Origin of the sequence: Flammeovirga sp. EKP202 (assembly GCF_014534745.1) — a bacterium.
Classification (GTDB): domain Bacteria; phylum Bacteroidota; class Bacteroidia; order Cytophagales; family Flammeovirgaceae; genus Flammeovirga.
Map to the genome: position 1 here is coordinate 1 of NZ_JACVVP010000038.1, position 57,671 is coordinate 57,671.

The window sequence follows — 57,671 nt, forward strand, 5'->3', positions numbered from 1 at the left end:
GATTTAAAGTTTTTCTTATTCAGAATTTCAAAGGTATTCGGGTAACCTATGCCCACTTTTTGTTAGTGACCCCTTATATCATTGATCTATTTGTTTTTTTGAGCTCAAAAGTCTTCTAATACTAATAGCTTTTGTTTGAAGTGACTTTAATTGATGTCTTTTTTTAATGTCAAAGACACAAAGTTGTATCGCTTTTTGATATTGCTCAAAAGCACTATTCAGGTCGCCCATTTTAGTGTAGTAATCTCCTTTTATTTCTAGGTTGATTGGATTGATTTGTAAATCCAAACTTTGATCAATCAGCTCAAGAGCATCTTGTAGGTTTTCATTTTTTAAAATTCTTTGTTTTGCAGACTCAGCATAAAAGAGCCACTCTGATTCATCGGAGAGTTTATCTTTTCTGCGTTCCTTGTCTTGCTTTGTTGTATCGTTTTTTGATGATAATGGAAAATCGGATTTAACGGGAGAGAATGAAAATAAAGAAACGATAAGAGGTAACAGTAACAGAAGTGAGACTCGGTGTTTCATGATGTTTTAAAGATGAGTGTTTAATTACAACACTATCTTTTATACCAAAAATCACTTAATATTATATAAGTTGCTCATAATTAGAGTTTTATATAGTATTGAGTGATTTAGTGAATGTACGTTAATGAACGTAATATTAAAATATGGACATCTATGAAGTAAATGTTCTAGTAATCAAGGACTTATTTTGATGTAAATGCATCCAATTGAGGTGTGTTTCTAATATCAACAGGTACTACAGTTGTTACACCTTGTTCGATCATGGTCACACCGTAGATGACATCAGTACTCGACATTGTTCTCTTGTTGTGAGTGACAATAATAAATTGAGAATTAGAAGAGAATTTGTTGATGATTCTATTGAATTTATCAACGTTGGCATCGTCCAATGGGGCATCGACCTCATCAAAAATACAGAATGGAGCTGGTTTGATAAGATAAATCGCAAATAATAATGCTGTTGCGGTTAGCGTCTTTTCTCCTCCTGATAATTGGTTGATTGTTAAAGGCCTCTTTCCTTTAGGTTGTGCCAAAATCTCAATTTTAGCATTAAGTGGATCACTATCATCCGCCAAGCGTAGATCGCAGTTATCTTCATCGGTAAACAATGATCTGAAGACTTCCATGAAGTTTTCACGGATCTGTACAAAGGCCTTCATGAACTTCTCTTGAGCTACAGCATCAATATCTTCAATAGTCTGTAATAATTGTTCTTTGGCTTTGTTGAGGTCTTCTCTTTGCCCTAAAATAAATGAGTTTCTTTCTTTGATTTCATTAAAAGCATCAATAGCTGTATGGTTAATAGCCCCTAGAGAACCTAACTTTCTTTTAGAGTCTTCACTGATTTGCTCCAATTCAGCAATGCCCATTTCTTTGTATGGATTTTCTTCTTCCTCCGCTTTTTCTTCATTTTCGGAAGGAACAGCATTAGGCTTGAAAAGTAGCATTTGTTCAATATCTACTTCAAACTCAACGGCAATTTTTTCTTTTACTGACGTTAAAGAAAGTCGTAATGCATTGATTCTCTCATTGGCTTTTAAAAGCTCTTGATCGATTTCCTCTTTGTGAACTTGTTTTAGTTTAATATCAACTTCTGTGTCAGAAATCAAATCTTTGGCGTCCTGATAAGCTTTTTCTGCTTCTTGAACACCACGTTCTATATTTTGTTTTTCTTCTTCAAGCTTTATAAGCTCTTGATCTCCCTCCTCATCCATAGAATCAGCACGCATTAGATCCTGCTCTACCTTTTCTATTTCTTCAATATTTTGATCTATTCTATTTTGAGCCTTTACCAACTCTTCATCTTTGAAATCAATCTCTTTTTTCAAACCATTATATTGGTTTTCCTGCTGCAGGAAATTGATATGAAGTTGATTGTATTTACTCGAAAATTCCGTTTTTTTATCTTTTTCAATCGTAAGATTTTCTTGCATTTCCTCTAACTGTTCTACCATATATTCCATGGCATAAGTTTCATCTTCCAGTTGGGGTTTTCCTTCGCTAATCGCGATTTCAGCGTCACCAATTCGTTCAAGAATTTCTTCTTTTTTATTGGCACTAGCCTCTAAGAATTTTGCAAACTCTTCCTTCTGCGTTTTAATCTTAATCAACTCTTGAGAAACGACTTGCAGATTATGTTGGGCACTTTCCAGTTCATGGGAGAAGTTAATTTGAAGTAAATCTTTGTGTAGAGCTTGTTTCTCTACTTTTTTAATGTGTATTTCTTCCGCTTCTTTTTCTAAAGCAGTGATTTCTTCGGTCAAGTTTTCAAGGTGTCTGATTCTACCTAAAGATTTACCTTCAAAAGAACCAATCGACCCACCAGTAATCGCTGACTTTCTACGAATGGCTTTACCATTTTTCGTAACCAAAATAACACTGTCATTTTTAGGAAGGTTATTTTGATTTCTATGAACGATGTATACCCCGTCTAATAGATAAGTAATTAATGAAGCATATTTATCATCAAAATCCACCACATCAATGGCACAAATAGCGTCTTCAATGGCTTTACGAGGAGAAGCTGAATACCCTTCAAACTTATCTAACAATAGGAAGTTGGCTTTCCCTTTTTTCATTTCCTCCAGAAGGTTTACCGCTCTCCAAGCCTCCTCTTCATTTTCAAGAACGAAGTAATTAAGATAAGGAGCAAGGTAGCCTTCAATTGCTACTCTGTAGTCATCTTCACAATGTAGCGTATCCGAAAGCATAGGTGCTTCCTTGGCCCAGTCTGTTTCCTGTTTGAGGTATTTGATCGCTTCTGGATATCCTTCCAAATTATCCACCAATGATTTTGTCAGAGCATGCTCATTGCGTTTAGCATCCAATGAACGAAGAATTTCAGAAGACCTATCTTTGATGGTTTCTAATTCCTCTCTACAGTCATGAATTTTCTGTTGGTGGAGGTCATGTTTTTCTTTTACTTCTTCAAATTGCATACTAGCACTGAGTCGTTCACCTTCTAAAGAAGCAAATTGCGTATCAAACTCCGCTAAACTTGAAGATTTCTCTGAAGATTCTACATGTGCTCTTTCTAACTCTTGTTTGAGTGCAGAAAGCTGTACTTCATTAATTTCAACCTTTTGTTTGAGTTGAAAAATGATAGATTGTTTATTTTTTACCTGTTGCTCAAACTCTTTCGTTCTGATTTCGAGTTCATCCGATTTCATTGTTTGAGCATCACGTTCTTGTTGTGTTTTTGATAATTCAGCTTCAGTCTCATTGACCATTCTTTCAATAGAACTCAACTGAATTTGCAAACTCTCAATGCCTTGTTGTGCTAAAGCTACCGCTTCACGATCAAGACTAGATTGTGTTGCTAGCGTTTGCTTTTTCTCTTCCAGAAAACGTTTTCTCTCCCCTTTGATTCTTTTTTCACTTTCTATCTGACGCATCTTTAAGATGTGCTCATTGAGTGTTTTTTGTCTAGAACCGAAAAGTGTTTCTTTATCAATGGATTCTTTTTTCTCTTTAGCAATTGAAGCTTCCAGTTCCTCAATGGTTTTAATAGTGAGGTTTCTTTCTTCATTTTTGGCAGTCATATTATCTGCCAGTTCGTTTAATTCTTTTGCTTGAGAATCTACTTTTTTGAGGGCTAATTGAATGCTAGACTCTTTGTAAGTCTTCTTAAGTTTGATGTAACGTTGCGCCTGCTTGGCTTGACGCTCCAACGAACGCATATTTTTTTCTACTTCAAATAGCAAATCGTCCACACGCTCTAAATCAGCATCGGTATCTTTAAGCTTTTTGAGGGTTTCTTTTTTACTTTTTTTGAATTTTGAAATTCCGGCAGCTTCTTCAAAGAGGGTTCTTCTGGCATTTTGGGTATCATTCAAGATTTCGTCAATCATCTTTAGCTCGATGATGGCATAACTATCGGAACCAATACCTGTGTCGAGAAAGAGACCGTGAATATCTTTTAAACGGCAGGGGACACCATTCAGTGAATATTCACCTTCACCTGATCGGTAAAAACGACGACCAATAGTCACCTCAGTATATTCTGTTGGGAGTAAGTTTTTATTATTGATAAAGGTAAGGTATACCTCTGCCATTTGTAATGGCCTCCTACTTTTGGTGCCATTAAAAATGATATTATCCATTTTTTCAGAGCGCAACGCTTTAGTACTTTGTTCACCAAGTACCCATCGAATCGCATCCACTACGTTGGATTTACCACTACCATTCGGCCCCACTACGGCCGTAATACCTTTGTCAAAGTTTAGTGTTACTTTTTCACCAAAACTTTTAAAACCTTTTATCTCTAATTTACTTAATAACATTATTTAGACCCCCGATCAAAAAATGAAGCAGAATGAGTATTTGACCACTCATAAAAAGTTTGCTAGATAGCAATTCTAGAATTTTGCCTAAGATAAATAAAATTTTAAAACTTCTAAGGGTAATACAGGGATCAATTGGGTAGAAAAAGTGATTTATTATCTTAAAATAATTCAATAAAAAAAGAGATACAGTTTGAAAAACCGTACCTCTATCTTTTGACTATTTGTAGTGGAATTCAGATTATTTTGAAAGGTCGAATTTCAATCCTAATTGAACTCTCGCATTATAGTATTCTGATTGCATAGTATATTGCTCTGATCCTTGGTAATATCTTAGTGGAGTGTTAAGCAAGTTATTTGCTTCAAGATAGAATCTCAATTGATCAGTGAATGCATAAGAAGCATTTGCATCTAAGAATAATTGTTGGTCATAGTATCTGTCTTTGAATGCCTCGTCACCCAATTCGTCGATGTAAGCAGCAGTATAGTTTAATGAAATTCTGAAGCTTACTTTTTTCGAATCAAATGAAAGCGATCCGTTTACTGTATGAGGGGCTGTACCTGGCAATGATAACTTTTCGTCTTCTCTTTCTTCAATTCCAAGGTCTTGGATTTCAGAAGCAGTGTAAGTATAGTTTGTGTAGATCCCTAAACCTTTTAATACACCTGGCAAGAAGTCTAATTGACGTTGGAAAGCTAATTCAAAACCTGTTAAAGTAGCTTTTGCACCATTACGAGGTTGAGAATAACGATCGTAAACGTTACCGCTTACAGGGTCAGTGTAGTTACGTGCTTGGTAGTTGTAGATGAAGTCATTTAATGTTTTGTGGAAAAGACCACCTGAAATGATACCTACAGATTTGAAGTAGTGCTCACCCATTAAATCAAGGTTCATTGAAGTTGTTGGTTTTAAACCAGGATTTCCTTCTGATAACTCATTATCTTCTCTGCTGATTTCACGGTAAGGTACTAAGTCAAAGTAACGAGGTCTTGCCAAAGTGTTAGTCCAAGCTGCTCTGATAATTGTATTTTCATTGATATTGTAACGAGCTTGAATTGATGGAAGAACGTTTGTATAGCTGTTTGTTCCTTCAATTGTTTTAGAAGCATCAGGATCAAAATCACCGTCTTCATTAAACTCAACTTGGTAGCCTGTGTAATCTACTTGTGTATTTTCAATTCTAGCACCTGCAATAAAGAACCATTTTGTTCCAAGACTTTGCTTCAACATAGCATAACCAGCAGTGATTTGCTCTTTTGCGTTGTAGTTACCTCCTAAGTACTCTTCAGGTAAGTCTGTTTTATCGAATAAAGCAGTATTGCTTAAGTCGTATTTTCCAAGAGCAGATGGATCTGTAAATTGACCACCTTTATATTGATCACCTGCTAAGAATGGATCTCTTGATTGATCTTTTGTAGGTTGAAGCGTCATGTTGTCAAATGGAGACTCATCAATTGGTTCAAACTCATTGTATCTGTTGTCTCTCATTTTTTCTTTTCCTCTGTAACGACCACCAATTTTGATGATACTTTTGTTACGAGTGTTATTCAATGGAATTTCTAAGTTGATTTTCGCATTTCTATCGATTTCCTCAGTGTATTGATATTCTTCAGTGATTTCTTTCAACCCAAAAGAAGCATAATCAGCACCAGCACCATTGTCAAGTACGTTTGGCTTTTCAGGATTCGAAAGATCTTGAGTTAATACTACGTCCTTTTGTCTCCAGCTGATATAACGTTCGTGAGGTCTTTCTTCAGAAGCTTTCGCAAGAGTACCTGACCAGTCTAACTTAAAGCGATTAGCGATCAAGTGCTCACCACCTAAAGTAACATTGTAAGTTCTTTGGTCTTCTAAACGAGTGTTTTTATTGTTTTTGTCATCTAAACCACCTTTAGTTTGTCTTCTGATTTCGGCTGTATAAGTTCCGTCATCGTTTGTTTCGATATCCTTGTATCTTAGGCGGTATCTATTTTCTCTGTCATCTCTGTGGTTGTAAATACCACTTACATAAATTTTAGAGTTAGTACCTAAAGCATAATCTAAAGTAGTCGAGAATGATCTTCTGATTCTGTGTACATCATAAGTTCTTACTTGGAAGTCAGTCATTTCAGGGTTAGACTCATTGTCCCATTCTGCTTCGATATTGTGAGAACCTAAGTTGTGATCAAAGTATGATCCACTTACAATTACACCTAATTTATCATTAAAGAAACGGTTACCAATAACAACTGCACCGTTGAACATTGCTTTTTCAGAAAGGAAGTTATAACCAGTACCTAAAGTACCTGATACACGTAAGTCGTTTGGAGCCGATCTTAATACTAAGTTAGCAGAACCACCAATTGCATCAGCATCCATATCTGGAGTTAATGTTTTAGAAACCTCTATAGATTGAACCATATCAGCAGGGATAAGGTCTAATTGTACCGCTCTAGTTTCTCCTTCAGCAGATGGAACTCTTTCTCCGTTGATGGTGATTGAACTTAAATCTGGAGATGTACCTCTAATCAAGCCAAATCGAGCTTCACCTTGGTCATATTGCATTGTGATACCAGGAACTCTTTTAAGAGCGTCACCCACATTTGAATCGGGGAACTTACCCACTTGATCAGCACTAATAACGTTCATAATATTATTAGCATTTTTTTGTTGACCTAGTGCTTTAGCCTGACCTTGAAGGTTAGTACCTAAGATGACCACTTCATCACCAAGAAGGATACTGCCTTTCATTTTTAATACTTTCAAGTCAGCTTCTTGACCTGATTTTAATTCTACACTTTGTTTTAAGGTTTCGAAACCTAAGTAAGAAATTTCTAATTCTTGTGTTCCTTCAGGTACATTTACTAAGATAAATTTACCAGATGCATCAGTCAATGAGCCAAGGTATTCATGGTTTATTACACGGACAGTAGCACCAATCAAAGGAAGGTCATTGTCATCCACAATAACTCCTGTAATAGATGAATTTTGAGCGTTAACATAAGTTGATAATAAGACTAAAGTAGTCATTACCAATAGCTTGAAAAAATGTTTCATGTTGTACTAGATTGAAAATTCGTTGATGGTGCAAAACAACAATCCAAATATTATTTAGGTATTGTTCATATATGAAGAATAGATGATTAAAGGAGGAGGAAGGAATGATGATTATGAAGAAATTATGACGTTTTTGAATTTCAATTCAACTCAATATGAAGTAAATAAAAAGCCACATTCATAGGAATATGGCTTTTATGCGGATAAAACATTCTAATTCAAAGAACTAGAATTCTTCAAAACTATTTCTGTAGTACGTATTGTAGGTACGTTCTCTTTATTTTTCTTTTGAAAAATGAGAAATTATCTCTAGTTTGCAGTTACACAGTTATTTAAGGTTACTCAAATATTTAAATTATCAGAATGAAGAAATTTGATGCATTTGACAAAAATGACAATTCTTCAATGAAGCCAACCAAAAATTCAAGCTACTTAGACAAACTAATGCTTGCCCAATTAGAAGTAGCAAAACAAAAGTTGTATCCTCAGTCTAGTAAGACAAAATGATTAACTCTCTTCATTGAAAAAAAATGCTTTATATCTAGGAAGGATATAAAGCATTTTTCATTTGTGTTAATGTATTGATTTACATTGGAGTAAGAATAAATTATAAAAGAGATTACGATGAAGTAGGTCTCCTAGTTCACTGTTGCTTTTATTCTTGTTTCAAAAACGATAGGATCAATGTATTCATTTACCCACGGAATACCTGAGTGCTTCTCTTTTGTGAAGTCAATCATTTCAGTGGTTTTATTATTCATCACTCCCTTGCGAAGGTTTTTGTAAGATTTTCCCTCTCTGATATAATTTAAAAATCCTGTTTCAAGAATAGTATTTGTAAAGCGATCTTCTTGGTTTATATATTGTCCATTGTCAACTACGATTTCGTAATTCATTGGAATATTGTCTTCAAATTTCATTTCATATTTTTCAACCTTGAAAGTATTATCTGGATAGAAAATATAATTCTGAACAAATAGACTCTCCTTAGTTTCATGAAACAATCCTTTATACAAAATAGCTTCTGTACTTTTTGATTTACCATTTACACTACCATCATTTTTTCTTAAAACATTGGAAAGTCTATGGAGTGTATTGAGGAGTAGTCTGGAATATAAACTGTTATTCATGAGTTTCTTTATTTAAACAATAATACAATGTGTTTCCCTGCTTTTGATATTTAAGTTCTACAAACAGGAGCTTTACATTTTTAGTAGTGGATTTAAGTATCAAAACACCTACTTGATTTAAAATTATTTAAATAAAAAAAGCTCATGAAGTGTATTCATGAGCCTTTTGAGATCTAATGTTTCGATTATAAATCAATCATTAGTTGAAGTAAATCTTATCACCAACTTTAGCGTCTGATTCTTTAGACATCTCATTTAATTTTTTCAATGCTTTTAGATCTATACCATATTTAATGGCGATAAAGTTGAGTGATTCTCCTTCGGCAAAGATGTGGTAAGAGACAGGGATAGAAGCTGGTAAAGGCTCAATATAATAGTGTCTGTCCTTCATCAACATATCTTTACCCTTGATATAATTGTATTTCTTTAATTTTCCTTTTGAAATAGTTCCTAAAGATTTTACGAGCTCTTTTTGTGTCATTTCTTCTTTAAGAATTACAGCTTTTACACCATTAACAATCGCAAAATCATATTTACTATCCTCACTTTCCATTTGAGTTGGTAACACAAATGGATAATCGTCTTTAATACTATCTGCATAGAATTGGAAAATAGAACGTGCAGCTCTTGTTTTCTTTGGCTTAGCATAAGGAGAAAGCTTTGCAACCATTTGATTGATTTCTGTAGGATTAGCTTCAATCATTACAGAGTAGACTTTATCCTCAGGGATATAGCTTCCTGACAGCCAAATGTTATTGGATGAAATAATGCTTAATGGTTGCCCCGTGAACTTAGAAACTTGTGATAGTGAATAACCATTGGTAGGCAACTCAATCAAAACAGTGTGCTCTTTGTCTTGTCCAACATTATCTTTGAATGCAAAATAGTGTGCTAAATAATGAAGAACATACGGGTGTGTGTTTTCATTAATCGTCACTTGAGAATAATAATTCAGTTTATTCTTTTTGATATAATTTTTAGCACCAGTCAATCCATCATGGTATGAGATCATGGCATAGAACCAGTTTCCAAGATAGTAATGACTTTTCGAAAGATAGTCAGCAGCACCAATACTCGCCGCTACCACATTTTTTCTTTCATCTATATTTCTATCGATCTTCATACCTCTTTCTTCAGCAGTGAAGTCTTTGAATTGCCAAAAACCTACAGCAGGGGGAGTAGCATTAGAAATGGCATTACCATCTAAAAGAGACTCTTGTAAGGCAAGGTACTTGAATTCTTCTGGTACACCTCTTGTTTTCAGCTCACGAGCAATAAAAGCAAAGTAGGTATTACATCTGTCTAAAAGAATATCATAGTGCTTTTGTGAACGAGTAAGACTATTGTACTTAACCATAATCTTGTCCATACCACCTTTAGTGACAACAACCTTTGAGCCCATTAATTTAAATGAACTTGGAATGTTTGCCTCCGGCTTGGCAAGTAGCGGTTGAGTAAAGAAAATACCCAAAAGGATAATACAAAATAGTTTTTTGCTTGTTTTCATAAACGAGTTAAGTCATTAATTTCGAAATAAAGATATTGCGAATTCTATTTAATTTCAAACAAAGTTTAAAGGAATGCTTTTTTGGTAATAAACAAGATAATAGTTAAAGCTTAAAAAATCACCTCTTTCGGCATAAAAAAAGGCCATTCTAATAAAAGAATGGCCTTAATTATTGGAATAAATCTATTGTTTCTTTTTCACTCTCGGTTTATTTTCATATCCAAAGAGATCATTTAATGACAATTCTTGAACTTCACCGTATTGTGCTAAAGTTTCCATGTTCAGTTTCTCACGATCACCCACCACACAAACATTGTAGTTATTACCTTTGATAAAGTCACTATGGAATTTCATCACATCATCAATGGTCATTGTTTTCATGGCTTCATAAACATCTTTACGAACATCATGATCGTTCCCTTTTTTCAATGCCGTCTCATAATTAAATAACACGCCGCTTTTTGTGATACGCTCACTTTCTAGCTTACTTAAGATTGCCTTTTTAGCGGCATCAAAAGATTGATCATTTTTAGGAGGATTTTCTAATAAATTTTTCATCCCTGCCATAGCTTCAGTCAATTTATCAGACTGAGTACCGATATAAGCTAAAGTATAATCGCTCTTATCTTTTTCTGATGCTACGCCATATTTACTAAATACTGAGTAGGCTAAACCTTGTGCTTCACGCATTTCTTGGAATACAATAGCGTTCATACTACCACCAAAATATTCGTTGAATAATGTAGCTGCCGCGATTCTTTTTGGATCATATTTCTCACCTTTTGCCAAGAAGATTACCTCAGCTTGAACCATGTCATAATGAGACCAATATACTTTTGGTTTGTCAACATCTTTAACATAGAATTTTTTAGCAGTAGGTACAGGTTGTAATGTTGAAGGAACTTTGTGTTCAGCATTCAATGTTTTTACTACTTGATCTAATGTCTCAGGTCCATAGTAAAGCACTCTGTGTTCCATTTTTGTTAATTGATGGATTCTAGAGATAAGCTCTTGTGGTTGGATGAGATCAAGTTCTTCATTGGATAACCCGTTAGTGACAGGGTTGTTATTGCCATAAAGACCATAATTCATTAAACCTGTAAACAAAATTGCACCTTTGTTTTTCTTTGTATCTTCTCTGTTTTTCTTTTCAATGGCAATCATGTTTTGAAGTACAGCTTCGTCTGCTTTTGCATTATTCAGAAGGTCTTCGAATAGTTTCATTGCAGGTACCATATTTTCAGTTAAACCATTCAATGAAACATAAACTTGATCAGAAGAGGTATTGACACTAAAGCTAGCTCCAAGTTTGTAGAACTCCTGCTTGATTTGAGCTGAAGTCAATTTATCAGTGCCTAAATATTCAAGATACTGAATAGCTGTACTTAAAGTAGGGTCAGTATCTTTTCCAATATCAATAATGTAATATAGGTTGAAAAGATCATTTTCAACATTTTTCTTGTAACGAACAGTAATATCACTGTTCATTTCCGCTTCTTGGATATCTTTTGAGTAATCCAAGAATAAAGGTTTCAATGCTTCAACTTTTTGTCCTTCAATTTTCTTAAAGAACTCAGACTTTTCACCTCTATTTAATTCTACTTTAGTAATCGAAGGCTTTTCAACTTTTTGTTTATTAGGATCTTCTCCAGAACGCTTGTATACGACTACATAATTGTCTTTGTAGTTTTCATTGGCAAATGCAACAATCTCTTCTTTTGTAATCGTCTGCATTTCCTCAATATCATCAATGTAGTTTTCCCAAGGAATATTTCTTGTAAATGCTTGTACAAATGCATCCGCACGAGCATTATTACTTTCGAGTTTCTTGATTTCAGATTTCTTGAAGTCATTTACAATAGCGTCAATCAACCAATCTTCAAAGTCACCTGCTTTCAACTTTTCAATTTCTTCTAAAAGTAAAGCTTGTGCTTCTTCTAATGTTTGGCCGTTTCTTGGAATAGCATATAAAGTGTGGATTGTGTAATCATTGAACGGGTATACAAAGCTACTTGCGTTCAATACCTTTTGTTGTTGATTTAAATCCAAATCAATTAATCCAGCACTACTGTTGGCCAAGATCATATCACAAAGTTGCTCTTTTAAAAGATCTCTTGAGTTGGTTTTTAAACCTGGCATTCTGTAGCCCATAAATACCATGGCAGTTTGTGGACCGAACACTTCTTTTTTAATAGGAGCCGTGATAGGTTTTTCTTCTTTATAATTAAATTCAGGAATATCGCTTGCTTCCCAAGAACCGAAGTATTTATCTATTAGTTTAATGGTTTTATCAGGATCTAAATCTCCACTTAAACAGATGGCAACATTATTAGGTCTATAATAATTATTGAAATACTTTTTAATTTCTGTGATTGAAGGGTTCTTTAAGTGATCAATCGTACCGATTACAGTTTGTGTACCATAAGGGTGGTTAGGGAACATAGATGAGAACATCGCCTCAAATACTTTGCGTTGATCATTATCTAAAGCTCGGTTTTTTTCTTCGTATACAGCTTCTAATTCTGTATGGAATAAACGAGGAACAATTTCTCTAAAACGATCAGATTCGATCTCTAACCAACGATTAAGCTCATTGGCAGGAATATCATTTACATATACTGTACGGTCTTCTGTAGTATAAGCATTTGTTCCTTTGGCCCCAATCATTCCGATCATACGATCATATTCGTTGGCAATAGAGAATTTAGAGGCATCATTAGACACTTGGTCAATTTGGGCATAGTATGCTGTTCTCTCTTCAGGATCTGACAATGTTCTATAGTGTTCGAACATATTCTCAATACTATCAAGATAAACGGATTCTTGTGCCCAATCCTTTGTACCAAAGTGAGACGTCCCTTTGAACATGATATGCTCTAAATAGTGAGCAAGACCTGTAGAGGTCGCTGGATCATTTTTACCACCAGCTTTAACAGCGATGTAAGTTTGAATTCTTGGAGCATCTTTGTATTCTGATAAATACACTTTTAATCCATTATCAAGTGTATAAATCCTAGTTTTAAGTGGGTCATTCTTTACCGTTTTATAGGGGAAAGATTTGTCTTTAATACCCGTAGATGATGCATTAAAGCTACCAAATAAAAGTGCACCTCCTAAAAGTGCTGTCTTAATGACATTCGTATAAGTCATGCTTAGTTAATTTATGAATATAATTGACTTGAGAAGTTATATTTTACAACCTGTGTTATTTGACACTACTTGATAATTGGTTAGGCGTAAAATTATCTTTACGTTAAATTACTGAAAATTATTTAATACTTTAAAATTGGCTTGAAAAAACCTTGGTGCTGATTATTATTTATTATTTGATAAGTATCAAAAGATCATTTGAGAAGGATTCATAATGTTTGATACGTTCGTTGTTATATAGTTTTTAATCGGTAAATTATCGAATGTTTTAAGTAAACTACAAGTACTAACATATGGAATCAACTTCTCATTCAGTAATGATGTATCCGCCAGGAAATCAGTCATTACACTATCTATCCAAACTAAAAAATATCATTGCCGCTACAAACTACATGGGCTTATATGGTATTACTTTAAAAACTGCAACTGGAAACACCATCATTGATGTTGACGGTAATCACTATTTAGACTGTTTAACAGGAGCATCAGTAAACATTATCGGGTATGATTATAAACAGCCTGCTTATGAATATTTAGAGCAAAGTTTAAAAATTCAACATACCTGTTTTACTTATTCACCTCATCCCAAAGTAATTGAATTTTCGGAGTTATTACTCTCAATCACACCTGGAGGAGAGGATAGAAGGGTAATTCTTGGCCTGTCCGGTTCTGATGCCAATGATGCGGCAATCAAAGTAATTCGTTCTAAAAGGCCTCAAAAAAAGATCCTTCATTTTGTCAATAGCTATCATGGAACTACAGGTTTTTCTCAACAGGTTTCTCATTTTAAAGATTTCAATGATAACCTGTATTCAGAAAGTAATGAATATATAGGTTTACGTTATCCAAAAAATCAAAATCAAGAGAAAGACACTTTAGCAACTATTGAGAAATTGTTTATTAGTCATGAAATAGGAGCCGTCATTTTAGAACCAATCCAAGGAGATGCAGGAATATTTGTGTTATCCGATTTTTTCATAAAATCACTTTATGATTTGACAAGACAATACAATGTTATTTTTTCAGTAGATGAAGTGCAGTCAGGTATGGGCCGCACCGGAAAATGGTGGGCTATTGACCATTTCAATATCGTCCCTGATATAATGGTGGTTGGTAAGAGCTTAGGAGGAGGTTATGCTCCACTTTCAGCGGCTATTATCAAACATGATCTTCTTGATGAAATGGTACCCGGTCAACATGTACTTACTTTGGCAGGGCATCCTCCGACTTGTGCTGCATCGATGGCGGTGATTCATCATATCTTGAAGCAAAACTTAATCGAAAGTGCCATCATGAAAGGAGAAGCCATCTTGGAGCACCTGACGTGGCAACTTCAAAAGTATCCTTTTATCAAAGAAATAAGGGGAAAAGGGTTGATGATCGGCATTGAGCTTGATGTTTCAAAAGATGAACTTATCACAAAGAAGATGGCTTTCAGATGTGTTGAACTAGGGTTGTATGTAGGCTATTATGGAGAAGCAAACAATGTTATAAGAATTCAACCACCTTTGACGATTTCAAATCATGAAGTAAGCTTTTTACTCTCCACCATTGAACAGGTGTGCTTGGAGTATAATGAGGGTAAATTTCCTGACAGAATCAACCAAAAAGTTAAATCATTTTCAATTGGACTATAACAAATACTATGGACTTTCTAAACAAAATTAATTACTTCTACGTGCCCAAAAGAAAAACCACTTATGAAGAATTTACCGAAAACGCATTTACAGGCGATCTATTTTTTATGCATGGCACTTATAAGGTAAGCCGTATTTCTGAGATAGTACAACGTTCATTATGGTCGCACTCCTCTATTATTATAAGACGGGAAGATGTAGAGGGATTATTGCCATTAGTAGATCATGATGACCCGTTGCTTTTGTGGGAATCAAACCTTAGAACTCCTGTTATTGACCTTTTAACGGGGGTGACTAAAAGTGGACCTACTTTGGTGAGTTTGAAAGATAGATTGGTGTACAATTACAAAATGAAATACGATACTAAATTTGCTTACAGGCCTTTGTATACTGAACGTGACTTCCAATTTTACCAAGACCTATCTACTTCTGTATTGAGTATGCATGGCGGTGATTTTTGTAAACCTGTCAGCCGGTATATCACTAATTTTAAAAAGGGAAGGTTGGAGAATATCGAAATAAAAGATAACACCTACTTCTGTAGTCAAATTGTTGCCCAATCTTATATAGATACTGGCCTATTGACTGATTATTATCCAGCCAACAGTTATGCTCCGATTGATTTTACACCTCGGAGAAGCACCCTTTTAAAGAAGAGGTCCTTTTTAGGTGATGAATATCGTTTGGATATCAATAAAAAGAATATCAAGATAATTGAAGCCGCTCCCTATCAGTTGAGACATTGTAATAGTTAAGAATAGGTCTTTTTAAAATAAAAACAGCTATGTAATTGGATCAATTACATAGCTGTTCTTTGATGATGAAGTGACTAGAATGTGGCATCATCATAATACTCGTATTGAATGTTTTTAGTGTAGACAGTTTCTTCTATCGCTCCAGTGTGATGATTCTTATTATAATAGGTAACCGTGTTTTCTGCTGAAATAGGATAACCATTTTTATAATTGTAACGATAAGTGGTCAAACTAAAAAGGTGGTCATCTTTCTTAAATTTTCGCTCTTCTCTTAATACGTTTCCCATTTTTTTTCGATTTTCAGGTTGATGTGAGTAAGTTGAAGCGATTAGTGATTTTTGATCATCTAATATACTTGTTGAAATGAGAGGGTCATCATCTATTGTTTCACCTTCTTTGAAGTTATAACTATACCATATTGAACTTCCATTTCCATCAGTAAATTCACATTCAAAAAGATATTCTAGTGTACCATCTTCATAGTATTTCTCCTGTTTATTGTATCCAAAGGTCGGATGCTTTGTGTAAATGAAAACCTCATCATCCTCAAGAGAAGGATCGGTATAATTTCTTTCTATTTTATACTTGTTTTCTGATACCTTACTATAAATTCTAGTCAGCGTAAGCATATCGTCAGCATTATACGTCCTTTGATAAATAGAATCATTGGAATAGGTATACAAAATATATGAATTGATGGAAGACTCACGATAAAAGTTTGCTCTCGCAATTAATCCTTCGTCGTTATAACTGTAATCTCTTCTGAGTTCGCCATCTTCATAATAGGCTTTAAGTTTTTGATCATTGGTTGAAACTTCGTCTGTTGAGCATGAAAAAATGAATAGTACTGAAAATAAGATTAAAAAATTTGTTTTTAGCATAATCGATAAATAAGTCTAGTTGAATACAAGCTAAAGGTCAATACTTCGAAGTTTAGATCAAAGAAATACAGATGTTATTTTGATACTATCTTATATAACACTTTTCAAATCAAATTTTTAATAGTTATTAATACTGTCTTCGGTCATTTTTATTAGCTTGTAAGAATGATATACTTGCAGTTCACAATCGAACTGCTGAATACTAAAACAGATGATCTATTTCGAATTATTTTACAGCTTTTTCAAAATTGGGTTATTTACCTTCGGTGGAGGGTATGCAATGATTCCTCTTTTGGAAAAAGAATTAATAGAAAACAAAAAATGGTTGACAAATGATGAATTGTTAGAAATCATGTCAATCGCACAAATGACTCCTGGTACAATTGCGATCAATGCAGCTACATTTGTAGGGTACAGAGAAAAAGGCTTTTTAGGAGGTTTGTTTACGACTGCTGGAGTGATTGCTCCATCTTACTTGGTAATCACAATCATCTACCATCTTTTCTCACATAGTTTTGAACATCCTATTGCTCAAAAAGCATTTATGGGAGCAAGAGCTTGTATTGTTGCCTTAATAGGACATTCAGTATGGAAAATGTTCAAAGGAAGCGTCACTGATAAATATGGCTTAGGTATTTTTATTATTGCTTGTGTCTTATTGTTTGCTTTTAATATTCATCCCATTCTATTAATTGTGACAGGTGCGGTATTAGGACTAGCCTTGTATGTATTTTTTCCAAAACAACTCAAAGATTTATTAAAATAATATGGAAGCGTTTTCATTAGAAGCATTAAAAGTATATGCTGAATTATATTTAGTATTCTGTAAAATTGGATTTTTCAGTTTTGGAGGAGGTCTAGCTATGGTACCACTTTTTGTGGTAGAATTTCAAAAACAAGGCTGGATGACAGCAGATCAGTTTTTTGATGTTCTATCATTAGCACAAATGACTCCGGGGGCTATTGCCGTAAACTCTGCCACTTTTGTAGGTAATGAAGCAGGAATGGCTGTTGGTGGAAGATTAGGAGGGATTATTGGTGGTGTTTTTGCCACGGCAGGTCTAGCAACTCCTTCTGTAGTTTGTATTATTGCTTTATCAGAGATTCTAAAGAAATTAAAAACCAATAAATTTAAGCAAGCTTTCTTCTTTGGGATAAAGCCAGTTACTATTGCATTGATCTTGTTTGCAGGTTGGAAAATCGCCGAAACCACTTTCTTTGAGGAAGGTTTTTCAGAGATACATTGGACAAGTATCATTCTCTGTTTGATCGTAGGGGTTGTTCTTAAGTTTTATGAGAAGAAAGTGCACCCAATAGCTTTAATTATCGTGTGCTCTGTTATCGGAATTTTTATCTTCTAACTATCCAATAACTTGAATTTAACGTAGCAAAGCAGCGGTCTAGTTTTTATATTCGCAACAGCTTAAACTCAATTATCATCAGACTACAAACAACTTAATGCTAAATTATATATACTGGAACCCTGATCCAGAAATCATTAATATTAATGGATTTCCATTGAGGTATTATGGACTTTTGTTCGTTACAGGAGTATTGGTGAGTTCTTATTTCTTAGGTAAGATTTTTAAAAAGGAGGGATTACCGCAGTCGAACCATGATAGATTATTGATCTATGCTGTTTTAGGCATCTTTATAGGTGCTCGTTTAGGACATTGTTTGCTTTATGAACCAGTTTATTTTCTTTCCAATCCATTGGAAATGATTTTTCCCATTCGTTTTTTAAATGATGGTTCTATTGAGTTTATTGGATACAGCGGACTTGCAAGTCATGGAGGAGGTATTGGGTTGACCATTGCATTGATTTTATACTCCAAAAAGACAAAACACCGCTTTATTGATGTGGTAGATCTATTGGCAGTTGTTGTGGGAATAGGCTGTGCATTTATTCGCATAGGTAATCTGATGAATTCAGAAATTATTGGTACGCCAACTGATCTTCCTTGGGCTTTTGTTTTTGAAAGGATTGATTTTATACCAAGGCATCCATCTCAACTTTATGAAGCCATTTGTTATTTGATCATTTTTGGAACTATGATGTTCCTCTACTATAAATATAGAGCCTCATTAAAAAATGGATTCTTCTCAGGAACTGTTATTTTATTGATTTTTACTGCAAGGTTTTTTATTGAATTTTTTAAAGAGAATCAAGTTTCATTTGAAGAGGGACTATCTTTTAATATGGGGCAAATGCTGAGTGTTCCTTATGTTTTAATTGGCATTTGTTTAATTATTTATTCTAAAAGAAAAGCTTTGCCTGAGGCTGAAGAAAAAGTGAGACAGAAGGAAAAACAATCAGAGATTTTTTAGCTTGTTATAAAAAATATTTTAGAAATCAGAGAGTTGTGTACTTGAATTTACATTTTATAGGAGTGGTTTTATTATATTTTAACCAATCAATTCTTAATGCATTAAACTTACCCCTTAATTGACGCCGTATATATAAGAGTGATGTTGTATTAAAAGCAACCTTCAAGAAATAATCTGACATTATTTTACTATCTAATTTATCAATACACATCACTTAATCAGCTAAAAACAAATATCATTCAACGAATTAAACTACTGCGTCATGAATTTAACCAAATTAAAAATATTGATACTTTCACTGTTCTTGAGTATTCCTTTTATGGTAAAAGCTCAAGACGTGACTACAGTTACTGCTACTGATGATGAAATAAGTCAAAACTTAGATTTAGAAGTAGTTGCTGCCATTTTTGGTGAATCCAAAGATTTAGAAGATTTCGAGAAAAAACTCAATGATCCGGAACAACAAATTTCCAATTTAGATTTGAATGGAGATGGTGAAGTGGATTATCTTAGAGTGGTTGACACTTCAAAGAAAAATACACACGTTGTCACTATTCAAGCAGTAATTGGAAAAGATCAGTACCAAGATGTTGCTGTGATTGATGTTGTAAAAGACGAGAAAGGGGAAACTCAGGTACAAGTGGTAGGAGATGTGTATATGTATGGTTCAAACTATATTGTAGAACCAATTTATGTACATCAGCCTGTGATCTATGTATGGTTTTGGGGACCGTATTATCACCCATGGAGATCACCTTATTATTGGGGTTATTATCCTCCTTATTATAGACCTTGGAGACCTTATCCGGTACCTTATTACAGAAGTAATGTAAGGGTGAATATCAATATTCATCATAAACATAAGTACCGTCATACTACAGTAAGAAGAAGTAAGCATGCGGTCAAAATGCAGAAACAGACGAGAAGAAGAGATTATGCAAAGCAGTACCCTAACAAGTCTTTTGATAAAAGGCATAAGGATATCTCAAATGCGAGTCAATTGAAACAAAGACCTGCTACTTCTGATGTGAAATCTAAACCTCAGACCAAGCCTGCAACAAAACCAGAGGCAAAGCCAGCTGTAAAGCCTGAGCAAGGAGTTTCTAAGGATAAACGACCTTCTAACTCGAAGGAAAATACGTCAAAACCATCAAATGATAAATCTTTAAAACCTGCTCAACCAAGTTTAAAGGATAAACAAACAGGTCAGGTTTCTACAGGTCAGAAGGTGAACAAGAATTGGAAAACATCATCCGATCGTTCGGGAAATAAATCGAATGTGAAAAACAATAAGGTGTCGGTTCCAACTCAACGTCCTTCAAATAATAAGAGTAATTCAAAGCAGAATAAATCGAATTATAATAAACAAAATAAGACAAGAGAGAATAAGTCTTACAATAAGTCTAATTCGAATACAAAACAGAATAAAATGAGACCAACGACTTCGCCTAATAATAATATGAATAAGTCGTATAACAGGCCTCAAACAAGACCAGCAACCACTAGGCCTGCGACAAGGCCAAGTAATTACAACAATTCTATGCGACCTTCGCCATCAAGGTCTGCTGCACCTAGTAGATCAAGAAGGTAAGTTGATAAGAGGAGATTCGAAAAGGATCTCCTTTTTATTTGATAAGCCCGATAACAAACAGCATTACAAAATAATTTCAAAAACTTTATTGAATTCCCTTTCGGTTTGTATATTTGCACTGCTCTTTAAAATAGCACACCCTAATGATGAACAAACTGAACATATCAGTTACATTTTTTCTCGCAACACTCGTATTTATGCAGACGATTTATGGACCATTGGTAATGATGGACTATCAACTTCGTCAGGATTTTTATGCGAATGTTTTGTGCGTGAACAAAAACCGAACAGACCTTCCACAGGTTTGTGGGGGGCGCTGTCAGCTAAAATCCAAATTAGCAAATCAGGCTACTTCAGAGTCAAGTAGCAATGAAAACAATCTCAAAGAGGTGGTCGCAGAACCACTATCAATCTCTATCTTTTTGTTTTCTTTAAAGGGTAATAAAAGAATCATTAATCAGTTACCTGACTTAGCAGATGAAAAGGTAGATGGAGACTATATTTCCTCAATATTCCATCCTCCCATCGCATAATTGCACTTCATTTAACGACTTTTTGTACATCAATTTTTTGATGGTGGTATTGTACTGTCTCAACTTTTGAGGGCACAATTCAATACTATCAGAATGATTTTTGGGTCATAAGATACAGTATAGTAGTTTTTATGGTGGTTCGGTAGACGTTTTACTAAAACATTCCTACAATCCCTATAATCTAGAAAAATAGCTATTCGATTTTTTAAGACTTATCAAATCTCTCCAAGTCGTTACACCCCATTTTTTTACAAAATTCATAACAACCTTATTCTAGGCTATTAATCGTTATTTTTCAATAACGTTTAAAAGTGTTAATAGTTCGTTATGTCCAAATTAAAATATAATGAAAAAGCAATTACTAGGTGCTCTACTTTTGATTTTGAGCATCACTTCTCTTCATGCCCAAAATTTAGAGATTTCGGGTACTATTACAGATCAATTATCAAAAAATCCTTTGGTGGGAGCGATTATCGTTAACCTCAATACCAACAATTATACAGTATCAGACGCTAGTGGTAACTATGAATTTATAGCTGATGCCTCTGATAAAATTGAATTTAGAATGTTGGGGTATACGACTTATTCTAGCATCGCAAGTGTGTTGAAATCACAAATTACTTTAGTTCAAGATGACTATGTATTGAATCAAGTAGTTGTTTCGGCAAGTAGAGATGCTCAGAAAAGGGAAGAGGCTCCAATGGCTATTTCTTCCATCGGTACCACAATGTTAGAAGAAACCAAACCACAGTCTTTGGAACAAGTCATCAATAAAGTTCCTGGTGTTATGATGGCGGACTTAGGTAGTGAACAACACATGATGGCTATTCGTCAACCTATCTCTACCAAAAGTTTGTTTTTATATATGGAAGATGGTTTACCTATTCGTCCTACAGGTGTTTTTAATCACAATGCCTTAAATGAAATCAATATGACGATGGCTCAAAACATTGAGGTTATCAGAGGTCCTGCTTCTGCTTTATACGGTTCTGAAGCAATTGGTGGAGCCATCAACTTTATCACAAAAACGCCTTCATTGGTACCTACGGCTAAAGTACAATTGAGAGGAGACTCTTATGGTTATAGAAGAGTAGACGCCATAGTGGAAGGAACTACTGACAATGGAAAACTTGGGGTCAGTGTAGGAGGTTACTCAGCAATAAGGGAAAACGGTTATTTAGATCATAGTGATTTTAACAAATCCATTATCACGGCTGTACTGACTTATCAAGTGAATGAAAGTTTAAAATTGACTTCTAATACCACCTATATGAAGTATCAATCAGATATGGGGTCATCTTTAGATAGTACTTCTTTTTATGATAAAGACTTCACTTCGCTACATAATTTTACAAAGAGAGAAATCGAATTATGGCGATCAACTTTAACGGTAGATAAAAAGTGGAGTGAAAACAGTAAAACAGTAGCAAAAGGTTTCTTCCGTACGAATACATTAGGCCAAATTCCAAGTTATAGAATCAGAAATGATTGGACAAACCCAAGTGTAGCAAAAGGTGAAGTCAATGAAAGCTCACTTCAGAGTTATGGTGCTGTGATTCAACACAATCAAAATATTCCTTCATTAAGAACAACAGTGAGAGTAGGGGCAAGTGTGGACTATAGCCCAACTGCTTTTTGGGCCAATTATATTGATGTGGAGAGAGATGAGAAGGGTAGGTATGTAGGGTATACATCTACTGATTCTGTATTGACAGATTATGAAACAAACTTATTGAACACAGGTCTTTACGCTCAAGTTGAAGTGAACCCAATTGATAGATTATTTATTACAGCGGGTGTTCGTTCAGATCACTTTAAGTATGATTATAAAAATAATTTGGGTGAGGATGCATTCTCAGGAGCACCAAATTCAGTAGACTATTTCAGTGCGATCACTCCAAGAGTAGGAGCCACTTATACAATGTTGAACGGTTTGGGTTTTTATGCAAACTACAGTGTAGGTTTTATGCCTCCTCAAGTATCAGAGTTATACAGAGGAACAAAAGTACCAAGTTTAGAGCCATCAAGATACAATAACTTTGAAGTGGGTACATGGTACTCCTTACCAAAAGGTTTAGGGTATTTGGAATTGGCTTATTACACTATGAAAGGTGAAAACGAAATCGTATCTGTACTCCAAGATGACGGCTCTTATAATAATGAGAATGCAGGCTCAACGAATCATGAAGGTGTGGAAATGGCGTTGCATTTTAAGCCTATTTCTCAAGTGTTTGTAAGAATTGGAGGTACTTACGCAAGTCATACTTTTGACCAATTTAATACAGGAAATGAGGATTTCTCAGGAAATACAATGGCCAATGCTCCCAATTGGGTTTCAAATATGGAATTGACTTACAAACCTAAATTCTTGAAAGGTTTTAGAACATCATTGGAATTCCAAAAAGTGGGAGATTACTACATGGATAACCAAAATACAAAGAAGTATGAAGGCTATCATATGTTCAACCTCCGCTTCGGTTATCAGTTTAAAGGTTTTGATACTTGGTTGAATATTATGAATCTAACTGACGAGCTTTATGCTACGAGAGTGTCTAGATCTTCGTGGGGAGAGAACTATAATCTAGGAGCCCCTCGCACTATTCAATTAGGTATAGGTTATACAATCAGTAAAAAATAAATGAACATCTATAAAATTCACAGACAGTTAAGTTTAATAGCTTTATTGCCTGTATTGGCGTGGACACTGAGTGGTGTGATGCACCCTTTAATGTCTAACTTAAAGCCAAAAGTCAATCAAAGACTTTCAGTTAATAAAGAAGTAAAATCAACAAACCAATTTGATTTATCGGTCGATTCAATTATGAAAATAAACCACTGGGAAGACGTAAAGTCTTTCCGGTTGGTGACCATCGATTCTTCCATTTTTTATCAATTCAAAAGGGAAGAAGGAAATATTTATATTAATGTTAAAACAGGTGAGAAGCTAAGAGGTGGAGATATTGAATATGCTACTTATTTGGCAGGGTTGTATTCAGGAGAGGACAGTCAGAAGATCAATACCATTTCTATTCAAAATGAGTTCTCCAACGAATATGTAAGGATTGCTAGAATTCTTCCAGTCTATAAAGTGCAGTACAAAAGGATGGATGGTTTAAGAGTATTTATTGATGTGAACACGGATCGAATGACCTATGCAACCAATTCCATCAGAAGTACTTTTCAACGTGTTTTCCTTTGGGCACACAGTTGGACATTCTTAGATTTTAATACTACCTTCCGTTTACTTGTACTTGGATTCTTTATTACTATTTCGTTTTTCGCTGGGGTTACTGGTATTTTGGTTTATACGAAGTACAGAAAAACCTATCAACGTCAGCAGAAGTCAAAAGTGCCATGGCAAAGAAGGTTACATAGAACATTGGGAATTGGACTTTCATTTACATTATTACTTTTTGCTTTGAGTGCTTTTATGCACATGTTACCGAAGTACACGGCTTTGGATAAAACAAGTTATGCATCTTCTTATTCCTTCTTTCAAGAAGAATTGATTTTTGACTTAGATACCATTGAAGGAGGATGGGTAAACTATCAACCTGTTAAAATCGACGGCATCAATTATTATCAATTTCACTTTAAAGAAGGAAGAGGTATCACAAAGAGGTATTTTCATAGTGTTTCATGTGAAGAATTAGTCCATGGAGATAGTATTTATGCTGTTCAATTAGCCAAGCAATACAGTGGTCTGTCGACTATCAGAAATATTTCAGAGGTGAAGAAGTTTGCCAATGAATATGGTTTTATCAATAAATTACTGCCTGTTCAGAAAGTTCAGTTTGAAGGAGAAGGGAACCCTAGGTGGTACATTGATACAGCCACAACCTATGTAGGGGCGATCATTGAAGATAAAGCAGCTTTTTCAGGTTTCATCTTTGCCTATTTTCATAAGTATCATATGTTTGATTTCTTAGGAAAAGAAACACGGGATACCATTATGTCTTTATTTGCTTTAGGTAATTTCTTAGTGAGCTTTTTAGGTTTGTTGATGTATATCAATCAGAAAAAAACAGTGAAGAAGAGAAGAAGATCAAAGAATTTAGTGTATTAAGTAAATTGAATATTTACGGTATTTAGAAATCAGGAGATTTCTGATGATTTATAGGACACGAATGACACTTTCGCTTAACATTCGCGCCAATGGGTTATAATCAAAAACTGAAAAATGAGATGTCTTCCCAAAAGCCCATAATTTCTATTATGGGTCTACGGACATTTGATTTATTCTGTCCTAGAAATAAATAAAAAAGCCACATTAAACAAGTGTTTAGTGTGGCTAATATATTTAGACTATATGTGGATTTCTTACCAAATGAAATACCCAAGGCTGACCATAAACTGTTGTGATTTTAAAGACACATCATTGTTGGAAACTAGATTAGCACTTTGTTGATATTTGGCATCAATCGTAAACTTTTTGATATCAACACCCACGCCAATTTGCCATCCTAAACCGAATTTCTCAGGGTCTAAACTTGGATCTAAATCACTGAAGTTGTCAATCACTACTTGTTGGGCAACCACACCACCAAAGGCTCTAGCATTGATGCCGCCGATTCCCAATTTACCACCAAGCAAAACGGGAATTTCTACACGATTAAGCACAAGATCTTGTGCTTGCTCACCTTTCTCAAAAGTACCACCTGTATTGGTGTAATTTAGTTCAGTTTGAAGATAAAGTGGTACAACAGGGAGATTAGCTCTTAATATCATACCGCCTTCCCATGACTGTCTAGTATCATCAGAATAACCCGAAAGGTTATGAGAAAAACCAGACATACCCGCAGTGGCTTTAACACCGAAGTTGAATGTTTTGTCTTGAGCGAAAACAGTAGCCGATGTCATTACAAATAAATTGATAATGATAAATAAAATTGATTTTTTCATGATTATATGAAAGTATGATAATAATTAAATATGAATAAAAATATATAATAACCTTCTTCTTTTGAAGGTGAAATGTATTACAATAAAATAGTTTATTGATCCAACCAATCTTTAAAGTCTTTTACTCGGTCCCTACTTACAATCAGATCTTCTAAAGGAGCAGGGATAGTTTCTATTTGAAGCCTAGAATTAAACCAAGTATTAATTTTAGAAATAGCTTCAACATTGATAATGTATTTTCTATTGACCCTAAAAAACTGACTAGGATCTAATTGAGATTCTAGTAGTGAAATACTTTTATCGGTAGGGTACTTTTTCTCATCATATAGATGTAGAAACGTCAGTCCTTCATCAAAACGAATAAATGCGATTTCATGGGATTGGATCGTTTTGAATTGTTCACCAATAGAAACCAAAAAACGTTTTTTGATTCTTTTTTCACTGCTTTCCTTCACTTCTTTCATAGATGATTCAGAAGCAGTGATAAAGAGGTTTCCATAAAGTGCAAACTTATCCAGTACTCTTTTGATATCGTCAAAATCATAAGGTTTGACAATGTAATCGATACTATTAAGTTGGAAAGAATCCAAGGCATATTCACTAAAAGCGGTGGTGAAAATCAATGGAGATTTTACCTTTACACTCTTATAAATATCAAAGCAATTTCCATCACTCAAGGCTATATCCTGAAAGATTAAATCTGGTGGATTATTCTCTGCAAACCATTCAATGCTGTCTTCTACCGATGACAAAATATCAACGATTTCAAATGCTGAATTGTATTTCTGAATGAGCTTTGCCAAATAATTAGCAGTAGGAAGCTCATCTTCAATGATTAAAATTCTCATGATCAATAGTAGATAAAGCAGGTAAACTTACTTTGAAAGTGTCTTGATTTTTTTCGATAATTATATTTTTTCCAGCAATGAGTTGATATCTTTTATTGATATTAGAAAGTCCCATTCCGGTAGAAGTTTCTTCTACTTCTTTTTTATCATAATTGTTGGTGACAATGATAAGGTTTTCTTTTAAGGCAATGGTAATAAGAAGTGGCTTTTTCATGGAAAGTTTATTGTGCTTTACAGCGTTCTCCACTAATACTTGAATACTTGCCGGAGGAATCATAATCGTTTCAATTATGTTTGGATCTATGTTATTTTGAAGTTGAATTGCCTCCCCAAAACGTGTTTTCAACAGAAAGAAATAGTCTTCCACCACTTTTAGTTCTTCACCCAAAGAAACCAAAACTCTTTTATTTTGCTCTATAATATAGCGTAATGTTTTTGATAGTTTGATAATAAATTCAGAAGCTAAATTCTGATCAGTATGTACAATGCTGGAAAGCACACTAAGGCTATTAAATAAGAAGTGAGGCTCAATTTGTGCTTTTAATGACATATACTGAGACTTGAACATTTCTTTTTCTAGTTGCTCTACATTAACCTCTTTTTCTTTTAATTGAAAGATTTTCTGAACGTAGGCATAAACTGTAAAAATTAATAAATAGATAATACAGAGTGCAACGGAGAGTTCTGGATTGTAAAACGGAATCTCTTCCCATAAATGCCCATTTTGAAAGAGATACGTATCTCCAAGCATATAAATGACCGTAGAAGAAAGACCACAGTAAATACCGATTAGAACGTTGATTGTTACAATTGAGAGGGTATTGAGAGGACTAATTTTCTTTTGAATATGCTCTGACACATACCAAATCGTAAGCCAGTAGGATACAAAAGTGAATGTGAAAATCATTCCTCTAAATGTCAGCGGAAACACTCCACCAAAGCTATAATCAAAAGCTTTGATAAATAATTGCAATAAATAAACGACAATGAGTCGCAGTGCAAAACTGAATTTGGTGGATGAATTTGTATACGTTTTTGACATAAGAATTTCAATTTTTATACTACAAATATACGTCAATGTAAAACTTAACTGTCCATTACTTCTTGTGAGTTGTCATATTATTGATTGAACCGTAGGGGAAGAGAGTTAAGTTGTATTAGCTTCTTTTTCAGACGTTTCAAGCAAGCTTGAACTATATCAAGTAACTATTCTCTTTTTTAATCACGCTCTTAGCAAACTAAATTATGTATCGTTATTTATTAATGGTCGTGTTAGCCATTACATTAAAATCATGTATCCGGTTTGTCAATGAACCGACCGAAGATGACTATGAACCAGTTGTGATGTCCCGAACGGATTTTGAGAACGAGGTGGGAGTATCAGATACACAACCTCTTGAAAATCCTGGGAAAATCTATGTTTATGGGAAGTTTCTTTTTGTCAATGAAAAGAATAAAGGTTTTCATATCTATGATAATCGCTACCCCAATTCTCCTCAAAAAGTGAAGTTCTTAAAAGCCGTTGGAGCAACAGACATTGCCATCAAAGGAGAGTACTTTTATGTCAATCAGGCTACTGACTTAATTACCTTTCATTACATCGAAAGTCTGAATTCCTACACACTGACCAAAAGGGTCAGAAATGTATTTCCTCAGAAACAATCTCCAGGAGGATTTAGTAAAAGTGTAGAGGAGAATCAAATTATAGTGAATTGGTTAAAAGTAACAGATTAAGAAGATGAAACGAATTAATATAATCGTACAAGTTATTGTATTATCTCTTCTCATGATATCGTGTGGAGAAAATATGGACGGGAGCAGTGATGTGAATTCTACCGCAGGAGTAGGGCAAGGAGGTTCTTTGGCTACATTCGCGATCAAAGGTGATTACCTATACACGGTAGACTATGAACAATTGAAAGTGTTTTCCCTTCAGAATCCTGACAAACCTGTATTGATTAACAATAAATGGGTTGGTTTTGAAATCGAGACGCTTTTCAGCTATAAAGAGTTCTTATATATTGGGTCAAGAAGCGGCATGTTTATCTTCAGTGTTGAAGATCCTGAAAATCCTAGAAACAGATCTTCTGTACAGCATTTTACAGCTTGTGACCCTGTAGTGGCCAATGATACCTTGGCATTTGTTACTTTACATTCCAACTCATGGTGCGGTAACAACATTAATCAGTTAGAGGTTTATAATATTAAAGATGCTGACAACCCAGTTTTGCTGCATTCAAGAGGTTTATCTCAACCCAAAGGATTAGGGTTATATGACAACTATCTGATAGTTTGTGATGATGAAATTAAAATCTTTGATATAAATTCTTCAGAAAATGGAGGTGTAACTTTTGTTATGTCACTTGATAAAGAAGCTTTTGATGTCATTATTCAAAACGATCTATTAATAGCAGTAGGAGAGGATGGAGTGTATCAGTATTCTCTTTCTGCCTCTGAAAATACTTTTACAGCAGGATACTTAAGCACCATTGATTTTTAAAGTATAATAAGAGACATCTAAAGTTTATAACAAAGGTCATTAGTATGTAAATGGATATTAATGACCTTTGTGTTTTGAAGAATTACCCGCACACACATCATTCATGTCCATTTTATTATTAGACTAATTTTACAGCAAACCAATTATTGTTGATTAATTAGACCATTGGTATCTTAAATAATCAGGTTAACGATGAAAAAATTTAAATTCTTCTTTATTAAAGGTGTTGTTTCAAGAAAGGGTGAATTATTTAATGTTGTTTTTGGTACTGACCATGAATTGCAAATCAAGGATCTTTATAATTCTTTATATGATTTACATATTAATATTGATACCGTGAAAGGAATTGATTTTGATGATCTCATTCATTTCAATGATCATGTAATTACGACGGATTTAGAGTCTTTGAAGTTTTTTTAATTCCTTAAAAACTCCACTTTAATCGCCAATTGAGTTGAGATCCCCCTTGTCCGTATTGAGAGTTTTCTTCACCAAAAAAGAATAAACCAAATACCAGAATTTCAAAATTATCACTCAGTGATGTAGTAGCGTTTCCTCCTATATAGTAGGAGCCGTCGTTGGTATTGATGATATTGTTGATGCCTAGTCTTGTCAATGGAGTAAGTTGATATTGTAATTCATTAAACAAGGCAAATCGACCTAATGAAAGTGTTTTGGGAGTTAATTGAAAGTTAGGGTCAATGGGTCCAATTGGACTCGTCGCCCCTGCACTGTTGAAAATAGTTTCGATATGTAGATACAGAGAGTTTTTGAAGGTATAATCCAAAGAAATGTCCATGACTAATGAAGGATCTTCTCCTTTATAGTCCGGATGGAAATAAGTACCTTCTCCTTTAAAACCTGCTCCACCGATCTGTCCTTCCCAACCTAATCCAAGATTATAATTTTCCCTGACATAACCGGCCAATAATTGAAAATCATATTGCCACAAGTTGGTTTTGTACAAGGCTGCAAAATTGTAATAATCAAATTGATTAGAAGGAGAAAACACAACTTCAATTGAACTTACAGGACCTAAGTAATTACGAATCAATACGGCATCAGTACCGGGACGTTCTTCATAATCAAAATCAAAAAACGAATAGGTATTAAAAAGATCCATAGGATTCCAAACCATAGCCACACCCCAGTTAATTCTTTGTCGACCGATTCTTACTTGCCAATCTCCCGAAGAATAATCAAAGTAAGCCCTATCAATTTCAGAATTTAAGACATAGGAAGTTCCTGTAGTCCAATTATGAGACATGTTGAAGGCATATTGGTTTTGATTTCCAAACTCATTAGCATAACCCGGAATATTTTTAGGGCTAGCACCATAAATAAGTCTGTTTCTACCTTCCAATGCGAAAGTGATTTTATCAGAAGCGTAGTATTTAAAATTTAATCGATTGTGGAATAAATTGTCAATGTACCATTCATCATCAAGGTCTTTGGGAAGGTTTACCGTTTGCATAAATTTTAGGTAACCGCTTGCCACAAAGTTTTCTTTGAACTTGCTATTTTTTTGCTCTTCTTCTTGAGCGAATACAATAATTGGAATTAAAAATAGGAAGGTGAGTAAGCTTTTTTTCATTGCACTTTAAAAAGGAGTAGAAGAAAAAATAGGAGTAAGCAAGATGAGGAGTGAAGGAAGAAGGGAGATTTAATGTGAAACATCTCTTCCTTCTTCCCTCATACCTGTTCCCTCACTTATATTTTAGTGTCAATTATTTTTCCGTCATCAAATTGGATCACACGTTTTGCACGATCCATTACACGTTGATCATGGGTGGCAATGACGAAAGTGATATTTTCCTTTTCATTTAATTGACGCATGATATCGAGTAAATCAGAAGTAGACTTTGAATCTAAATTGGCTGTAGGTTCATCGGCAAGAATTAGTTTTGGTTTGGACGCCAATGCTCTTGCCACTGCGACTCTTTGCTGTTGTCCACCCGAAAGTTTTGTAGGAAATTGCTTTCCTTTATCACCTATCCCTACAGCTTCCAAAAGAGCTTTAGAACGAGCCGCTCTTTCTGCTTTAGGTCTACCTTGTAACTCCATGATAAACTCTACATTTTCTTCCGCAGTCAAGACAGGCATAAGAGAGTAATCTTGAAAAACGAAACCAATATGATCCCTTCTATAGGTAATCATATCTGCTGAAGAACGATTGTGTAAATCGGTGCCATCAATCAGTATAGTACCATTAGTAGGGGTATCTAAACCTCCTAGTATATTAAGAAAAGTCGTTTTACCACAACCCGAAGGACCAACAACGGCAGTAAATTCTCCTTCTTCAATTTTTAAATCCACATGATCCAAAGCCTTCACTGGAATTGTATCAGCGTTATATGTTTTGACTAAGTTTTTTATTTCAATCATCTTAGTATTAATTTTTAGTTTGAAAAATAGTACTTACCCCTTGTATCGAACTGCTTCAGCCGGCTTTAACTTAATGGCTCTCAATGCAGGTGGAAGTGCAGAAACGATAGCAGTAAGAAGAATCATTAGGAATAATGGAATAAAGGATTCCGGCATGATGGGATAAACCACATTATTGAAGCCCGCTAAACTCATTTCAGCATATTGAATGCCGTGTTCACCATAATAGGTAATCAAAACAATAGATAGAATTGCCCCTATAATACCTCCAATCATGGAAATATAAATTGTTTCCAAAACAATCATCAGAAACACTTTGGAGCGTTCAAGTCCTACTGCCATCAATACACCTAACTCTCTAGATCTTTCCCAAATCGCCATGGTCATAGAGTTTAAAATCCCAAATCCAAGAGCAAATAGTATAATCCCTAAAATGATATAACTATTGGTATTACCAGTTTCAGCCAAAGCACTTAATTCCGGTACAATTTCTCTCCAAGTTTGAATATTCAATGAGCTGTTCGCAATACTTTCTTTTAAGTGATCCCTTAGACCTTCAGGTTTAGATCCACCTTCAATAGAGGTAATGGCAATCTCATGAATAAATTGTTCTCCTGTATTTCTCCAAATGTCTTTGGATTGTGTAAATGCGACAGATTTATCAAAATCAGGTGAACTTGTAGCAAATATACCTGCCACTCTATAGGCTGTATTAATCATTTCATTATTAGGTCCCATATAAGCAATAACTACTTTTGATCTAATTTTCACCTTTAACTTTTTAGCAAGGCTGGAACCAATTACAATTTGATTTTTCCTTTTCCCCTTAAAGAAATCACCTTCAATTAAAAACGACTCTATTTCCGTTACCCCTCTTTCTTTTTGTGTATCAATACCAAGTATTTTTATTCCTTGACTGTCATTAGCAGAAGAAGCCATACCATTAATCACAACTCTCGGCGAACAACCCTTGGTTAATGAATCAGTTTCAACGATTTTGACTACCTTTTCATAACTAGGAATGGAATCTCTAAAATTATTATTGATTTCAAATCCTTTTCTATGAATCTGTACGTGTGCCATTTCTGTAATGAGGGATTCCTGTACTTTGGATTCCATCATTCCATTAAGCAAAGCCATGGTAAATATTCCTCCCAATAATCCAATGGCAATTGAGGCGATAAGAATGCCGCTTCTTACCTTGTTTCTCCAAACATTCCTCCAAGATATTTTTACGATCATCATTGTGTATAGGGATTAAGAGTGAATGGCTTCAACAGTTTTGATACGAGCAACGTGAATGATGGGATAAATAGTGCAGACAATCATAATTAAAGCCATCAGTAGTGCTTGAGGCCAAATGATATCCAAACTAGCCGTGAATCTAAGAATTGGCTCCATACCCATTTTTGCCATTGCTTCTCCTTTTGCTCCTTCAATGAGAATAGGATGATTTTCCATGTAGAGTAGTATCGGAAATCCGGCTAATATTGAGGTGACAATTCCAATCAGACCAATAAACAATGCTTCCTGTAAAAGCATGCTGTATATCTTTCTTCTTATCATTCCCACCGCTGTCAAGATTCCAAATTCCCTTTCTCTCTCAATGGTCATCATTAAAATGGTGCTAAAAATGCCAAAGGCAATCACAACGTAAAGAATATAAATCATGATCTTTCCCCCTTCACGATCGGTATTAATCAGTGTGACCATTTCAGGAGCTAATTCTGACCAACTCATTACTTCATAAGCATCAAGGTCCAATTTTTCTTTGAGTTCAGCTACAGTTTGATCCACCTTTCTGTTATCATGCACATCTAGTATGTAGGCATTGATCATATTAGGGGCTGTAACAAAATATTGTACCGTAGGCAATGACATGTAGATCACTTGATTGTTCATCTGAGGATTAGGATGTTTTAATATCCCTTGAACGCGATAGAGTTCGGCAGCACTAGCACCATGATAACCTTGCCCCAACAATGCCAATGTATCATTGACTGTTATTCCTAAATAATTCGCTAATCCTTCACCGATGATAATATCTTTACTATCAGAAGTGAGGTATTGTCCTTTTGTAACTTTTTGAGAAAGGTTGCTTAATTGATCTTCTCCTTCAGGCTCAGTGCCCACTATCATAACACCTTTAGTCAAAGTATCAGTGGCAGCCATGGCGTAAGTTTCCAACCTGCCAAATGCTCCTTTAATATTTTTATCGGATAGGATTTTAGTTCTGGTTTCTTGTAAGTCGGTCATCAAACTATTGATAGACTTGTCTTCCCAAAACCCTTTTTGATGTACTTGTGCATATCCCATATAGAATCGGGCTGCAGTATCAATCATCTGCCCATACGAACCTTCTTGCAAAGACCGCATTAATATGGCTAAGATAACGGCAAAGAATATTGAAGAAATACTTGTGACCGTTCTCCGTTTATTTCTCCATAAATTTCGCCATGCTATTTTTGTAATCATGATGTATAGGGGAATTATCGAACTCTTTTCATGTTCTGTTGAGTGAAGAAACTTTCAGCAATTTTCTGATTGAATTTTGCATCATTATAAATCATCACTGTTTTCTTTCCTTCTTCATCTACCGGAACCATTTCCATTCTTGATGGTAACTTTCGTCCTCCAAGATCTTTCACATCATAACAGTTCAAGGTATTGACCAAGTACATATCTTCATCAAAGTTTTCTACTTTGATTTGGTTATAGATACCGTCAGTCGTCACCCAAACGATCACTTTTCCCCATACAACGGCTGCATCCTCATGGGGTATCATCTCAATTTTATAGCATTCATAGCCGTTGACTTCTTCTTTACCTAATAATTTATGGTTATAATCTTTTACAACAGAAGCACCTTTCATTAAATCATCATTGGTAAAGTCAGACCCCATCCAAGATTGAGACATCATAGAAGGAGAAATTTTAATGGTTCTTTCAATACTTGGCGTCCAAGACCACATCTCTTTATATCTTTTCAAAGAAGCAGAACCTTTATCTTTGGCAGGGGCAGTTAATAAAACTAGAAAAAAATCATCCGTTCCTTTTGACCAGGATTTCATTTGCATCGTTCTGGTCCAGTCCGGACGAATGACTTTCATGGTCATGTTGATATAGCTACTTTTTCCTCTTTGTTGTTCTTGCATTTTGGCAATAATATCTGAAGCAGACTCTTGTGCCATAATCGAAGTGGAGGCAAGAGTGCTCCATAGGAGAAATAATAATGTGTTAATCTTTTTCATTTTTAGATTGCAATTGAATTATATATTTGATTTAAAAGGTCTTCAAGTTCTTGTTGTGGATTATTCAATACACAAGAAATAGTATATAAGCCGTGTCCCTCGGCTGCCGTTAAAATTAATAGGGCTGAGGTCTCTGCTGGAATATCTTTTTTGAGTACACCTCTTTCTTGGTCATTTTTAATGCACCCTATCAGTTTATCTTTAAAGGCATTGAAATATTTTTTGGGAATGGGAATTAATTCAGGTTCTTTTCTCACATAAAAAAGCATGGCAATATAAAGTTCAAAAATGTTGTCATTCTTCTGTTTTCCCTCTTCAATGATCTCAGCTGATTTTAATTGAAGAAAAGCTAATACATTTTTTAAAGGCATATTCTCAATAGGAGCATTGATGACTTCAGTGGTCATCTTCTCCCAAAAAGAGATGACACATTCTTTAATTAACTCTTTTTTACTTGGGAAATGATGATACACTGCTCCTTTCGATAAGCCTGAGGCTTTGATTACCTGGTTTAGCGAGACATCATTCATGCTATGTTCTCCAAAAAGTTCTAATGCAACTTCTATTATTTGGGATTTACTATCTTTTTCCATTTGATTATTTTCTTTAACAAACCAACCGGTCGGTTTAAAGGTAGTGAAAAAATATGAAAACCAATAATCAACAATGAAAAGAGTAGAGAAATAAGTGATAAAATAAAAAAACAGACCTAGCTCAAAAGCTAGGTCTGTTTGTATATTAATAGTTACCGCTATCGGTATTTATATCTTTGTTACAATAATTAGTCACATAACAATAGTGTGAGAAGTAATTACTTGTGGATAAAAGCAGGAGATTCTTTAAATGTATCTACGTGGAATTTTTTCACCACTTTTTTGTCTTTTGTAATTGTAATGTACTTGTTCTGTGAATTTACATTGTATTTGTGATGTTCCATGATTACTAAGAAATCATTTTCATCTACCTCTTCTACTTTATAGCCAGTTTTCGTTTTGAACTCTGTTAAAAGTATGTTTTGGTAATAAATTCCCATCCATTTTTTATTGTGGGGTTTTAAAAGGATGTCATGATGAACATGATAAGTCTTCAGTTTAAGTTTATCACTATTCAACATTTGGAAATATTCTTTGTCGATATCAATCATGTACTCACCATCGAAAGCGATATCTTTTCCAGATTTTTTATCTTTCAAGTGTAGCCATGAATAGTAGTTGTTTTCAATCGTGTAACCATCTTCGATTGATTTAGCTTCTTTTGCAATAGAACTTGGAAGGTTTGCTTTTAGGCGGATTTCTTCATGATCTTCCACTTTATGGATGTAGTGGTTACCTAGAAGGAATTGTTCCATTTCAGAAAGATCAGAAGGAACTTCCTCAACGGTAGCAACGATTTCTTCTTCTTCCTCTTTTTCAACAATTTTTTTCTTGCCTTCAACGTCAATTACCTCAAACTCTTGTTTTTCATCACCAATAACGACGATGTCTTGAGGGCTGTAAGCAATAGAATCAACTTTTTTCTCTACAGCGGGGTATTCTGTAGGGGATCCTTTTTCAAGGGTTCCCATTTTAGCTGTTACATTTTCTACTCTATTATTAAAATAGCGGTAATCAATGAATTGAATGTGTCTTAGCCTTACTGAAGAAACTACTTCTTTGTTTTTTCGTACAGCAACATATCCATAGTCAGAAGGGTTACTTTTAAAAGTGACTACTTTATTTCTTCTAGTAATTGGATATTCTTTTTCGACGTCATTTATCATTGTAAGTAGCGAAAGATGATTGGCATCGTTGATATTGTCAACAAATGCATGATATTCACCATCTTTTTCTGAAATGAGCAAAACTCCATTCCAAGTATTATTATTAGCGAAAGCACTGAGTAAAAATATTCCTGTCGTGAGTAATAATAATCGAAAAGAGTTTAGCAAGGGCGAAATTCTCATAATTTTAGATTAAAGAAATACATTTATATTTATTAAAGTAATAGCTGCAAAAATAAGGGATTATTCTCGGTAGTAAAAATGTTCTTCTTGATGAAATATAGCTTTGTTGATTTTAAGTATAACTTTTTTCTTATTTTTTATCTCTAAAAGCTCTTTGTCGTTGCGAATTGAATAGTTTTGGGAACCGGTCGTTATCACTAACGTATTGTCATCTAACATTTTGAGTCGATACTCTTCGTCTGATTTTATGGCGGAAAGCTCATTTTTTTCATAGAAAATTCCAAGTAGTTTCTTATTGTAGGGCTTAATGAAAAGGTGATGTTGAAGAAGAAAGTCTTTGATTTTTTCTTTATTTTCATATTGTATATTGAAGTATTTATCATCGACTTCAAATATAGCTTCTCCGTCGAAGGCAAACCTTTCGTCTGTTGTTTTATGGCTTAAGTAAAGCCAGGAGTAGTGATCAGTAATGATTTCATATTCATCATCGAATTTTCTAGCATCATTTTTCACTTCAGTACTTACCTTAGCCGTTTTGGGAGCATAGATGGGGTACCTTGATTCATGGATGTACTTTTCAAATAACATATAGTTAGTAAAGAATACTTCTTCTTTTCTAACCTTTTTTGTTGTTACCTGATCTTGTCCTGAATATTGGATGTCCTCATCAAGGATAATTGTACTGGAAGCATAAACATACTTCTGTGATGTATCAATGACAGCATTAATTTTGTCAGGGTCACGTTCTTCTACCAAAGTAAAGCCTGTATTTAACTTTTCAGCTGGTAAAATATCACGAGGCTGTTCATTATCATCATCGTCGGAATCGTCAATAGTAGCATATCTTCTAGGAGTAAACTCATAACCAAGCTTTCTGTCTGTATTTTTCATAACAGACATTCTGGCATTGAGGTAATACTCTTTCGAAGGCATTGCTTCTGAAAGCCTGACCGATGACACGACAAAACCTAATTTTTTGACTAAGATAAAGCCTTCGGGTTCGTTTTTGGGGGATATGGCTATTCTCACGAGACGGCCATATTTCTTTACCTTGTGCGTAACTTTCTTTCCATCAATATTTGCAATAATTACTAAATCGTCAATGCTTTCGGTTTTGTCAATGAAAGCAGTGATTTCTTTATCCGTTTTGTGTGTTAATAACACTCCATCCCAGAATGGAGCGAGACTATCAGCATTTAAAGGTAAAGTGACAGCAAGTAGTAATAGTATTGATAGTAATGTAATATAACTTTTAGCGTATAAGATCATCATTTTTTTCCAATAATTAGGAGAGTTACCTATTTAACGGACAATCCATAACTATTATTTTAATGAAAACTTTTAAAATCAAATATAATTATATTTATGTGATATTGTTCATTTTAAAACAATACTTTTGGGTCAAGACTGCCAATAATTCTGTTAAATTATTGTAAGTAAATCCTAATGAAATTGTACACTATATTATTTATAATAACCTAAAATACACATTTATCACCGAGATTAGAAGCTTACGTAAGAAATTAGGGCGATACTCTTTTTCAAGAGTATCGCCCTAATTTGTTTCTAATCTATTGAAAGTAAGTGTTATGCTTCCTTTATGTCGTTTTTAAAGACTGGTTTGTCATCTGGATTCTGTCCAATAGCATTCGTTATAGTTGTTACGATTTCATCTACTGAAGCATCATTTGAGAACTGAATAGGATCTTTAATTTCTACTTTCAGTTTAGTACCTCTTTTTTTGAAGAAAAGACCTTTTTTGTCGAAGGCTCTTCTAAAACCATCAATAACAATAGGAACTACAACAGGATTATAGCTTTTAATGATATTACCTGTTCCTTTTCTTACTGGAGCATACGGGCTAGTTGTACCTTGTGGAAAAGTAACTAACCAACCTTGATCTAATGCTTTTTTGATTTTCAATGGAGCATTAATGTCTGCACCTCTTTTTACATCCTTTCCTTGTGCTCTCCAAGATCTCTTCACGGTAACGGCACCAGCCAATGAGAAAATCTTTGGTATGATACCACTTTGTTTCATTGTTTCTTCTGCTGCTACATAATAAGTATTCACTCGCGGATTCAACATATAAATAGGCAATGCTGCAACTCCTTTTTTAAAGCCCCATTTTGCACTGGCAAAAATATGGTAGAAGGAAATTACATCAGTGTAGTAAGTTTGATGATTTGATACAAACAATACATTGTTTTTTGGAAGATCCTTTAACTTCTCCATTCCTTTTACCTGCAAATTATTATGCAGTTTAAGACGTGGGTAAGTAAAAGCAGCCAATGTGCCAATGATCATTCTTTTTAGGAAAAGAATATTACCAAAGTTATCTCTTCTTATAAGTTGAAACTTCTTTTTATTAGGATTTATCTCTTTTGCTTCATTAAAAACATCTGTAATTTTTGTTCCCATCTCGTTACTCCCTTTATTCTTATCTTTCATGTTATATAAAATAATGACGTTTTACAGCTCAATTACGTAAATTAGTGCTAGTGATAATGTATGCAAGCATACTAAAATGTATCTTTCGAAAACTAGGTTTTATACAATTATACGAAAATATTAATGTTAAAACCGATGTTTTTTCATGACATTTGCCAACCTTAATGATGAATGTCGATTCTGGCTTAAATTAGAGAATAAATCATTCATTTATTTCTTTAAAAAAATCATAAGGAATGTTTATAGAAGACAAAAATAAGAAAAAAATAGCAGCAAGAAGCTTGTTTAAACTCTTTAAGGATTCTTATTCAATGTTTTAGTAGGTAAAAGCTTGTCTGTTATAAAAAATAGAGTTACATTTGCAGGCATTTCGAGGAAAAAACAATATCGAAGAGACAATGTACGCAATTGTAGAAATAGCAGGACAGCAATTCAAAGTAGAAGAAAATAAATATATCTATACTCATAAGTTAGACTCTGAAGAGGGTGCAGCTGTTGAGTTCGATAAAGTTCTTCTTGTTGATAACGCTGACAACGTATCAGTAGGAGCACCAACTGTAGAAGGTGCTAAAGTGACAGGTAAAGTACTTGGTCACGTGAAAGGCGAAAAAGTTATCGTCTTCAAAAAGAAGAGAAGAAAAGGATACAGAGTGAAGAACGGTCATAGACAACACTTCACAAAGGTTCTTATCGAAGGTATCTCTAACTAATTGATTTTAGAAATCGAATCCATAACGATAAAAAAACATGGCACACAAAAAAGGAGCGGGTAGCTCAAGAAACGGTAGAGAGTCGGAAAGTAAACGACTTGGTGTGAAAATTTTCGGTGGATCAGCAGCTAAAGCTGGTAATATCCTTGTTAGACAACGTGGAACTACACACCACCCAGGTCAAAACGTAGGAATGGGAAAAGATCACACTTTATTTGCACTAGTTGACGGAACTGTAGAGTTCAAAAAGAAGAGACTAGGAAGATCTTTCATCTCAGTAATCCCAACTGCTGAATAGTAAGTAGGTTTATTGCAGATTTAGAGGTTCAAACCTAATAGCATTAGGTTTGGACCTTTTTTTGTCAAAGTTCTTGAGGTAAAAGCAGTGAAATGAATTATTTTCAATCATTTTAGTGTTTTTTGCCGCTAAAAATTCTTTGATAAAAACTATTAGTGCATTTTAAATAAAACGTACCGCAAAGAGATAGAGCAAGCAGGACTCTTCTCTATGGTATAAATTGAAATGTTTTCAATTGATTTTGCGTTATTGTAGTAAGCTTCTCAAGCATTTTTTTCTAATTAATGTTACTGTACTATTTTAATAAGTAACATTTGATTTATTTTAGCGCAAATATTTCAGTATCTTTATAAGACCTATTAATATCTCAATCAGATAAAAGGGGAAAGTTTGAATGATTAATGATTGTGTAACAGTTTGGCGTGAATGCTTAAACATCATCAAAAATGAAATCTCTACACAGAGTTTTCACACGTGGTTTATGCCTATTAAACCCGTTAAACTGGAAAATAATGTTCTTACGATCGCAGTTCCAAGCCCTTTTTTCTATGAGTGGTTAGAAGAATACTATGTGCATGTATTGAAGAAAGCGATTGATGCTGTTTTAGGGCCCAATGGTAAATTAGAGTATTCAATTATGGTCTCAAGAAGACCTAAAAATGCACCTTTCACTGTTCAAAGAAGACAGCAACCTGCTCCAAATAATGCAGGAGGGTATGACCCGTATGGTAATAATTATAACCCATCGTATGGTCAACAAAATCCAGCACCTTCTAATCCTTCTCAAGGACAACAACAGTATAATAATACAGGAGGATATCCTCCTCAACAACCTTCAACTCCTTCACCAACACCTCAGTATCCTAAATCGCCTGTGAATCAAGAACCAGGTGTTCCTCCTTCACAGCAAGGAAACAGTAATTCTATTCCTCCATATACAAATCCGCCTTCACAACAACAAGACGCTACTTATGGTAGAAATAATGAAGGTAGAGGTGGAAGAGAAAATACTGAGAATCAAAATCCGTTTGGTAATGATGCTTTTGGAGCAAATTCACCAATTGATCCACATCAACAGAACTCCATGAGAGGGAATGATTCAGAACAGCCTGTGCCTTCTCAAAGTTGGAGAGAAACATCAAATCAGAATACAGCCTTTCCTAGTGAAAGTAAAAATGAGAATTTAGGTGGTACGCAAAGTAATCGCTATCAAAATCCTCCACAATATAGAAAGAGTCAATCACAACAATTGCCTCAATACAGATCTTCATCTACTCCGAAAAACAACCCTGAAGAACAAGCTCGTCCATACATGAATAATATGGGAGCAGAAAACCCTTCTGGTTTTGTTGATCATTTTAGAGTGCCAAATGCTCAAGAAAGTTCGTATAGAGATTCTTACCTGAATCCGACTTATACTTTTGAGACATTTATTGAAGGAGATTGTAACCGTTTGGCTAGATCTGCAAGTATTGCAATTGCACGTAGACCTGGCGAAACAGCATTCAACCCACTAGTAGTATATGGTGGTGTTGGGTTGGGTAAAACCCATCTTGCTCAAGCTGTTGGTAATGAAGTGAAAAGAAACGATCCAAGTAAGTTTGTGCTTTATGTTACTTCAGAACAATTTACTACACAGTTTATCGAAGCACTAAGAAATAATAATGTACAGCAGTTTACCAATTACTATTTACAAGTAGATGTATTGATTGTTGACGATATTCAATTCTTAGCAAAAAAAGAAAAAACACAGGAAAATTTCTTCCATATATTCAACCGTCTTCACCAAAACGGAAAGCAGATTATTATGACTACTGACCGTCCTCCAAGAAGTTTGGAAGGATTGACAGATCGTCTTTTATCTCGTTTTAAGTGGGGATTAACGGCAGATATACAAAAGCCTGACTTTGAAACCAGAATTGCTATTGTAAAGCAAAAGCTAATGGCAGAAGGGGTGAATGTACCAGATGATGTAGTTGAATATTTATCTTACAATATCGATTCAAACATTAGAGAATTGGAAGGTACGTTAGTATCTCTATTAGCGAATGCTTCTTTAATGCAAAAAGAAATTGATTTAGACATGGCCAAAAATGCCTTGTTGAATATTGTAAGAAATACAGAGAAGGAAATTACAATTGATTTTATTCAGCAAATCGTATCTGAATATTTCGGTATTTCAGTGGAAGAACTAAAATCTAAAACAAGAAAGAAAGATATCGCTCAAGCAAGACAAATTGCTATGTATTTTTCAAAGGAATATACAAAAGAACCTTTGAAAACGATTGGTAATCAGTTTGGAGGGCGTGATCATAGTACTGTAGTACATGCAAGTAAAGCAGTGACAAAACGAACAGCTTCAGATTCTCTTTACAATAGAATTTTAGAGGAGTTGTTAGATCAAATGAACATCAAAAGTAAAGGGTAACCCTTCTATCTAACCCTATTTTTTAGCATTGATAATCCTATTATTGAGTGAAAGACTTTAGATTATCAGACAATTTCAAGCTAGTTTTAACTCAACTACTAGCCTTATTATTTCTATTAGTAGGATTTTATTTTATAGATCTTACAAGAAAAAAATCATACGAAACCGATATTTGGCATGTCGTGGCAAGTGAGAGTGTTGCACTTGTAGAAATGCAACAACCTGAAGATTTACGATCTTATTTAGATTCTTCAGCCTTTATTGATGCCTTAAAGGATATTGAAGGTGGGCAAAAAGCCTTTAAAACCACCAACAAACTACTGACTCTTTTAGATTCAGCAATCCAAAACCCTTTTCTTGGAGTCAAAACACAAGTTTACCTTTCCATAAATGCAACCGGGAGTCAATCGTTCTCTCTGTCTGTTTACATCCCAATGGATGAAAGAATCTATTTGGATCCTTTTTCTCAGCTAACATCTTTACAAAACGAGACCTATATTCGAAAGTATAGAGGAGAGGATGTCCATGAATATAAATTGGAGGATGAATTATTATCTGTTGCCAAAATCCGTAATTTTCTTGTAGCGTCAACAGATGCTGTATGGATTGAGGAAGCCATCAGAAATAATGGAGAAAGGTTTAATGAAACGTATTACTTTGGTCTACTCAATCAAGAATTATCTCCTCAAAGTCATGTAGTAAAACTTCCTGATGGGTTGAAAATGTGGATTAGACCTTCATCTGTTGAACATTGGTTTGCAAGAATGACGGATTTAGGGACTAAAAATCCATTTAAATCTATTGCTGATTTCTCTAACGGAATGTTAGTGGAGGCTATTCAAGAAAAGGATAATGAATTATCAATTTTAAGTGCTAATCGAACGCATACATCAAGTTATTACCATAAAGTAGGACCTTCATTAACCAACGGTAAAACAGCGGCTTATCAATTTATGGTTGATGATGTTTCGTTTTATGAACAGTGTTATGTTGGAGATTTTACAAACTTTGTGGAATTAGCTTTTCGTTACGATAAAGATCGAAATATTTCTCAATCGAAAACCCTTTTAAAGCAATTTGAAAAAGAAGGTTTTGAAGTTTCTGATTTAGTAAAACAAATTAAATCTGATGTTTTTAAAGCTACAATCTTAAGTGTTGACGGAAGTCGATGGCAACATATTCTAGGTTTTGAATTAAAAGATCCCGTTGAATTTGATGTTGTTTTAGATAACCTTAGAAAAGACTATGAAGAGGAAAGTGATAAAAAAGTAAAGCTTATTGGTTTAAAAGGTTTTACGATTTATGGGTTTCCTAAAGGGAATTTATCAGGGGCGTTGGCAGGTTCAAACTATTTTGATAATCACTCCAATTCTTATGTATTGAGAGTCAATAATTATATGATTATGGGAGGTGATCTACCTACATTGTCAAAGTGGCTTACGGACTGGCTGTTGAAAAGAAGATGGACTACCCAGAAGCGTTATAATGCTTTGATTCATAAGCTTCAAAATAACGAAGCGAAATTATCTTATGTCTTAAATACAGAAAGTTCTTGGGTCGGGATTGTACATGCATTGTCACAAAGCTACGCATCTTTCATTGATCGTTATCGACAGTTGCTGTTAAGGATGAATTTTCAAGTGTGGTCATTAAGAGATCAAAAAATAGAAATAAGTGGTTTATTTAGTGGTCCGATAGGGGATGATCAACCTAAAGTAGCAAAGAAAATATTGTCTAAAGAAATGGGTGTGGCTTTAAGTAAACCTCCAATCGTAGTCAATAATATTTTGGGCGACGAAGAAGGATTTTTACTTATTGATCAGGAAAATATTGTTGAGGGATATAGCTTTAAAGGAGATACAATTTTCTATCATGAATTTGATTCTGTTATTAAAGCTACACCTGAATTAGTGTGGTCCATTAATTCAGATTTACCTTCTTTATTTTTAACCCAAAATAACCAAATTCTACAGATAGACAGGTCGGGTAAATACTTAGAAGGGTATCCAGTTAATTTGCCAATTTATTCTCAAATAGAGTTTACAAAATGGTTACCATGGCACCTGAGAGGAAGCACTGAACTAATTCAAGATATTGAAGGTCTAATTTTATCAGTAGACACATTGGGTAATATTTATGGAGTTGATCCAAAAGGTAATTACCAAGGAAATTGGACACCTCAGAAGACATTGGAACGTTTGGCATTAACACCACAAGTTTTCCAAGCTAATGGTAAAAATTATGTTGTGACACTCTCCCAAAAAGGAAAGCTGATTATTTTTACTGAAAAAGGAGAATATGCTAGAGGTTTCCCTATGCTGTTTAAAGAATCTGTTTCGCCTCAATTGTTTGTCACTGAAGATGCAAGTTTAGGGCAATCCAAAATAACATTTATCACAAGTATTGGTGACATCATTGAAGTAAACGGTAAGGGTGATGTATTAAGGCGTGATAAGCTAGGGGACAGAGCACATGGCCGTTCTTTTGACTTGTTGAAAGATGAGGCTAGAGGAAGAACATTTATGGTGATGGAGCAAATTTCGGGAACTATTAAATTGAGAGATAGTTCTGGTAAAGTGGTCTTTAATCAACGTTTTGATGAAAGAGGAAAAGCAATAGGTCAGTATTTTGATTTTGGTATTGACGCCGAGCTTATTTCAATTACTTTCCCTCAATCTGGAAAAACCTACCTCTATTATCTAAATGGGAAACGTTTTGTTGAGAAGGCATTTAGTAATGATAGAGCAGTAAAGATGTTTTATGATTCCGATATACAGCAATTTATTTTTATCACTTCACTAAAAAATAGGGTGAATTTATACACAATTGATCGAAGAAATTGATGGAAAAACTAAAATACTGTTAATCTATCCCTAAAGATCAATCATTTGTATATTTTTGTATCGTCGAGTAGTATTGACTCAAAAAAAAGACAAACAATGATTAAGAAGATATTAATTTTAGCTCTTGCTTCTGTGGCGGTTTTTTCTTGCAGCACAAAGAAGACTCGTACAAAAAAGGAAGCAAAGCAAATTGCTATGGGTACCGATGTACCTGATTTTACAGCTTATAATATTGAAACACTTCATTCAGAGGATGCGATACCTAAAAACCGTATGAAGGCTAAAGTCCAAATGCGATATAAAAATGGTAATGAACGCTACCCTAATGGAATTGATATCATTACTTTCTCAAAAGAAGATGGTACTGAGGAGTCTCACTTAGTGGCTGACAGTGCAATCTATACGGCTGATAGTACATTATATACTGTATATGGAAATGTAGTATTAGATGACTATAAGAAAGGACAAAAATTAGAAACAGATACTCTTCATTTTAATAAGGAATCTGGAGATATCTTTACAGAGGCTAAAGTAAAGATGACGACAGAATCTGAAATTATTTATGGTAGAGGATTAAAAGCGAATCAGAATAATCCTGAAGAATATGAAATCAGTGATATCGACGGTTATGCTGATGTCGACTAATAATCGATAAAAATATGATAAAAACAATAATGGTAGCACTTGGTGCTGCCTTTTTCATTATAGGGGTACACCAATCCTTTTATTATGGTATCGTTGCAAGTTATTGGCTATTTGCACTTGCAGGAATTTGCGTTTTGACACTTCAATTTCTTCAGAAGAAAGAAGAGGAACAACAGAAACAATCTGCTCCCACAAAGAAATCTAAACCTAACAACAAAAAGAAAAGCAAAAAAAGGAAATAGTTATTCCTTTACGGCTTATTAAATTACAATAACTAATGAAGATACTTATAAGAGAACTTAAGTTTTTTGCCTTTTTTGTAATAGGCTATATCCCATTTTTTTATGCAGTAATGTTCGTTATCAAAGAAGAACCTCAGTCTTCTTATTTTTTTCAAGGAATGATTGTGGCATTCATTGTAACCTATATTGTGAGATTTATCTTCATGATTATGAAAAGTATTAAATAGGTCACTCTTAGTATCAGTTTTGTCTTTTTGAATAAAAGAATACAAAAAATAATCTGACTTTATTTGCTTTCCTACCTCTAAGCTTTTAACTTCTAATAGTGAAATCAGAGAGCTCTGATACCGAATTATGATAGACTGTAATCCATGAATGGACTTTATATAGAATACTCTTGGTGGTGGATGTTTTTTAGTATTCTGCTTTGTGCAGGAGCAACCTATCTCCTTTATACCAAAAAACAAGTATGGACGGTAAACATCAACAGAATATTGATAGTATTACGTTTTTCAGCGTTAATGATTATCATGTTTTTGTTGCTTGACCCTATGTTTAAAAGTATTGAAAGGTACTTTGAGAAACCGATTGTCTCTTTTATTATTGATAATTCAGAGTCAATGACTGCCACCATCACTCAAGAAAAACTTAATGAATCGATTCAATCTATCAAAAGTGAAGCAGAGAAGCTTGAGGAAGAAGGGTACAAAACAAAATTTTATACTATTGATGGAAACCAATTGGAGGGTGGTGAATCACTCAATAATCTGTCCTTTGATCATAAGGTAACCAATATCAGTAAGTCTATTCAACGACTTGAGGAACTCAATGAACATGAAAATTTAGCGGCAATAACTTTAGTGTCTGATGGTATATTTAATCAGGGCTTTTCTCCCTTGTATTTGCCTTCCGTTGTACCAATTTATACAGTAGGTATTGGGGATACAATTCCTCAGATTGATCTTCAAGTCAAAGAGGTTTATACCAATAGAGTAGCTTACATGGGGAATAAGTTTCCTATTTTAGCAGAAATTGTCAATGAAGGTTTTGTAGGGAAAGAAGTAGAAGTTGAATTGACAAATAGAGGAAAAATACTTTCTCGAAAAAGATATCGAATTAATAATGAGAAAGGATTTGAACAAGTGGAGTTCATTGTTGATGCTAAGAAAAAAGGTTATCAGAAATTTACCGTGAATGTGAGAACATTGGATGGTGAATTTTCAAAAGAAAATAACTCAAAATCGGTCTATGTTGAAGTGATTGAAGGCAAGGAAAAGATATTATTGATTGCCAATGCTCCTCATCCTGATATTAAAGCAATCCGCTCCGCAGTAGAAAAAAATAAGAATTACGAGTTGCATATTTATATTCCTGGCTTAAAAATGAAGGATGGAAAAGGATATGACAACAAAGCAAAATATGATTTAGTAATCTTGCATCAGTTCCCGAATATTAAAAGAAACGCTGCTTTATTACTTGAAAAACTAAAGAAACAAGATATGCCGTTTTGGTATATCATCGGTGATAACACCAATATCAATACCTTTAATAAAATGAACCCCCTCTTAACGATTGAGGGTTACAGAGGGCAAAAAGATAAAGTAACTCCATCTTTTACCGACAACTTCACCTATTTCACTTTCCCTAAAGAAAAGAAAGATCTGATCCAGAAAATGTCACCTATTGAAGTGCCGTATGGTGAGTATAAGATAAACGCGGGTAAAGTATTAGTTAATCAGCAAATTGGAAGTGTGAAATCTACAAAACCATTGTTATTGATGGGTGAAGTAGGTGATGTGAAATCTGCTGTTTTTGTGGGTACAGGCTTATGGAAATGGCGATTGCAAGAAGGTTTATTACAGTCTGATGAAATGGCTGTTGATGATCTGATTGGTAAAGTGATTCAATATCTTTCTACTAAAACAGATAAGAGACGTTTTAGAGTCAATACCACCACAGCCGAATATTCTGACATAGAGGATGTAATCATTGAAACAGAAGTATACAATGATATTTATGAATCCATTTATGGACAAACTATTGATCTAACAATCACAGATGAAAAGGGCGAAAAAATGTCCTATACTTATTTAAACTCTTCACCTTATTTTAAGTATCATATTACTGATTTGGAAGAAGGGTCTTATAAATATGTAGCTTCAACTGTATTAGACGGAAAAAAAGAATACTCATCGGGGAATTTTGTGGTAAGAGCCATGGAGCTTGAAGCATTAAACCCGACCGCAAACTTTGCACTTTTACGGGGTGTTTCAGAAAAGACGGGAGGAAGTTTTTATGATAACGCTACTTTGGATCAATTATCGCAGCCTTTACTAAATAATAAAGCACCTCAAAGAATTCATTCTGAAGAGAAATATAAAGAATTGGGTTCTAACTATTGGATAATGAGTCTGTTATTCCTTCTGCTTATTTCAGAGTGGATATTAAGAAAGATGCATGGCGGTTTTTAGGATCTATTTTTAGAATTCTCCAAATCTTATTTTTTGTATTGATATTCATTCAAAAGAAAATTATTTAAAAACATTTGGTGTGAAAAATACATTAATTCAATAAGAAGGGTAGCTTTTCAAAAGTATTCGTTTACTTTTGTATCGTTATAGACATCTTTCATCGAGAAAAGATAAAACGCACTTTAGACATAAATACTAAGAGTAATAAGGCAATTGGAATCAGAACACATTACTTAAGGTTTTGATTGGGATTGTTGGTTTACTTGAGCACTAGAATTCTTTAATTCATTATGCACTTCAACACATTAACAACAAGAGAAAAAGCACTCAAAATAAACCTTGATTCATCGGTTTATGGTTCATTAGCAGAAATTGGAGCAGGGCAAGATGTCGCTGCAAACTTCTTCAAAGCCGGTGCTGCATCAGGTACTATTGCCAAAACCATATCGGCCTATGATATGTCGTTCTCTGACGCAATTTACGGACCTGAGCCAGGCGGACGTTATGTTTGCCAAAGTAGAGTTGAAAGAATGTTGAAAAAGGAGTTTCGTTTATTAGGAGAAAGACTTCCGAAACGAAAAGATGAAACAAGGTTCTTCGCTTTTGCTGATACAGTAGAACAACTAAACTTCAATAGAACAAACCAAGGGCACGGCTGGCTAGGAATTCGATTCCAAAACCGTCCTAATACAATTCCAAATGAAGTAGTATTACATGTGGAATTAAAAGATAACGATCCACTACTACAGCAAGAAACAATCGGTATTTTAGGCGTAAACCTAATTTATGCATGTTTTTATAAGACAGATGATGTTGATGAATTCTTAAGTTCATTGATGGATGGTTTGAACATCCATAAGATCATTGTCAATTACGTAAGAGTAAGTGGTCCAGACTTTTTGGATGTTGATAATAGATTATTGAGTTTATTGTTGGTGAAAAACGGACTGGCAAAGACTACAATGTTCGGCCCCGATGGTCAAGTAGCACTTCCTCAGGATTTCCTTTATAAGAAAAACATTTTGGTACTCAGAGGTCGTTTCAGACCAATTACCAAAGTCAATATTGATATGATGGAACGTTCTTTTGAACATTTTAAGAATGATCCAGAAGTAGATGAAAAAAATATTGTCACTGTTGCCGAGCTGACATTAGAAAACCTCAGAATCTCAGAAGACCGTAAGAAGGACGAAAATGATTTCTTGGATAGAGTAGATATGCTTTGTTCATTGGGTTATACCGTAATGATCTCTAAGTATCAAGAATACTACCGTTTGACCAACTACTTATCACGATTCACAAGAGGTAAGAAAATAGGTGTAGCTGTAGGTATGTATAACTTAGAATACATCTTCACACCAGAATACTATAATCATCTTAAAGGAGGTATTTTGGAAGCATTTGGTTTCTTATTCGGTAGAAATATCAAGCTTTATGTTTATCCTTCTCTTCAACGAGATTCTCTTGAATCAGATAAGTTGATGACAAGTAAATCGATTCATTTGGCCGACGAGCAAAAAGCATTATTCCAAGCTATGGTGGATAATGGTAAAATTGAAGATTTACAGGATTGCAATGTCAAAAACTTAAATATCATTTCAGATAAAGTTTTGGAATTGATCAAATCCGGAAGTGATGAATGGGAAGATATGGTTCCTCAAGTAGTGGTAGAGCACATCAAAGAAGATTGCCTTTTTGACTACCCTTGTAGTGTAGAACAAAAAGAAAAAATCGAGAAAGCAAGACAAGAATCAACTCGATCACGTCAAAGAAAGATTTTTGAAGATTCAGAATCTTAGTCATAAATTAAAATGTCACTTTCCCTTTTCGAAAAGTGACATTTTTTTATGCTGTCTTATTTCCCATAATAATAGGATTTTTTAAATCGCCCCCAACACCGTGAGTACTTTGACTAGCCGTTTTAATAATATATCTAGCTTCTCTGATACGCTGATGAACGGCTTCCCAAACAGAACTTTTACTTTCCGTAGAAGTTGGCTCATCCTCATAATAGGATTGAAAATCTTTTTGTTGATAGAAGATAGGGAAGAGCATTAAGTTGGTATTTTTACTGACTTGTTGTCTTCTTAAATAAGTAAAGGAGTGGCCTGAGTGCATCCATAAGTAATTTGTAAAGATATTTCTATCGTGGTTTTTATTACTCTCGGTTTTGATCACACAAACTTCAATTTGATAAGGCCTTTTCAATTTCTTATTCAATTCCCACTCTATATATTTTTTCATTGAAGCCGGTTTATCTCTTAAATCTACAGAGATTAACGTCAGTTGGAAAGTCACGTCCAATTCCTCTGGAAGTAAGGCATCCAGCATTGGAATCAAGTTTTCTTCCATTTCACCCAGGTCTTTCAAAAGGTAATTGTCAATGATCACCATTGAATTGTGAGGGTGACGGAAACGCTCTAATTGACTCCATTTTTCAAACCTTTTTACGGCTCCTCTGTCCTTAGTGACATTATAAAGAGACCAGTTAAACATAAATCCAGCCTTCGATTTGATACGTTCAGGATTAAGCGTTATCAAGCCATATTTTTTTTCAATGTCCTCACATTCTGTATTGCTCTTATCTAAAAAGAACATGGTTTGAGGCATTGTTTTTTGACTTACTTCATCTAGTTGGTCGAATGCTTCTTTTTCGCAACGAAGCGAAGAACCTCCAGAAGAAGCATTTTTTAGCATTTTCTTAATGTATGGATTAGTCTTACTCATCATAGAAAGCTGCGTAGGATCTACATCTAGTCTTAAGTCAGCTTGTTTGTTGAGGAAAGAGTAAAAATCCATCCATGATTTACTCCAATCCATATCATCCAATTGATCTTCTAATGAAGGTCTTTTTCGGAAGAAATCTGTCAGAGAATTTATATTTGCGTAAGTTGTTATGCGTTCCATAGTTTTTTGATTCAGTAGCAGGTTATTAGATTTGTTTTAAGTGGAAAAGCTCAATGGCAATATTATCAGCTTCATCAAAGAATCCTTCCCCAAACTCATTATCGAGTTCTCCATCTTTTAAGATGTTGAGTAAAGCCACTTGAGATTTTCCTTCAGGTACCCTTTCAGGGTTATATAGGTAGTATATTTTAGACTGATAAGGTGTGATTTTTCGCTTGGCAGTCCAGTATTGTAATTTTCTGATTAAATATTCTGAGTGAGTTTCAATTAAGAAGTCCGTCTCATAACGTAAAGAAGCATCAATAATTAGGTCCGCTAATTTTGATTGTAATCGAGGATGAAGGTTGGTTTCAGGTTCCTCAATTAATAGTGAACGGTGATCGTTTAATGCTATTTTAAGAAGAATAGGAAGAAGTTGTGAGATACCATAGCCAAGGTCTGCAAGGTCTAAAGCATGCCCTTTTCTGTTGGTAATAATCACATCAGAAGCAATTCCTTTGACGGAGTTAATCTGAATGTCGTGGCCAATTTCAAATTCTTGAATCCATTTCTTCACAAACTCCTTTGCTTTTTCGTCGGCATTCTTGCCAAATTCAAAAAGGAGATCACTCAAAACATTGCCTTCTGTATGTAATAAAATCCTTTTTGTACTACCTCTTTGAGCTTCTAAAAGTCCAAAATTGAATAACTTTCCACAAGATTTGAAGATGTGTTTAATACCACTAACGCCTTCTTCTATCATTTTCAAGAAACCACTCTGAAGTATCTTATCAATATTTACTTCAAACAGCTTAGCATATTGTTCACTTGTTAAAGGCAATTCAGGTAAATAATCCAATTCTTCCAAAGAGTTATAGGCCTCTTTGCGATCAAGAATTTTACGGTCATTATGATCCAATAATGGTAAATCTCTTAATAAGAATCCTAATGATGCAACTTTGTATCCTTTACCATCTTCCTTTCTTTCCGCTAAAAGACGTACAAGATCGTCTTTTTTGAAACTATTGATTTTTTTGACTTTAGGTTGGAATTCAGTCATATATGAATTCAATCGAGAACCAAGAAGTACCATTAGTTTTTTATGAGCCACTTCTGCTACAGCGTCTACCAAGTTCTCATCAATATCACCTAAAGCCTTTTTTAATTTATCTTTATTGATAGAAAAGTGTTTTTGAGTAGGAGCTTCTAAGTCCATTCCTGCACCGTATTGATACAAGTTTTGAAGATCAAAAAAGCTGGTAAATACAGGGATTTCTCCATCTGTTTTGAAATAATCACCTCTATGACCTGCAGCTAATAGATAACTGTTCCCATTTTCCGAGCCCACATAATGTAGACTTCCGTTGCTCAATGGGGAGTAGATTAGCTTTTTCTTTCTTGTAAATCGCTCTCTATACGCTAATTCAATGTGGCAAAGCTTCCCTTCTTTGCTATCATAATGTAATTCTAAAAATAAGCTTTCTGTTGTATTAACGCCTACAGGTTTGAAAGTGTAGATGATTTCTTTGGAATTGATATTTAAAATATCTCTCACCAACGAAGACATTGGAATGTCCATCTCTAACCAAGAAATCAAAGCCGATCTTAATTCCTCAACATCGGTAATATCATTTTTTTCAATTACTTTTTTCCACCTTTCATTATGTGCTTTTGTTTCTTCAGCATCTCTAAGTGGTGTAACTGTAGCCTCAGTAAGGTGTTTTATTTTTTTGATCCCTCTGAGTTCGTGCTCTCTATGTTCCTCATACCAAGCTTTCTTGATTAAGTCGGCAAAGAAGGTCCCTGAAAGGTTTTTTGGAATCTTGAAACTATCCTCAAGAGGAATTTCAAGTTCCTTTAGCATATCATATATCTTAGCCGCTTTTTCAAACAGCTTTTCGATGTTGTCAACCGTAATTCTTTCCTCAAATGCAATATGGAGCAATTGATGAAGTAGATTTTTGATGGTACTCGTACTCTCGATTTCCTTTGACCGTGTCAATTTTTGAATATGACGGATCATGAATTGTGCTCTATTGATCAAAATGCCTCTCAAGAAGTACATCCAATTTTTCCAATTGGGAGTTTGGAGTAAATCTTGTAAACTTTCTACGTTTTCAAGATCAGTATAGGCAATAGAAATGCTTCGTTGTCCTAATTCAAACTTTTTGAAAGGGGCAATTCCAGGTTGTGGAGCAAATTCTAATATAAATTTTATAGGTTTTCCCTCATCTGTATCATGGTTTCTCGCCTTAGAAATATTACCAAGGTTGTGGTAAGCTCCTCGAAAGTCAAGTTCTTCTAATCTATTTTTTGTGCCATTATCTTGCAACAGTAGTAATGCTTTAAATAGTGAACTTTTACCACTACTATTTGTTCCTGTAAGAACATTTAGAGGAGAAAAATTGAAGGTCGTACTTTCTTTGAAAACTCTAAAGTTTTCCAATGTTAGGCTTTTGATATTGGCCATGATGAGGTTTATAAATTAGTCTACAAAAAGATTGATTATAATATTTATTCTTTTCTGTCTAAAAACAACAAAATTAAAAGAAATAATGAGGTTTATAGCTGTTAATCAATCCAACAAAAGTAACATATTAAGCTGATTCAAACAAGTGTTAATGAGTTAATATGTTACTTATAATGAATTGATGTGTGTATAATGTTACAGGTTGATTATCTTATAGAGCTTCAAAGTTAATTTTACTATGAGCACCATCACAATACGGCTTATTATTCGAAGCACCACATCGGCAAAGTGCAATTTGGTTTTGATCCAATACTTCTTTTTTACCATCAATTTCAATGCTTATTTTACCTTTGACAAGTACAGGTCCATTTTTTAATACTTGAATCTCAGTCATCGGAGTATCCTCAACAATTTCTTCTTTTAGTGATAAGGCTTGGGAGGGGCAATTCCGAACGGCCTCAATAATTTTTTCATCCGTTGATTGTTCCAAGTCGACCCAAGGTTTACGTTTAGGATTGAATACCCTTGGTAAGCTTTTGAAACATTTTTCGGAGTGAATACATTTTTCTGGTTCCCATAATACAGAAACATTTCCTTTGGTATACGTCTTTTTCATAGTAGTGAACTAATGTTGATGGAGTATATTTTTATGAAAATTCACAATTTCAACGTTAAAAAGTAAATCCTAAATTCTCCCTTATGTTGGTTATAAATACGCTTTTATTGTTCATTAAGAATCTAATAAATTATCAAGGTATTTAGAAATTATGAGACCCAAATTTTAGTGTAAATAAAAAAATACTTAAATTCTTGATTTGTAATTGAATTGTACACTTAATTTACAGTCAATTAGAGCATGCTATCTTCTAAACCATAAGACTTTATCATGCACTGAGATCATTGCCAAATTAAACTAATGCAGTATGAGTGAGACGAGTACTAGAAACTTTATGTATGCTTTTAAAAAGCTAGCCGTTGAAACTTTAAGTATTCGAGAAGGATCTGACCCTGAAGCAACGATTGAAGGAATCAAAAAGGATATCAGCTTTAAAGGTCATGCAGCTTGGATTTTAATTTTCTCCATACTTATCGCCTCCATTGGCCTTAACGCTAATTCAACAGCCACTGTCATAGGAGCCATGCTTATTTCTCCACTAATGGGACCAATTTTAGGGATTGGCACCGCCATTGGTATTCATGATGTTGATATGATGAAAAGGGCATTAAAAAACATCGGTATTGCTGTTTTTATCAGTTTGGCTACTTCCACCTTGTACTTTGCATTAACGCCATTAAACTTGGAACAGTCAGAACTTTTAGCAAGAACTAAACCCACTATTCTAGATGTGTTTATTGCCTTTTTTGGTGGTTTTTCAGGCATTATTGCGGGTTCAAGAAAAGAGAAAAGTAATGTGATTCCAGGGGTTGCGATCGCTACGGCTTTAATGCCCCCATTGTGTACCGCTGGGTATGGATTGGCAACGGGCATGTATAGCTACTTCTTAGGCGCCTTTTATTTATTTTTTATTAATTCCGTTTTCATCAGTCTATCTACTTACATTGTAGTGAAGTTTTTAGGTTTTCCTGTAAAGACTTTTATTGATCGAGCGAGATATAGAAGATATAGATCCATTCTTTTTGCCTTTCTAATTATTGTGGTCAGTCCAAGTGCTGTAATCTTTTTTAATGTAATACAAGAGACACGTTTCAAGATTGCTGTTGATGCTTTTATTAAGGAAAATACAGCTTTCAAAGGAAGCGAACTTTTGACGAATAAAGTCACTTATTCTGATTCTCTCTCCGTAATTGACTTGTATTATATGGGGAAAAAAATTGATGAAGGACAAATTGTCTTTTTAAATGAAATGATTCCAAGGTATGGCCTTTCTGCAAAAGAAGATGAAATGTTCCCGTTCACGAAAAAGACTGAAGTAAGAATACATCAAGAAGACGGACAGGACTTTGATATTGATAAAAAGTTTGCACAATACAGTAATGCACTTCATGTGAATCTGCTGAAAGATATTTATACTAAAAATGATCAGTTGATTAAGGATAAAGATTTAAAAATAAAGTTACTAGAAAAGAGGATTTTCAACCTCACCAAAGAACAAGAAGATACTTTACATCTTGATCAACTTTCTAAAGAAATTCATTTCCAATTTCCTCAGGTGAAACGTTTTGCCATTAGCGATATCAAAATACAATCTTGGGAGGGAGACAGCCTGATAAGCGTCAAAAGCCCTGTTTTACTTCTAGAATTGGATGAAGAATTCAAAAAGGAAATAAAACAGAGCGAAGAGCTAACGCAACGTACACAAGAATGGATTCGAATCCGTCTGCGTAATGAAAAGATTAAAGCGTTAGTGCTTTAAAGAAACCTCTTGAAACTTTTCTTTTTTCAATTTCAATTGATCCTCCATGTATTCAATATCATCCTCAGATTTGATGATATGATAAGAGATGGATAACCTGTTTTCATGAGTAGCCAAGGCTTCATGAGGTTTGATTTTAATCGAAGACGGAAAATGCCATACAGAGTAGTTGAAGGATAAATACTTTATCATTTGTACATTATCTTTCATCTGATAGAAATGCTCGAAAATCTCAGGCTTATTGAATAAATAAGTATACTTTTTCGATAACCAATAATAATAGTCGGCCCAGCTTTCTATGGCATAATACTGATCTTCGGCTTCATAGTATTCATAAACTAGGTTGGAATAAGACAGTGAATCACTCTTAATTCCTTTCCCCGTAATATGCGGAGGAGGGGAATTGACAAAGGCTTCATAATCGTCAAATTGATCTACTGTGATCTCTTTGTATGAAGTTCGTTGTGCATGAGCAACTAGGTTTGTAAAATACAATAAAGCGATAATAAGAGTTAGTGATTTCATAGTTAATTGATTAAGCACGAGAAACTAGAGATAATATTGTTATTGAAAATATAGGTAATTATTTACATTTATTTAAATATAATAAAATGTAAGCCTCTTAAAATGTGTTATTTAACATTAAAGCCTTCATTGTACTGTAGAATATAATGAAGGCTTTGTACTTTATTGATAACTAAATGAAATATTGCTTTTGTTGAAACAACTAAAATTTCACTTTATCATTTTATTTTCTTTATCTGATTAAATGTCTTTAGGGAGGAGTTTGTTGAGTAACACGCCCATCAGTGCTGCAATTGTTAACCCTGAAACTGAAATGGCGTTGTAAATAGCAACTTCTTTAATTCCAATTCCTAAGACAAAGATCAAAGCCGCTATTATAAGGTTTCTAGAATGGCCAAAATCCAATTTTGCAGAAATCAAAGTTCGTACTCCAACTGCTGCAATCATTCCAAATAATATGATAGAAATACCTCCCATTACAGGAACAGGAATTGTCTGTAATACTGCACCTACTTTTCCAATCAAACTTAGTAGTATTGCAAAGACAGCGGCTATTCGAATCACTGCAGGGTCATAAACTTTCGTGACTGCTAAAACTCCAGTATTTTCACCGTAAGTGGTATTGGCAGGACCTCCAAAT

Annotated in this window: 44 protein-coding genes and 2 pseudogenes (1 of these 46 running past the window's edge); 22 read left to right on the top strand and 24 right to left on the bottom strand. The window is 34.4% G+C overall.

What is annotated here, in order from left to right; genetic code table 11:
- Positions 1-78 precede the first annotated feature (78 nt).
- From IC221_RS20255 to IC221_RS20280, 6 genes are all read right to left on the bottom strand, one after another.
- Entirely contained in the window at positions 79-528 is a 450-nt protein-coding gene (locus tag IC221_RS20255; protein WP_044201344.1) for a hypothetical protein, read from the bottom strand.
- 182 nt (positions 529-710) lie between these two features.
- A complete protein-coding gene (gene smc / locus IC221_RS20260) occupies positions 711-4,310 on the bottom strand; it encodes a chromosome segregation protein SMC (RefSeq protein WP_188170706.1) in 3,600 nt (1,199 codons plus the stop codon).
- A 241-nt stretch (positions 4,311-4,551) separates the two neighbouring features.
- Positions 4,552-7,347 (bottom strand): TonB-dependent receptor, encoded by a 2,796-nt coding sequence (locus tag IC221_RS20265; RefSeq protein WP_188170707.1) that lies wholly within the window; start codon positions 7,345-7,347, stop codon positions 4,552-4,554.
- A gap of 638 nt (positions 7,348-7,985) precedes the next feature.
- Positions 7,986-8,477, bottom strand: coding sequence for a hypothetical protein (locus IC221_RS20270; RefSeq protein WP_188170708.1), 492 nt, complete (start codon positions 8,475-8,477; stop codon positions 7,986-7,988).
- Between the two features lie 199 nt (positions 8,478-8,676).
- Positions 8,677-9,984 (bottom strand): transglycosylase SLT domain-containing protein, encoded by a 1,308-nt coding sequence (locus IC221_RS20275; RefSeq protein WP_188170709.1) that lies wholly within the window; start codon positions 9,982-9,984, stop codon positions 8,677-8,679.
- A 183-nt stretch (positions 9,985-10,167) separates the two neighbouring features.
- On the bottom strand, positions 10,168-13,134 hold the full coding sequence (locus tag IC221_RS20280) for a pitrilysin family protein (RefSeq protein ID WP_188170710.1): 2,967 nt from the start codon (positions 13,132-13,134) through the stop codon (positions 10,168-10,170).
- A gap of 293 nt (positions 13,135-13,427) precedes the next feature.
- On the opposite strand from IC221_RS20280, the gene IC221_RS20285 reads away from it, so the two are divergent.
- Both IC221_RS20285 and IC221_RS20290 read left to right on the top strand, forming a co-directional pair.
- Complete coding sequence (locus tag IC221_RS20285; protein WP_188170711.1) at positions 13,428-14,771, top strand: aspartate aminotransferase family protein; 1,344 nt, start codon at positions 13,428-13,430, stop codon at positions 14,769-14,771.
- An 8-nt stretch (positions 14,772-14,779) separates the two neighbouring features.
- On the top strand, positions 14,780-15,526 hold the full coding sequence (locus IC221_RS20290) for a hypothetical protein (protein WP_188170712.1): 747 nt from the start codon (positions 14,780-14,782) through the stop codon (positions 15,524-15,526).
- A 74-nt stretch (positions 15,527-15,600) separates the two neighbouring features.
- On the opposite strand, the gene IC221_RS20295 is transcribed toward IC221_RS20290, so the two are convergent.
- Positions 15,601-16,407, bottom strand: coding sequence for a hypothetical protein (locus tag IC221_RS20295; RefSeq protein ID WP_188170713.1), 807 nt, complete (start codon positions 16,405-16,407; stop codon positions 15,601-15,603).
- A 211-nt stretch (positions 16,408-16,618) separates the two neighbouring features.
- On the opposite strand from IC221_RS20295, the gene IC221_RS20300 reads away from it, so the two are divergent.
- The 7 genes from IC221_RS20300 (at position 16,619) to IC221_RS20330 (ending at position 24,925) form a co-directional block, all read left to right on the top strand.
- A complete protein-coding gene (locus tag IC221_RS20300) occupies positions 16,619-17,173 on the top strand; it encodes a chromate transporter (RefSeq protein WP_044201353.1) in 555 nt (184 codons plus the stop codon).
- Position 17,174: 1 nt separating this feature from the next.
- A complete protein-coding gene (locus IC221_RS20305) occupies positions 17,175-17,768 on the top strand; it encodes a chromate transporter (RefSeq protein WP_188170714.1) in 594 nt (197 codons plus the stop codon).
- A 97-nt stretch (positions 17,769-17,865) separates the two neighbouring features.
- Positions 17,866-18,735 carry a prolipoprotein diacylglyceryl transferase gene (gene lgt / locus IC221_RS20310; RefSeq protein WP_188170715.1) on the top strand — a complete coding sequence of 290 codons (870 nt, stop codon included), beginning with the start codon at positions 17,866-17,868 and terminating at the stop codon, positions 18,733-18,735.
- A 262-nt stretch (positions 18,736-18,997) separates the two neighbouring features.
- A complete protein-coding gene (locus IC221_RS20315) occupies positions 18,998-20,326 on the top strand; it encodes a hypothetical protein (protein WP_188170716.1) in 1,329 nt (442 codons plus the stop codon).
- Between the two features lie 197 nt (positions 20,327-20,523).
- Complete coding sequence (locus IC221_RS20320) at positions 20,524-20,859, top strand: hypothetical protein (protein WP_188170717.1); 336 nt, start codon at positions 20,524-20,526, stop codon at positions 20,857-20,859.
- Positions 20,860-21,205: 346 nt separating this feature from the next.
- Positions 21,206-23,497, top strand: coding sequence for a TonB-dependent receptor (locus tag IC221_RS20325; protein ID WP_188170718.1), 2,292 nt, complete (start codon positions 21,206-21,208; stop codon positions 23,495-23,497).
- Entirely contained in the window at positions 23,498-24,925 is a 1,428-nt protein-coding gene (locus IC221_RS20330) for a PepSY domain-containing protein (RefSeq protein WP_188170719.1), read from the top strand.
- Between the two features lie 254 nt (positions 24,926-25,179).
- Here the strand turns inward: IC221_RS20330 and IC221_RS20335 are convergent, their stop codons facing one another.
- The 3 genes from IC221_RS20335 to IC221_RS20345 all read right to left on the bottom strand — a co-directional run bounded on the left by IC221_RS20335 (position 25,180) and on the right by IC221_RS20345 (position 27,651).
- Positions 25,180-25,761 (bottom strand): outer membrane beta-barrel protein, encoded by a 582-nt coding sequence (locus tag IC221_RS20335; RefSeq protein ID WP_188170720.1) that lies wholly within the window; start codon positions 25,759-25,761, stop codon positions 25,180-25,182.
- Between the two features lie 92 nt (positions 25,762-25,853).
- Positions 25,854-26,609 (bottom strand): LytTR family DNA-binding domain-containing protein, encoded by a 756-nt coding sequence (locus tag IC221_RS20340; protein ID WP_188170721.1) that lies wholly within the window; start codon positions 26,607-26,609, stop codon positions 25,854-25,856.
- Complete coding sequence (locus IC221_RS20345; protein WP_188170722.1) at positions 26,590-27,651, bottom strand: sensor histidine kinase; 1,062 nt, start codon at positions 27,649-27,651, stop codon at positions 26,590-26,592. Before IC221_RS20345 ends, IC221_RS20340 begins: the two co-directional genes overlap by 20 nt.
- Before the next feature lie 203 nt (positions 27,652-27,854).
- Here IC221_RS20345 and IC221_RS20350 point away from each other — a divergent pair, with 203 nt between their 5' ends.
- From IC221_RS20350 to IC221_RS20360, 3 genes are all read left to right on the top strand, one after another.
- Entirely contained in the window at positions 27,855-28,343 is a 489-nt protein-coding gene (locus IC221_RS20350; protein ID WP_188170723.1) for a hypothetical protein, read from the top strand.
- 4 nt (positions 28,344-28,347) lie between these two features.
- Complete coding sequence (locus tag IC221_RS20355; RefSeq protein ID WP_188170724.1) at positions 28,348-29,109, top strand: hypothetical protein; 762 nt, start codon at positions 28,348-28,350, stop codon at positions 29,107-29,109.
- 192 nt (positions 29,110-29,301) lie between these two features.
- Positions 29,302-29,529: a hypothetical protein gene (locus IC221_RS20360; RefSeq protein ID WP_188170725.1), complete on the top strand. Its 228-nt coding sequence runs from the start codon at positions 29,302-29,304 to the stop codon at positions 29,527-29,529.
- Between the two features lie 4 nt (positions 29,530-29,533).
- Here the strand turns inward: IC221_RS20360 and IC221_RS20365 are convergent, their stop codons facing one another.
- From IC221_RS20365 to IC221_RS20405, 9 genes are all read right to left on the bottom strand, one after another.
- Positions 29,534-30,703, bottom strand: coding sequence for a hypothetical protein (locus IC221_RS20365; protein ID WP_188170726.1), 1,170 nt, complete (start codon positions 30,701-30,703; stop codon positions 29,534-29,536).
- Between the two features lie 116 nt (positions 30,704-30,819).
- Entirely contained in the window at positions 30,820-31,494 is a 675-nt protein-coding gene (locus tag IC221_RS20370) for an ABC transporter ATP-binding protein (protein WP_188170727.1), read from the bottom strand.
- 33 nt (positions 31,495-31,527) lie between these two features.
- Positions 31,528-32,739: an ABC transporter permease gene (locus IC221_RS20375; protein ID WP_188170728.1), complete on the bottom strand. Its 1,212-nt coding sequence runs from the start codon at positions 32,737-32,739 to the stop codon at positions 31,528-31,530.
- A gap of 12 nt (positions 32,740-32,751) precedes the next feature.
- Positions 32,752-33,969: an ABC transporter permease gene (locus IC221_RS20380; RefSeq protein ID WP_188170729.1), complete on the bottom strand. Its 1,218-nt coding sequence runs from the start codon at positions 33,967-33,969 to the stop codon at positions 32,752-32,754.
- A gap of 14 nt (positions 33,970-33,983) precedes the next feature.
- Complete coding sequence (locus IC221_RS20385) at positions 33,984-34,745, bottom strand: outer membrane lipoprotein-sorting protein (RefSeq protein ID WP_188170730.1); 762 nt, start codon at positions 34,743-34,745, stop codon at positions 33,984-33,986.
- A 2-nt stretch (positions 34,746-34,747) separates the two neighbouring features.
- The gene (locus tag IC221_RS20390) at positions 34,748-35,338 is read right to left on the bottom strand and encodes a TetR/AcrR family transcriptional regulator (protein ID WP_188170731.1); all 591 of its coding nucleotides are present in this window, start codon (positions 35,336-35,338) and stop codon (positions 34,748-34,750) included.
- 218 nt (positions 35,339-35,556) lie between these two features.
- On the bottom strand, positions 35,557-36,687 hold the full coding sequence (locus tag IC221_RS20395; protein WP_188170732.1) for a hypothetical protein: 1,131 nt from the start codon (positions 36,685-36,687) through the stop codon (positions 35,557-35,559).
- A gap of 60 nt (positions 36,688-36,747) precedes the next feature.
- Positions 36,748-37,959, bottom strand: a complete 1,212-nt coding sequence (locus tag IC221_RS20400; RefSeq protein WP_188170733.1) for a hypothetical protein — start codon at positions 37,957-37,959, stop codon at positions 36,748-36,750.
- A 315-nt stretch (positions 37,960-38,274) separates the two neighbouring features.
- Complete coding sequence (locus IC221_RS20405; protein ID WP_223241445.1) at positions 38,275-39,138, bottom strand: 1-acyl-sn-glycerol-3-phosphate acyltransferase; 864 nt, start codon at positions 39,136-39,138, stop codon at positions 38,275-38,277.
- Positions 39,139-39,536: 398 nt separating this feature from the next.
- On the opposite strand from IC221_RS20405, the gene rplU reads away from it, so the two are divergent.
- The 9 genes and pseudogenes from rplU (at position 39,537) to IC221_RS20450 (ending at position 50,574) form a co-directional block, all read left to right on the top strand.
- Complete coding sequence (rplU, locus tag IC221_RS20410) at positions 39,537-39,848, top strand: 50S ribosomal protein L21 (RefSeq protein ID WP_044201388.1); 312 nt, start codon at positions 39,537-39,539, stop codon at positions 39,846-39,848.
- A 37-nt stretch (positions 39,849-39,885) separates the two neighbouring features.
- Entirely contained in the window at positions 39,886-40,146 is a 261-nt protein-coding gene (rpmA, locus tag IC221_RS20415; protein WP_044201390.1) for a 50S ribosomal protein L27, read from the top strand.
- Between the two features lie 394 nt (positions 40,147-40,540).
- Positions 40,541-40,729: pseudogene (locus tag IC221_RS20420) on the top strand (DnaA N-terminal domain-containing protein); the annotation flags it as partial.
- Between the two features lie 669 nt (positions 40,730-41,398).
- A pseudogene (gene dnaA, locus IC221_RS20425) lies at positions 41,399-42,574 on the top strand (chromosomal replication initiator protein DnaA); the annotation flags it as partial.
- Positions 42,575-42,621: 47 nt separating this feature from the next.
- Positions 42,622-45,417: a hypothetical protein gene (locus tag IC221_RS20430; RefSeq protein WP_188170734.1), complete on the top strand. Its 2,796-nt coding sequence runs from the start codon at positions 42,622-42,624 to the stop codon at positions 45,415-45,417.
- A 96-nt stretch (positions 45,418-45,513) separates the two neighbouring features.
- Positions 45,514-46,062 carry an LPS export ABC transporter periplasmic protein LptC gene (lptC, locus tag IC221_RS20435; protein WP_188170735.1) on the top strand — a complete coding sequence of 183 codons (549 nt, stop codon included), beginning with the start codon at positions 45,514-45,516 and terminating at the stop codon, positions 46,060-46,062.
- Positions 46,063-46,076: 14 nt separating this feature from the next.
- Positions 46,077-46,304, top strand: a complete 228-nt coding sequence (locus IC221_RS20440) for a hypothetical protein (protein ID WP_188170736.1) — start codon at positions 46,077-46,079, stop codon at positions 46,302-46,304.
- A gap of 371 nt (positions 46,305-46,675) precedes the next feature.
- Positions 46,676-48,775 carry a VWA domain-containing protein gene (locus IC221_RS20445; RefSeq protein WP_188170737.1) on the top strand — a complete coding sequence of 700 codons (2,100 nt, stop codon included), beginning with the start codon at positions 46,676-46,678 and terminating at the stop codon, positions 48,773-48,775.
- 290 nt (positions 48,776-49,065) lie between these two features.
- Complete coding sequence (locus IC221_RS20450) at positions 49,066-50,574, top strand: TonB-dependent receptor (RefSeq protein WP_188170738.1); 1,509 nt, start codon at positions 49,066-49,068, stop codon at positions 50,572-50,574.
- Between the two features lie 46 nt (positions 50,575-50,620).
- Here the strand turns inward: IC221_RS20450 and IC221_RS20455 are convergent, their stop codons facing one another.
- From IC221_RS20455 to IC221_RS20465, 3 genes are all read right to left on the bottom strand, one after another.
- Positions 50,621-51,682 carry a hypothetical protein gene (locus tag IC221_RS20455; protein WP_188170739.1) on the bottom strand — a complete coding sequence of 354 codons (1,062 nt, stop codon included), beginning with the start codon at positions 51,680-51,682 and terminating at the stop codon, positions 50,621-50,623.
- A gap of 25 nt (positions 51,683-51,707) precedes the next feature.
- Positions 51,708-54,131: an AAA family ATPase gene (locus IC221_RS20460; RefSeq protein WP_188170740.1), complete on the bottom strand. Its 2,424-nt coding sequence runs from the start codon at positions 54,129-54,131 to the stop codon at positions 51,708-51,710.
- Between the two features lie 211 nt (positions 54,132-54,342).
- A complete protein-coding gene (locus tag IC221_RS20465; protein WP_188170741.1) occupies positions 54,343-54,747 on the bottom strand; it encodes a (4Fe-4S)-binding protein in 405 nt (134 codons plus the stop codon).
- Between the two features lie 307 nt (positions 54,748-55,054).
- Here IC221_RS20465 and IC221_RS20470 point away from each other — a divergent pair, with 307 nt between their 5' ends.
- Positions 55,055-56,506, top strand: coding sequence for a DUF389 domain-containing protein (locus tag IC221_RS20470; protein ID WP_188170742.1), 1,452 nt, complete (start codon positions 55,055-55,057; stop codon positions 56,504-56,506).
- On the opposite strand, the gene IC221_RS20475 is transcribed toward IC221_RS20470, so the two are convergent.
- Positions 56,495-57,031, bottom strand: a complete 537-nt coding sequence (locus IC221_RS20475) for a hypothetical protein (RefSeq protein ID WP_188170743.1) — start codon at positions 57,029-57,031, stop codon at positions 56,495-56,497. The genes IC221_RS20470 and IC221_RS20475 overlap by 12 nt on opposite strands.
- A gap of 240 nt (positions 57,032-57,271) precedes the next feature.
- Positions 57,272-57,671, bottom strand: the final stretch of a protein-coding gene (locus tag IC221_RS20480) for a uracil-xanthine permease family protein (RefSeq protein WP_188170744.1). 824 nt of this gene lie beyond the right edge of the window; 400 of the gene's 1,224 nt are visible here — the last part of the coding sequence; its start codon lies off the right edge, out of view; it ends in the stop codon at positions 57,272-57,274.

Excerpts from the sequence above, each read along its gene's own strand:
- IC221_RS20255 (WP_044201344.1), bottom strand. The coding sequence starts at position 528 with ATGAAACACCGAGTCTCACTTCTGTTACTGTTACCTCTTATCGTTTCT.
- smc (WP_188170706.1), bottom strand. The coding sequence starts at position 4,310 with ATGTTATTAAGTAAATTAGAGATAAAAGGTTTTAAAAGTTTTGGTGAA.
- IC221_RS20265 (WP_188170707.1), bottom strand. The coding sequence starts at position 7,347 with ATGAAACATTTTTTCAAGCTATTGGTAATGACTACTTTAGTCTTATTA.
- IC221_RS20270 (WP_188170708.1), bottom strand. The coding sequence starts at position 8,477 with ATGAATAACAGTTTATATTCCAGACTACTCCTCAATACACTCCATAGA.
- IC221_RS20275 (WP_188170709.1), bottom strand. The coding sequence starts at position 9,984 with ATGAAAACAAGCAAAAAACTATTTTGTATTATCCTTTTGGGTATTTTC.
- IC221_RS20280 (WP_188170710.1), bottom strand. The coding sequence starts at position 13,134 with ATGACTTATACGAATGTCATTAAGACAGCACTTTTAGGAGGTGCACTT.
- IC221_RS20285 (WP_188170711.1), top strand. The coding sequence starts at position 13,428 with ATGGAATCAACTTCTCATTCAGTAATGATGTATCCGCCAGGAAATCAG.
- IC221_RS20290 (WP_188170712.1), top strand. The coding sequence starts at position 14,780 with ATGGACTTTCTAAACAAAATTAATTACTTCTACGTGCCCAAAAGAAAA.
- IC221_RS20295 (WP_188170713.1), bottom strand. The coding sequence starts at position 16,407 with ATGCTAAAAACAAATTTTTTAATCTTATTTTCAGTACTATTCATTTTT.
- IC221_RS20300 (WP_044201353.1), top strand. The coding sequence starts at position 16,619 with ATGATCTATTTCGAATTATTTTACAGCTTTTTCAAAATTGGGTTATTT.
- IC221_RS20305 (WP_188170714.1), top strand. The coding sequence starts at position 17,175 with ATGGAAGCGTTTTCATTAGAAGCATTAAAAGTATATGCTGAATTATAT.
- lgt (WP_188170715.1), top strand. The coding sequence starts at position 17,866 with ATGCTAAATTATATATACTGGAACCCTGATCCAGAAATCATTAATATT.
- IC221_RS20315 (WP_188170716.1), top strand. The coding sequence starts at position 18,998 with ATGAATTTAACCAAATTAAAAATATTGATACTTTCACTGTTCTTGAGT.
- IC221_RS20320 (WP_188170717.1), top strand. The coding sequence starts at position 20,524 with ATGCAGACGATTTATGGACCATTGGTAATGATGGACTATCAACTTCGT.
- IC221_RS20325 (WP_188170718.1), top strand. The coding sequence starts at position 21,206 with ATGAAAAAGCAATTACTAGGTGCTCTACTTTTGATTTTGAGCATCACT.
- IC221_RS20330 (WP_188170719.1), top strand. The coding sequence starts at position 23,498 with ATGAACATCTATAAAATTCACAGACAGTTAAGTTTAATAGCTTTATTG.
- IC221_RS20335 (WP_188170720.1), bottom strand. The coding sequence starts at position 25,761 with ATGAAAAAATCAATTTTATTTATCATTATCAATTTATTTGTAATGACA.
- IC221_RS20340 (WP_188170721.1), bottom strand. The coding sequence starts at position 26,609 with ATGAGAATTTTAATCATTGAAGATGAGCTTCCTACTGCTAATTATTTG.
- IC221_RS20345 (WP_188170722.1), bottom strand. The coding sequence starts at position 27,651 with ATGTCAAAAACGTATACAAATTCATCCACCAAATTCAGTTTTGCACTG.
- IC221_RS20350 (WP_188170723.1), top strand. The coding sequence starts at position 27,855 with ATGTATCGTTATTTATTAATGGTCGTGTTAGCCATTACATTAAAATCA.
- IC221_RS20355 (WP_188170724.1), top strand. The coding sequence starts at position 28,348 with ATGAAACGAATTAATATAATCGTACAAGTTATTGTATTATCTCTTCTC.
- IC221_RS20360 (WP_188170725.1), top strand. The coding sequence starts at position 29,302 with ATGAAAAAATTTAAATTCTTCTTTATTAAAGGTGTTGTTTCAAGAAAG.
- IC221_RS20365 (WP_188170726.1), bottom strand. The coding sequence starts at position 30,703 with ATGAAAAAAAGCTTACTCACCTTCCTATTTTTAATTCCAATTATTGTA.
- IC221_RS20370 (WP_188170727.1), bottom strand. The coding sequence starts at position 31,494 with ATGATTGAAATAAAAAACTTAGTCAAAACATATAACGCTGATACAATT.
- IC221_RS20375 (WP_188170728.1), bottom strand. The coding sequence starts at position 32,739 with ATGATGATCGTAAAAATATCTTGGAGGAATGTTTGGAGAAACAAGGTA.
- IC221_RS20380 (WP_188170729.1), bottom strand. The coding sequence starts at position 33,969 with ATGATTACAAAAATAGCATGGCGAAATTTATGGAGAAATAAACGGAGA.
- IC221_RS20385 (WP_188170730.1), bottom strand. The coding sequence starts at position 34,745 with ATGAAAAAGATTAACACATTATTATTTCTCCTATGGAGCACTCTTGCC.
- IC221_RS20390 (WP_188170731.1), bottom strand. The coding sequence starts at position 35,338 with ATGGAAAAAGATAGTAAATCCCAAATAATAGAAGTTGCATTAGAACTT.
- IC221_RS20395 (WP_188170732.1), bottom strand. The coding sequence starts at position 36,687 with ATGAGAATTTCGCCCTTGCTAAACTCTTTTCGATTATTATTACTCACG.
- IC221_RS20400 (WP_188170733.1), bottom strand. The coding sequence starts at position 37,959 with ATGATGATCTTATACGCTAAAAGTTATATTACATTACTATCAATACTA.
- IC221_RS20405 (WP_223241445.1), bottom strand. The coding sequence starts at position 39,138 with ATGAAAGATAAGAATAAAGGGAGTAACGAGATGGGAACAAAAATTACA.
- rplU (WP_044201388.1), top strand. The coding sequence starts at position 39,537 with ATGTACGCAATTGTAGAAATAGCAGGACAGCAATTCAAAGTAGAAGAA.
- rpmA (WP_044201390.1), top strand. The coding sequence starts at position 39,886 with ATGGCACACAAAAAAGGAGCGGGTAGCTCAAGAAACGGTAGAGAGTCG.
- lptC (WP_188170735.1), top strand. The coding sequence starts at position 45,514 with ATGATTAAGAAGATATTAATTTTAGCTCTTGCTTCTGTGGCGGTTTTT.
- IC221_RS20440 (WP_188170736.1), top strand. The coding sequence starts at position 46,077 with ATGATAAAAACAATAATGGTAGCACTTGGTGCTGCCTTTTTCATTATA.
- IC221_RS20445 (WP_188170737.1), top strand. The coding sequence starts at position 46,676 with ATGAATGGACTTTATATAGAATACTCTTGGTGGTGGATGTTTTTTAGT.
- IC221_RS20450 (WP_188170738.1), top strand. The coding sequence starts at position 49,066 with ATGCACTTCAACACATTAACAACAAGAGAAAAAGCACTCAAAATAAAC.
- IC221_RS20455 (WP_188170739.1), bottom strand. The coding sequence starts at position 51,682 with ATGGAACGCATAACAACTTACGCAAATATAAATTCTCTGACAGATTTC.
- IC221_RS20460 (WP_188170740.1), bottom strand. The coding sequence starts at position 54,131 with ATGGCCAATATCAAAAGCCTAACATTGGAAAACTTTAGAGTTTTCAAA.
- IC221_RS20465 (WP_188170741.1), bottom strand. The coding sequence starts at position 54,747 with ATGAAAAAGACGTATACCAAAGGAAATGTTTCTGTATTATGGGAACCA.
- IC221_RS20470 (WP_188170742.1), top strand. The coding sequence starts at position 55,055 with ATGAGTGAGACGAGTACTAGAAACTTTATGTATGCTTTTAAAAAGCTA.
- IC221_RS20475 (WP_188170743.1), bottom strand. The coding sequence starts at position 57,031 with ATGAAATCACTAACTCTTATTATCGCTTTATTGTATTTTACAAACCTA.